Origin of the sequence: Massilia niastensis DSM 21313, assembly GCF_000382345.1 — a bacterium.
GTDB classification, from domain to species: domain Bacteria; phylum Pseudomonadota; class Gammaproteobacteria; order Burkholderiales; family Burkholderiaceae_D; genus Telluria; species Telluria niastensis.
The window spans coordinates 1-57,671 of the sequence record NZ_KB908089.1 but is presented as its reverse complement, the minus strand read 5'-3'; the positions used below and the strand labels follow the sequence as shown (position 1 = coordinate 57,671).

At 69.1% G+C, this 57,671-nt stretch carries 45 protein-coding genes (1 of these 45 running past the window's edge); 19 read left to right on the top strand and 26 right to left on the bottom strand.

Going from position 1 to position 57,671, the window contains the following annotated elements; translation table 11 throughout:
* Nucleotides 1-224, top strand: the 3' end of a protein-coding gene (locus tag H162_RS0110400) for a porin family protein (protein WP_020653400.1). Its footprint begins 268 nt before the window's first position; 224 of the gene's 492 nt are visible here — the last part of the coding sequence; the start codon falls outside the window, past its left edge; it ends in the stop codon at nt 222-224.
* An 80-nt stretch (nt 225-304) separates the two neighbouring features.
* Here H162_RS0110400 and H162_RS0110395 read toward each other — a convergent pair whose 3' ends face one another.
* Entirely contained in the window at nt 305-949 is a 645-nt protein-coding gene (locus tag H162_RS0110395; protein WP_020653399.1) for a TetR/AcrR family transcriptional regulator, read from the bottom strand.
* A 160-nt stretch (nt 950-1,109) separates the two neighbouring features.
* Here H162_RS0110395 and H162_RS0110385 point away from each other — a divergent pair, with 160 nt between their 5' ends.
* Nucleotides 1,110-1,919, top strand: coding sequence for an SDR family NAD(P)-dependent oxidoreductase (locus tag H162_RS0110385; RefSeq protein WP_020653398.1), 810 nt, complete (start codon nt 1,110-1,112; stop codon nt 1,917-1,919).
* Between the two features lie 43 nt (nt 1,920-1,962).
* Here the strand turns inward: H162_RS0110385 and H162_RS0110380 are convergent, their stop codons facing one another.
* Entirely contained in the window at nt 1,963-2,331 is a 369-nt protein-coding gene (locus H162_RS0110380; protein ID WP_020653397.1) for a hypothetical protein, read from the bottom strand.
* Between the two features lie 186 nt (nt 2,332-2,517).
* Here H162_RS0110380 and H162_RS0110375 point away from each other — a divergent pair, with 186 nt between their 5' ends.
* From H162_RS0110375 to H162_RS0110365, 3 genes are all read left to right on the top strand, one after another.
* Nucleotides 2,518-3,549, top strand: coding sequence for a chemotaxis protein CheB (locus H162_RS0110375; protein WP_020653396.1), 1,032 nt, complete (start codon nt 2,518-2,520; stop codon nt 3,547-3,549).
* Between the two features lie 69 nt (nt 3,550-3,618).
* On the top strand, nt 3,619-4,632 hold the full coding sequence (locus H162_RS0110370; protein ID WP_020653395.1) for an aldo/keto reductase: 1,014 nt from the start codon (nt 3,619-3,621) through the stop codon (nt 4,630-4,632).
* A 147-nt stretch (nt 4,633-4,779) separates the two neighbouring features.
* Nucleotides 4,780-5,658, top strand: a complete 879-nt coding sequence (locus H162_RS0110365) for a PhzF family phenazine biosynthesis protein (protein WP_020653394.1) — start codon at nt 4,780-4,782, stop codon at nt 5,656-5,658.
* A 191-nt stretch (nt 5,659-5,849) separates the two neighbouring features.
* Here the strand turns inward: H162_RS0110365 and H162_RS0110360 are convergent, their stop codons facing one another.
* Nucleotides 5,850-6,179, bottom strand: a complete 330-nt coding sequence (locus H162_RS0110360; protein WP_020653393.1) for an H-NS histone family protein — start codon at nt 6,177-6,179, stop codon at nt 5,850-5,852.
* Between the two features lie 153 nt (nt 6,180-6,332).
* Here H162_RS0110360 and H162_RS0110355 point away from each other — a divergent pair, with 153 nt between their 5' ends.
* Nucleotides 6,333-6,683, top strand: a complete 351-nt coding sequence (locus H162_RS0110355; RefSeq protein ID WP_020653392.1) for a DUF6404 family protein — start codon at nt 6,333-6,335, stop codon at nt 6,681-6,683.
* Between the two features lie 16 nt (nt 6,684-6,699).
* Here H162_RS0110355 and H162_RS0110350 read toward each other — a convergent pair whose 3' ends face one another.
* Nucleotides 6,700-9,921, bottom strand: coding sequence for a PAS domain-containing protein (locus tag H162_RS0110350; protein WP_020653391.1), 3,222 nt, complete (start codon nt 9,919-9,921; stop codon nt 6,700-6,702).
* Between the two features lie 195 nt (nt 9,922-10,116).
* Here H162_RS0110350 and H162_RS30565 point away from each other — a divergent pair, with 195 nt between their 5' ends.
* The 3 genes from H162_RS30565 (at nt 10,117) to H162_RS32630 (ending at nt 15,405) form a co-directional block, all read left to right on the top strand.
* Entirely contained in the window at nt 10,117-10,689 is a 573-nt protein-coding gene (locus H162_RS30565) for an NAD(P)H-dependent oxidoreductase (RefSeq protein WP_020653390.1), read from the top strand.
* Nucleotides 10,679-12,478 carry a glutathione-regulated potassium-efflux system protein KefC gene (gene kefC, locus H162_RS0110340; protein WP_020653389.1) on the top strand — a complete coding sequence of 600 codons (1,800 nt, stop codon included), beginning with the start codon at nt 10,679-10,681 and terminating at the stop codon, nt 12,476-12,478. The genes H162_RS30565 and kefC overlap by 11 nt, the downstream gene beginning before the upstream one ends.
* Nucleotides 12,479-12,630: 152 nt before the next feature.
* Entirely contained in the window at nt 12,631-15,405 is a 2,775-nt protein-coding gene (locus H162_RS32630) for a sensor domain-containing protein (RefSeq protein WP_020653388.1), read from the top strand.
* A 4-nt stretch (nt 15,406-15,409) separates the two neighbouring features.
* On the opposite strand, the gene H162_RS0110330 is transcribed toward H162_RS32630, so the two are convergent.
* The 5 genes from H162_RS0110330 to H162_RS0110310 are packed head-to-tail and all read right to left on the bottom strand — an operon-like array spanning nt 15,410 to nt 20,611.
* The gene (locus tag H162_RS0110330) at nt 15,410-16,390 is read right to left on the bottom strand and encodes a glycoside hydrolase family 43 protein (protein WP_026354483.1); all 981 of its coding nucleotides are present in this window, start codon (nt 16,388-16,390) and stop codon (nt 15,410-15,412) included.
* A 53-nt stretch (nt 16,391-16,443) separates the two neighbouring features.
* Nucleotides 16,444-17,553: an ABC transporter ATP-binding protein gene (locus H162_RS0110325; RefSeq protein ID WP_020653386.1), complete on the bottom strand. Its 1,110-nt coding sequence runs from the start codon at nt 17,551-17,553 to the stop codon at nt 16,444-16,446.
* A 25-nt stretch (nt 17,554-17,578) separates the two neighbouring features.
* Complete coding sequence (locus H162_RS0110320; protein ID WP_020653385.1) at nt 17,579-18,412, bottom strand: carbohydrate ABC transporter permease; 834 nt, start codon at nt 18,410-18,412, stop codon at nt 17,579-17,581.
* Nucleotides 18,409-19,311 (bottom strand): carbohydrate ABC transporter permease, encoded by a 903-nt coding sequence (locus H162_RS0110315; protein ID WP_020653384.1) that lies wholly within the window; start codon nt 19,309-19,311, stop codon nt 18,409-18,411. The genes H162_RS0110320 and H162_RS0110315 overlap by 4 nt, the downstream gene beginning before the upstream one ends.
* Before the next feature lie 10 nt (nt 19,312-19,321).
* Nucleotides 19,322-20,611, bottom strand: coding sequence for an extracellular solute-binding protein (locus tag H162_RS0110310; protein ID WP_156885546.1), 1,290 nt, complete (start codon nt 20,609-20,611; stop codon nt 19,322-19,324).
* Between the two features lie 192 nt (nt 20,612-20,803).
* On the opposite strand from H162_RS0110310, the gene H162_RS30555 reads away from it, so the two are divergent.
* A complete protein-coding gene (locus tag H162_RS30555) occupies nt 20,804-21,817 on the top strand; it encodes a DMT family transporter (RefSeq protein ID WP_040787030.1) in 1,014 nt (337 codons plus the stop codon).
* Here the strand turns inward: H162_RS30555 and H162_RS30550 are convergent.
* Entirely contained in the window at nt 21,740-23,533 is a 1,794-nt protein-coding gene (locus H162_RS30550) for a family 43 glycosylhydrolase (RefSeq protein ID WP_020653381.1), read from the bottom strand. The two genes, H162_RS30555 and H162_RS30550, sit on opposite strands and share 78 nt — an antisense overlap.
* A gap of 358 nt (nt 23,534-23,891) precedes the next feature.
* On the opposite strand from H162_RS30550, the gene H162_RS0110295 reads away from it, so the two are divergent.
* From H162_RS0110295 to H162_RS0110285, 3 genes are read left to right on the top strand one after another with little or no spacing between them, the layout of a single operon-like run.
* Entirely contained in the window at nt 23,892-26,090 is a 2,199-nt protein-coding gene (locus H162_RS0110295; protein WP_229452007.1) for a TonB-dependent receptor, read from the top strand.
* Nucleotides 26,091-26,133: 43 nt separating this feature from the next.
* Nucleotides 26,134-29,595, top strand: coding sequence for a hybrid sensor histidine kinase/response regulator (locus tag H162_RS32625; RefSeq protein WP_020653379.1), 3,462 nt, complete (start codon nt 26,134-26,136; stop codon nt 29,593-29,595).
* Nucleotides 29,592-30,509 carry a diguanylate cyclase gene (locus H162_RS0110285; protein ID WP_020653378.1) on the top strand — a complete coding sequence of 306 codons (918 nt, stop codon included), beginning with the start codon at nt 29,592-29,594 and terminating at the stop codon, nt 30,507-30,509. The genes H162_RS32625 and H162_RS0110285 overlap by 4 nt, the downstream gene beginning before the upstream one ends.
* 3 nt (nt 30,510-30,512) lie before the next feature.
* Here H162_RS0110285 and H162_RS0110280 read toward each other — a convergent pair whose 3' ends face one another.
* The 10 genes from H162_RS0110280 to H162_RS0110235 all read right to left on the bottom strand — a co-directional run bounded on the left by H162_RS0110280 (nt 30,513) and on the right by H162_RS0110235 (nt 41,594).
* Complete coding sequence (locus H162_RS0110280) at nt 30,513-31,961, bottom strand: hypothetical protein (protein WP_156885545.1); 1,449 nt, start codon at nt 31,959-31,961, stop codon at nt 30,513-30,515.
* 471 nt (nt 31,962-32,432) lie between these two features.
* Nucleotides 32,433-33,035 (bottom strand): DedA family protein, encoded by a 603-nt coding sequence (locus H162_RS0110275; RefSeq protein WP_020653377.1) that lies wholly within the window; start codon nt 33,033-33,035, stop codon nt 32,433-32,435.
* A 74-nt stretch (nt 33,036-33,109) separates the two neighbouring features.
* A complete protein-coding gene (locus H162_RS30540) occupies nt 33,110-33,508 on the bottom strand; it encodes a helix-turn-helix domain-containing protein (RefSeq protein WP_051109912.1) in 399 nt (132 codons plus the stop codon).
* A gap of 112 nt (nt 33,509-33,620) precedes the next feature.
* Nucleotides 33,621-34,253 carry a response regulator gene (locus H162_RS0110265; protein ID WP_020653375.1) on the bottom strand — a complete coding sequence of 211 codons (633 nt, stop codon included), beginning with the start codon at nt 34,251-34,253 and terminating at the stop codon, nt 33,621-33,623.
* On the bottom strand, nt 34,228-37,317 hold the full coding sequence (locus H162_RS30535) for a sensor histidine kinase (RefSeq protein ID WP_020653374.1): 3,090 nt from the start codon (nt 37,315-37,317) through the stop codon (nt 34,228-34,230). Before H162_RS30535 ends, H162_RS0110265 begins: the two co-directional genes overlap by 26 nt.
* A 34-nt stretch (nt 37,318-37,351) precedes the next feature.
* Nucleotides 37,352-37,909 carry a TMEM175 family protein gene (locus tag H162_RS0110255; protein WP_020653373.1) on the bottom strand — a complete coding sequence of 186 codons (558 nt, stop codon included), beginning with the start codon at nt 37,907-37,909 and terminating at the stop codon, nt 37,352-37,354.
* Complete coding sequence (locus tag H162_RS0110250) at nt 37,906-38,586, bottom strand: YoaK family protein (protein ID WP_020653372.1); 681 nt, start codon at nt 38,584-38,586, stop codon at nt 37,906-37,908. The genes H162_RS0110255 and H162_RS0110250 overlap by 4 nt, the downstream gene beginning before the upstream one ends.
* A gap of 1 nt (nt 38,587) precedes the next feature.
* Nucleotides 38,588-40,462, bottom strand: a complete 1,875-nt coding sequence (locus tag H162_RS0110245; protein ID WP_020653371.1) for an amidohydrolase — start codon at nt 40,460-40,462, stop codon at nt 38,588-38,590.
* Nucleotides 40,463-40,566: 104 nt separating this feature from the next.
* Nucleotides 40,567-41,253, bottom strand: a complete 687-nt coding sequence (locus H162_RS0110240) for a hydrolase (RefSeq protein WP_020653370.1) — start codon at nt 41,251-41,253, stop codon at nt 40,567-40,569.
* Nucleotides 41,254-41,315: 62 nt separating this feature from the next.
* Nucleotides 41,316-41,594 carry a XapX domain-containing protein gene (locus H162_RS0110235; protein WP_020653369.1) on the bottom strand — a complete coding sequence of 93 codons (279 nt, stop codon included), beginning with the start codon at nt 41,592-41,594 and terminating at the stop codon, nt 41,316-41,318.
* Between the two features lie 168 nt (nt 41,595-41,762).
* On the opposite strand from H162_RS0110235, the gene H162_RS0110230 reads away from it, so the two are divergent.
* Nucleotides 41,763-42,677 carry a LysR substrate-binding domain-containing protein gene (locus tag H162_RS0110230; protein ID WP_020653368.1) on the top strand — a complete coding sequence of 305 codons (915 nt, stop codon included), beginning with the start codon at nt 41,763-41,765 and terminating at the stop codon, nt 42,675-42,677.
* Nucleotides 42,678-43,047: 370 nt separating this feature from the next.
* Here H162_RS0110230 and H162_RS0110225 read toward each other — a convergent pair whose 3' ends face one another.
* Entirely contained in the window at nt 43,048-43,431 is a 384-nt protein-coding gene (locus tag H162_RS0110225) for an OsmC family protein (RefSeq protein ID WP_020653367.1), read from the bottom strand.
* 56 nt (nt 43,432-43,487) lie between these two features.
* The gene (locus H162_RS0110220; RefSeq protein WP_026354479.1) at nt 43,488-44,189 is read right to left on the bottom strand and encodes a pirin family protein; all 702 of its coding nucleotides are present in this window, start codon (nt 44,187-44,189) and stop codon (nt 43,488-43,490) included.
* A gap of 459 nt (nt 44,190-44,648) precedes the next feature.
* Here H162_RS0110220 and H162_RS0110215 point away from each other — a divergent pair, with 459 nt between their 5' ends.
* From H162_RS0110215 to H162_RS30525, 4 genes are all read left to right on the top strand, one after another.
* Nucleotides 44,649-45,032 (top strand): response regulator transcription factor, encoded by a 384-nt coding sequence (locus H162_RS0110215; RefSeq protein WP_020653365.1) that lies wholly within the window; start codon nt 44,649-44,651, stop codon nt 45,030-45,032.
* A 14-nt stretch (nt 45,033-45,046) separates the two neighbouring features.
* Nucleotides 45,047-47,104 carry a putative bifunctional diguanylate cyclase/phosphodiesterase gene (locus H162_RS32620; protein WP_020653364.1) on the top strand — a complete coding sequence of 686 codons (2,058 nt, stop codon included), beginning with the start codon at nt 45,047-45,049 and terminating at the stop codon, nt 47,102-47,104.
* A 102-nt stretch (nt 47,105-47,206) separates the two neighbouring features.
* Nucleotides 47,207-47,338, top strand: coding sequence for a hypothetical protein (locus tag H162_RS35550; RefSeq protein ID WP_020653363.1), 132 nt, complete (start codon nt 47,207-47,209; stop codon nt 47,336-47,338).
* 25 nt (nt 47,339-47,363) lie between these two features.
* Nucleotides 47,364-49,244, top strand: coding sequence for a putative bifunctional diguanylate cyclase/phosphodiesterase (locus tag H162_RS30525; protein ID WP_020653362.1), 1,881 nt, complete (start codon nt 47,364-47,366; stop codon nt 49,242-49,244).
* 7 nt (nt 49,245-49,251) lie between these two features.
* On the opposite strand, the gene H162_RS30520 is transcribed toward H162_RS30525, so the two are convergent.
* The 4 genes from H162_RS30520 to H162_RS0110180 form a co-directional block, all read right to left on the bottom strand.
* On the bottom strand, nt 49,252-50,514 hold the full coding sequence (locus H162_RS30520) for an MFS transporter (protein ID WP_020653361.1): 1,263 nt from the start codon (nt 50,512-50,514) through the stop codon (nt 49,252-49,254).
* Nucleotides 50,515-50,579: 65 nt separating this feature from the next.
* A complete protein-coding gene (gene pgmB, locus H162_RS0110190) occupies nt 50,580-51,233 on the bottom strand; it encodes a beta-phosphoglucomutase (RefSeq protein WP_229452005.1) in 654 nt (217 codons plus the stop codon).
* On the bottom strand, nt 51,230-53,545 hold the full coding sequence (locus tag H162_RS0110185; protein ID WP_020653359.1) for a glycoside hydrolase family 65 protein: 2,316 nt from the start codon (nt 53,543-53,545) through the stop codon (nt 51,230-51,232). The genes pgmB and H162_RS0110185 overlap by 4 nt, the downstream gene beginning before the upstream one ends.
* A 60-nt stretch (nt 53,546-53,605) precedes the next feature.
* Complete coding sequence (locus tag H162_RS0110180) at nt 53,606-54,628, bottom strand: LacI family DNA-binding transcriptional regulator (RefSeq protein WP_040787027.1); 1,023 nt, start codon at nt 54,626-54,628, stop codon at nt 53,606-53,608.
* A 212-nt stretch (nt 54,629-54,840) separates the two neighbouring features.
* Between H162_RS0110180 and H162_RS0110175 the strand changes: the two genes are divergently transcribed.
* Nucleotides 54,841-57,342 (top strand): TonB-dependent receptor, encoded by a 2,502-nt coding sequence (locus H162_RS0110175; RefSeq protein ID WP_020653357.1) that lies wholly within the window; start codon nt 54,841-54,843, stop codon nt 57,340-57,342.
* Nucleotides 57,343-57,671: the final 329 nt, after the last annotated feature.

Genomic DNA, 57,671 nt, shown 5'->3' with positions numbered 1-57,671 from the left:
TGCCGATCGCCACCAACCTCGACCTGTACGGCCGCCTCGGCTACAACCGCATCGACGTCGACGTCAAGTCGCGCGGCTTCAGCGGCAGCGACTCGGAATCGCGCGCCCTGTACGGCATCGGCCTGGGCTACGCCTTCTCGCCGCAGATCTCGGGTCGCGTCGAAGTGCAGAAACCGACCAGCGACACCACCAACGTGAGCGCCGGCGTCGTCTTCAACTTCTAAAACGGCTGCGGCACATGGGACAAGGCCCGGTGGGTCCGGGCCTTTTTTCCCGGTTCATGACGGCCGGGCGGCGCGGGAAGTCAGGCGGCCGGCGCGGCGCGCGGGCGGCGCGGGTTGGTCGCCAGCACCTCGCCCAGCCTGAGCGCGGAGTTGACCGCGGTGTCGATGGGCGGCTGGTAGCCGTTCTCGATCCAGCGCAACGCGATGTGGATCACGCCGCCCACCACGCCGACCTGGAGCAGCTCGTCGTCGATGGAACTCGCCGGCGCGATCATGCGCGCCACTTCGCGTCCGATGGCGCGCAGCGCGGAGTCGAAGGCCTGGTCGACGGCGCGGCTGACGCCGCGGATCTCGACCAGGCACACGCGCGCCGAATTCGGTTCGCGCTGCAGGGCGGAGAAATACGCCTCCAGCATGGCGCGCGAGCGGGCGATCCTGCCGCGCCCGGCCGCTTCGCCGGCGCGCAGGATCTCGCCGAGTACCGAATAGGTGATGGCATTGAAGGAATCGATCAGCAGCGCTTCGCTGTTGGCGAACGATTCGTAGAAATAGCGCTCGGTCAGGCCGGCCGCCTCGCACACGGCCTTGACCGTGGCCTGGTGGTAGCCCCGTTCGCCGTAGACTGCGATGGCGGCCGCCATCAGCTTGCTGCGGCGCTCGGCGCGGCGCTGCTCTTGCGACTGGCCCCGATAGGACCTGGTGGTAGTGGAAAGCTCGGCTGTCATGCTTCTATTCTGACACAATCTTGCCACCTCGTTTCTGACAATGTAGAGTGTCACGATTAGAACAGGATCGGGACGCCATGTTTGACCATTTCACCGACGCCGATCCGCTGGATGGGCTGATCGCCGCCACCCTTTCCTGCGGACCGAAGGGGGCGCTGCGATGAAGCTTGCCAACCGCGTCGCGGTGGTGACCGGCGCCGGCGGCGGCATCGGCCGCGCCACCGCCCTCTCGCTGGCGCGCCGCGACTGCCACCTGGCCCTGGCCGACATCGACGGCGAGGCCGCCTCCGAAACCGCCCGCCAGGCGCGCGCGCTCGGCGTGCGCACCAGCGTGCACCAGCTCGACGTCGCCAACCGGGCGGCGGTGCGGGGCTTCCCGGCCGAGGTCGGGATCATCCATGGCCGCGTCGACCTGGTGGTCAACAATGCCGGGGTCGCGCTCGGCGGCAGCTTCGAGCAGGTCAGCGAGCAGGACTTCGACTGGCTCATGGACGTCAACTTCCATGCGGTGGTGCGCATGACGCGCGCCTTCCTGCCGCTGCTGCGCGACAGCGACGATGCGCGCATCGTCAACGTCTCGGGCACCTATGGCATCGTGTCGCCGCCGGGCCAGAGCGCCTACTCGGCCAGCAAGTTCGCCGTGCGCGGCTTCTCGAACGCCCTGCGTCACGAACTCGACGGCAGCAGCGTCGGCGTCACCGTCGTCCACCCGGGCAGCGTGGCCACCGCCATCTTCAGGAATGCGCGGGCGCCGCGGGACGCCCCGGCGCACGAGCTCGAACACGGCCAGGCCGTGGCCGAACGGCTGCTGCGGCTGGCGCCGGACCGGGCCGGCGAGATCATCGTGCGCGGCATCGAGCGGCGCAAGGCGCGCGTGCTGGTCGGAACCGACGCACGCGTCGTGGCCTGGCTGGAACGGCTCAGCCCCGTCCACTACTGGAATCTCCTGAAGCAATCCACCGGACGATGACGCCCGCCGCCCCGCCCCCGCGCCAGGAGATTGAAAAGGCGGCCTAGCGCTCGCGGCGGGACTCGTCCTCGTCGCGATCGGTCTCGGTCGTGCGCTGGCCGCGGATTCCCTGCTGGTTCGGTTCTCCGGACTGCAGGTTGCCGCTGCTGCCCGCACCCTGCCTGCCGGTGCCGCCACCCCGGCTGGCGCTGCCTTCACGGAAACCCTCGTTATCCTGGTCGGCATCGCAGCCGCCGGACAGCAGGTCGTCGGTGCGCCCCGCCTGCTGCATGCCGCCCGGCCGCCCCGCCTGCTGCGCATCCCCGGTGCCGCCGGGTCCGACACTGCCCGCGCTGCTGGTGCCGCTGCGGGTGAGCTGGTCGAAGTGGCGCCCTTTGGCGCCCTTGTCCTTGTCCGAACCTTGCATCGACATGGCTGATCTCCTCGTGGTCTTTGGACGAATCTTCATCATAGCGGCTGGCCGGGCGCGCGCAATAGGCCCGCAGGCGCGCCCCCTGTAGGACTCGTCGCGCACGGATGCACGCACGCGCCGGCATTGGCGCGGCATCTTTCGTTGATGTGGAGTAGGCTTGTTCGGCAAGGACTCCACGCTATTCTCATGCCAAAAATCATCCTCATCGGCGGATCGTCCGGGAGCACCGATCCCTTGCAAGTGATCCTCAAGGCATTGCCGGCAGATTTCCCGGCGGCGGTGCTGATCGTCACCCATATCGGGGCGGGCGCCAGCATCCTGCCGAGCATGCTCCAGCGCTGCTCGGCGCTCCCGGTGCGCCATGCGCTCCAGGGCGAACTCCTGGTCGCCGGCCAGGTCCTGGTGGCGCCGCCCGACCTGCACCTGACGGTCGCCAGGGCCGGGGAGCGCGCGTACACGCGGCTTTCGAGCGGCCCCAAGGAAAACCACTCCCGGCCCGCCATCGACCCGCTGTTCCGTTCGGCCGCCACGGCCTACGGCGCCGATGCGATCGCGATCGTCCTGTCCGGTTACCTCGACGATGGCACCGTCGGGCTGCAGGCCATCAAGGCCCGTGGGGGCATTGCGATCGTCCAGGATCCGGGCGAGGCCGAGGTGCCGGACATGCCGGCCAGTGCGGCGGCGCATGCGGCCGTCGATTACGTCCGCCGCGTGGACGACATCGTACCCATCCTGCTCGATCTGGTGCGGCCCCCGGCGGCGCCTGGCGCCGCCGAAGCCGCCTCCGCGCTTGCCGCGCAGGAATGGATCGAGGTCGAGAACCGGATCTTCGACGGCGACAACGGGATGGCCGGCCTGGACCAGCTCGGCTCACGGGTTCCCCTGACCTGCCCCGAATGCAACGGCGCCTTGTGGGAGATCCGGGATGGCGCGCCACTGCGCTACCGCTGCCACACGGGCCACGCTTTTACTTCCCGGGTGCTCGAGGCCTTGCAGGGCGGCGCGGTCGAGGATGCGATGTGGGGCGCGGTGCGGGCGCTGCACGAGCAGGAGCGGCTGCTGCGCGAACTGCACCACAAATCGCGCCACTACCAGAAGACGCCCTGGGACAAGGACGATCCCCGCAACGAATACCTGGCCAAGGCCGAGCAGGTCAGGGAGCACGCGCAGTTGTTGCGCGACCTGATCGCCACCCGCACGCAGATCCTGCCGCCCTAGCGCGGCGCCGCTCGACCGGGCAATGGAGCAAGCAGGGACGTATCGCACCTGATGAGGGAGAAAGGATCCATGGTGAACCAGCGCTATCGACCGATCACGCGCCTGGGCCTCGGCGGCACCGGGCTGGGCGACATGTACCATGCGACCGGCGACGACACGGTCCATGCGACCGTCGACGCCGCCTGGGAGGCCGGCATCCGCTATTTCGACACCGCGCCGCACTATGGCGCCGGCCTGTCCGAACACCGCTTCGGCCAGGCCCTGCGCAGGCGCGCGCGCGGCGAGTACACGCTGTCGACCAAGGTCGGGCGCCTGCTGGTGCCGGACGCCGCCGGCGAGATCCAGCACCCCTTCGTCTCCGCGCTGCCGTTCAGGCGCGTGCTCGACTATAGCGCCGACGGCGCGCGCCGTTCGATCGAGGACAGCCTGCAACGGCTGGCGCTCGGGCACATCGACATCGTCTACGTGCACGACCTCTCGCCCGACAGCCTGGGGGATCGCTACGACCATTACTTCGGCATCGCCGCCGGGCGCGGCGGCGCGTTCGAAGGCCTGGTGCGGCTGCGCGAGGAAGGCACGATCAAGGGCTGGGGTCTGGGCGTGAACACGGTCGAGCCCTGCATGCGCGCGCTGCGCCAGTCCGATCCCGACATCTTCCTGCTGGCCGGGCGCTACACGCTGATGGAAACCACCCCGCTCGCGGCCCTGTTCCCGCTGTGCGCCGAACGCGGCGCCCGGGTGGTGCTGGGCGGACCGTTCAACTCGGGCTTCCTGGCCGGCGGCGAGCACTACGACTACGCGCCGGCCACCCATGAACAATGCCAGCGGCGCGAGCGCCTGCGCAAGATCGCGGCGCACCACCATGTCGACCTGCCTGCGGCGGCCCTGCAGTTCGGGGCCGCGCATCCGGTGGTGGCGGCGACGATTCCCGGCGCCAGCAGCGCGCACCACCTGCGCCGCAACGCCAGCCTGATGGACGCCCCTATCCCGGCGCAGTTCTGGCAGGAGCTGCGGGCCGAAGGGCTGCTGCCGCCGGACGCGCCGCTGCCACCGGACAGCGGGTCTGCGAGCCCCGGGGTCTGAGCAAGGCCGCGCGCCGCCACGGACCGGTACACTTCGCCGCCATGCCGGCAGTACTGTACGGTTGAAAATGGCCGGATTGTCTCTGTCGGGCGCACGATCCCGGCACGTAGACTACGGTTTCCTTCACCTTACAGCAGCGGGATCAGCATGGCGCATCTACCCTTCAAGACAGTCGACGTATTCACCACCGTGGCATTCAAGGGCAATCCGGTCGCGGTCGTCCTCGACGCCGGCGGGCTCTCGGCCCGGCAGATGCAGCAGATCGCACACTGGACCAACCTGTCGGAAACCACCTTCGTCGTGCCGCGCACGGTGGACGGCGCCGACTACCATGTCAGGATCTTCACCCCGGGCGCCGAGATGCCCTTCGCCGGTCACCCCACGATCGGCACCGCCCATGCATTGCTGGAAGCGGGCATGATCGCGCCGAAGGACGGTGTGCTGGTGCAGCAATGCAAGGCCGGACTGGTCAGGCTGGAGGTCGGGCACGCGGCGGACGGCGCCCGCTGGATTTCCTTCGACCTGCCTGCCCCGACGATCACGCCCCTGGACGCGGGCCAGGCCGGGGAGCTGGAAGCGATACTCGGCAGCGCGCTGGAGCAGGACCCGGCGCCCTGCCTGGTCGATGTCGGCGCACGCTGGGTGATCGCCCAGCTGGCCAGCGCCCAGGCTGTGCTCGACTGCGCGCCCGATCTGCCGCGGATGAGACTGCAGGACCTCGCGGGCCGGCATACGGGTGTCGTCATCTTCGGCAAGCACGGCCCGGAGAATCGGGCAAGGATCGAAGTGCGCGCCTTCGCGCCGGCGCATGGCGTCAATGAAGATCCGGTATGCGGAAGCGGGAACGGCGCCGTCGCCGCCTACATCCGGCACACCGGGCAGGCCGGGGAATTCGGCGGCGAGTTCCTGGCAAGCCAGGGCCAGGTGCTCGGGCGCGCCGGCGTGCTGCGGCTGTCGATCCCGGAAGGGGCGATCCGGGTCGGCGGAAACGCGGTGACCTGTATCGACGGAAGTTTATCCTGCTAATCCCATCCACGATCCTGAAGCGCCTCATGCTTATTGCTTGAAACCGCGGCACATCGGGAATTCATCGGCGCATACGACATGCCCGGCGTATTCGAAACTGGAAAAGACATGCGGCGACGCGGAACCAGGATCCGGATTCCCTCAAAACGGGACTCACGCTCCGGATCGGCCGCCGGACATAATCCAGGCTCCTAGATTCTAAGATCATCCAGCGATTTGCCGCCTTCCAGCGCCTCGGCGACCCATTTCGGCTTCCGGCCGCGGCCGGTCCAGGTCTGCGCGTCATCGGCCGGATTCTTGTATTGCGGACGGACTTTCACGACTTCGCCCTCTTTCGCCTTGGCCTTGGATTTAAGGACCAGGTCTTCGACGGATACGCCGACTTCCTGGGCAATGGCGAGAATCTGCTCGCGTGCTTTCTTCACATCCTGCTGCTGACGGATCTTGATTTCTTTCTCGATCTCGAATTGCAGGCCTTTGAGCTCGCCGAGATTGTAGTTCGACAGGTCTATCTGTGCCATGTTAAAGTCATCCGCTAAAAGGGTTAAACTGCCATCGACAAAATACATACTGATTTTACTACGTGTACCGCCGCCGATTCAGCACCCTTTCTTTTCAAGGAATTACTCGGCAGCGGATTTTGCCATTACCTTTCCCATTCACCGGCTTACGACATGAATTTCAAAGTACGGCGCGAGCGCGCCATTGCCATACTTCACCGGGCGGGTATTCCCCTGCGCGTGTCGGAGCCTGTCTATCTCCGCCTGTTCCGCTGGATCGGGCTTGAAATACGACCGCTGCATTTCGAACCGTTCTGGCGCACGATACTGATCACCGCCGCCTGGTTCGCTCCCTGCTGGGGACTATTCATGTGGTTCTTTCGTTGGCGCGCGGATGGCATGAACCCGGCAGTCGCCGTGATCGTGGCCATGTTCTGCGGCCTGTGCTTCGGCCTGTCGATGGCCTGTTATTACGCCTACGGCAGGAAGAAGCATCAACTCCCCGCATGGGAGTCGCTGGGCTGAATCCCGGGGCCGGCTGCTAGGCCGCCATGGGCCGCTCCGCCAGCACCCGCATCAAGCTCTGCAGGTCATACGGCTTGCGCAGCACCACCGCATCCGGCCAGTTGTTCACTTCGCCGTTACCGGTGGCGAAGATGATCCGGATCGCCGGCGCCGTCGAGCGCGCCCGGGCCGCGAGCGCATCGCCCGACATGCCCGGCAACTGCATGTCGGTGATCAGGATGTCGGTGCGGCCGTCGATCAGCGCCAGCGCCGCCTCCGCGTCCCCGGCCGGGCGCACCTCGTGCCCGAGATGCTCGAGCAGGACCTGGGTATTCATGCGGATGCCTTCCTCGTCTTCGACCAGCACGATGCGGTAGCGGCCCGCCTGGCCGGGCGTGGCCGCCGCTTCCGGTGCGGCGCCGCGCTCGCCCGCCGGCTTCTTCTGGCTGGCGATCACCTGCCGGATGCGGCGCGCCAGGCTTTCGCGCGTGTAGGGCTTGCCGAGCAGTTCGACGCCCGGATCGAGCCGGCCGCCGTGCACGATCGCGTTCTCGGTATAGCCGGAAGTGAACAGCACCGCCAGGTTCGGCAGCCGTTCGCGCGCCATGCGCGCCAGGTCGACGCTGCGCAGGGTTCCAGGCATGACCACGTCGGTGAACAGCACGTCGATCGGCACGCCGCTCTCGATCACCACCAGCGCCTGGGCCGCGTCGGCCGCCTTCAGCACGCGGTAGCCGAGCTGGCCCAGCATCTCGACCACGGTGGCGCGCACCGCCTCGTCGTCCTCGGCCACCAGCACGGTCTCGCTGCCGCCGATGGCCAGCGGCTGCGCGTCCAGCGGCCCGATCGGCTCCTCGGCGCCGGTGCTGCGCGGCAGGTAGATCTTGACCGTCGTGCCCTGTCCCGGCTCGCTGTAGATCTTCACGTGGCCGCCGGACTGCTTGACGAAGCCGTACACCATCGACAGGCCCAGGCCCGTCCCCTTGCCCTCTTCCTTGGTCGAGAAGAAGGGTTCGAAGGCGCGGCCCAGCACCTCGGGCGGCATGCCGGGGCCGGTGTCGCTCACCGCCAGCCGCACGTACTGGCCCGGCAGCACGTCGACGTGGGTGCGGCAATACATATCGTCGAGCACCGCATTGGTCGCCTCGATCGTCATGCGGCCCGCGCCATCCATCGCATCGCGCGCATTGATCGCCAGGTTCAGCAGCGCGTTCTCGACCTGGGCCACGTCCACCGCGGTCGTCCACAGCCCGCCCGAGATCACCATCTCGATCTTGATTTCTTCGCCGAGCGCGCGGCGCAGCATGTCTTCCATGCCCGACACCAGGCGGCCGATCCTGACCACCTTCGGCTCCAGCGGCTGGCGGCGCCCGAAGGCCAGCAGGTAGCTGGCCAGCTTGGCGCCCTTCTCCACCGCCGAGCGGGCGCTCTCGATCCAGCGCGCGCCGTCGCCGCGGTCCTTGCCGGCCATCTGCAGCAGCTGCAGGTTGCCGGAGATGATCTGCAGCAGGTTGTTGAAGTCGTGCGCCACGCCGCCGGTCAGCTTGCCGATGGTTTCCATCTTCTGCGACTGCTGCAAGGCCAGCTCGGTGCGGCGCATGGTTTCCGCCTGCTCGCGATCGAGCGTGATGTCGCGCCCGATCGCATGGATGTAGCCTTCGTCAGGCGCCGCCGTCCACGACAGCAGGCAGTAACTGCCGTCCTTGCGGCGGTAGCGGTTCTCGAACTTGTAGACATAGCCGCCCCGGCCCAGCGACTCCATCTGCGCCACGGTCGCCGCCCGGTCGTCCGGGTGCACCAGGTCGAGGAAGCTGCGGCCGACGATGTCGGCGTCCGACCATCCCAGCAATGCGCCGACGGCCGGGCTGATCGCCTCCACCGTGCCGTCGAAGTGCGCCACCAGCAGGATGTCCTTGGACAGGCGCCACATGCGGTCGCGCTCCGCGGTGCGCAACGCGACCTTGCCTTCCAGGTCGTTCGACAGCGCCGCGTAATGCTCGGCGGTGGTCTTCTGGTCCTCGATGTCGGTACAGGTGCCGATCCAGCCGGTGGCCGCGCCGTCGTCGCCGCGCAGCGGCACCGCGCGCGCCAGGTGCCAGCGGTAGCCGCCGTCGGCCTGGCGCATCCGCAGCTCGCACTCGTAGGCCTTGCCCGATGCGACCGCGATCGACCAGCGCGCATCCACCGCGGGCAGGTCGACCGGATGGACGATGCCGGACCAGCTTCCGCTGCGGAGCTGTTCGAAGCCGAGCCCCGTGTACTCGTGGACCTGCCGGTTGCACCAGCTCAGCACCCCCTCGGCGTCGGCGGCCCAGACCTGGTTCGGCATCGCCTGGGCGAAGGTGCGGAAGCGCGCCTCGCTCTCGCGCAGGGCGCGCCCGGCCCGCACCCGTTCGGTGACGTCGCTGCCCTGCACGAACACGCCGAGCACCTTGCCATCCTCGCCGCGCAGCGGCTGGAACACGAAGTCGACGAAGTGCAGGCGCCGCACGCCGTCGGCGCCCGCCAGCCAGATCCCGGCCTCGCCGGCGGCATACGGCTTGCCGGTGCGGTGGACCTCGTCGAGCAGCGCGATGAAGCCCTGCTCCGCCGCTTCCGGCACCGCCTCGCGCAGCGGCCGGCCCAGCACGTTGTGGCGCTCGACCAGGCCGAGGTAGGCTTCGTTCGCGAGCTGGAACACGTGGTCCGGACCCGCCAGCATGGCCATGAAGCCGGGCGCCTGCTCGAACATGTTGCGCAGGCGTCCGCGTTCCCCGCTCAGGTAGCGCTCGGCGCGCACCTTGGCGCTGGTCTCGACCACGATCGCGATCACGCCGACGATCGCGCCGTGCTCGTCGACGATGGGCGAATAGTCGAGGTTCATCCAGACCGGTTCCGGCTGGCCGTTGCGGTGCAGGGTCAGTTCCTGGTCGGTGTAGCTCAGGGTGCCGCCGGCCAGGCCCACCTTCATCACGTTGTCGTTGAAGTCGGCGACCTCGGGCCAGCCTTCGCGCACCCGCGAGCCGAGCAGCCGGGGATGGCGGCCGCCGGCGAAGCCGGAATAGGCGTCGTTGTAGATCATGACGCCGTCCTCGCCCCACAGGGTGACGATCGGCACCGGCGAGCGCAGGATCAGGTCGACCGTCGTGCGCAGCACCGGCGTCCATCCGGCCAGCGGGCCGAGGCTGGTGGCGCCCCAGTCGAACGCGTCGATGATCTTGCCGAGCGTGCCGCCGCCCTGGGCGAAGGACCGGGAGGGAGTCAGTGCCGGATGCGCCATGCTGGAGGCCCGTTTTTGTTAAAGCCGCAATTGTAATATTTCGGACTTATTTCCGAAACATCATAAATGTATCGTGCGCAACACTGGCCTGGCACGACAGCAAGTTCGGTAACGGCTGGCCGATGGGTTTCCAGATTTAACGCGAACAGAGCCATGTACAATCAAGCAATGATTATTTATTTGTAACGCAAGCGCATGCCGACCCCTCCCCAAGCCCTCGTCGTCTTCGCCGACGCCTCGCTGCACCGCTCGCGCATCAGCCGCCGCATCGGCGACGCTGCCCGCAGCCTGCCCGGCGTCCAGGTCCAGGACCTGTACCAGCTGTATCCCGATTTCTTTATCGACGCCCGCGCCGAACGCGAGCTGGTCAAGGCAGCCCAGTTGCTGGTATTCGTTTTTCCGATCGGCTGGTACGGCATGCCGGCGCTGCTGAAGGAATGGTTCGATACGGTATTCCGGCCCGAATGGGCGGTGGCCGACGGCAGCGGGCGCCTGCACGGCAAGTCCTGCTGGGCGGCGGTCGCCTGCAACAGCAATCCCGAGGACTACCAGCCCGGCGAGCGCCACGGCCACCCGATGACGGACTACCTGCTGCCGCTCGAGCAGACCGCGCGCGCCTGCGGCATGCGCTGGATCGCGCCCCATATCTCCTACAGCGCCGACCGCGCCGACGCCAGGGCCGCCGATGCCCACGCGCTGAAACTGCGCGACCTGCTGGCCGGCCACCTCGCACGGCTCCCTGTTCCAGGAGCGGCCCATGGAGCATAGCGTCCTGTCGAATGCCATGGTCTACCTGCTGGCCGCCGTGGTCGCGGTGCCGCTGGCGCGCAAGCTCGGCCTGGGCGCCGTGCTCGGCTACCTGCTGGCCGGCATCGCCATCGGTCCCTGGGGCCTGGGCCTGATCAGCGAAGTCGAGACCATCCTGCACTTCTCCGAATTCGGCGTGGTGCTGCTGCTGTTCGTGATCGGCCTCGAGCTCGAGCCCCAGCGCCTGTGGTCGCTGCGCCGCTCGATCTTCGGCTGGGGCGCGGCCCAGGTGTTCGGGGTGGCGGCGGCGCTGGCCGGCGCCGCCCTGCTGGCCGGGATTCCCTGGCAGGTGGCGGTGATCGCCGCGCTCGGCCTGTCGCTGTCGTCCACCGCGATCGCCCTGACCACCATGCAGGAACGCAACCTGCTGCCGACCCCGGCCGGCCAGGCCGGCTTCTCGATCCTGCTGTTCCAGGACATCGCCGCGATCCCGATGATCGCCCTGGTGCCGGTGCTGGGCGCGGGCGACGCCCACCCGGACGGCGGCTGGCAGGGCGCCCTCAAGGCCGCCGCCGTGATCGCCGCCCTGATCCTCGGCGGCCACTACCTGGTGCGCCCGATCCTGCGCATCATCGCGGGCACCCGCATGCGCGAGATCTTCACCGCCTTCGCCCTGCTGCTGGTGATCTCGATCTCGCTGCTGATGCAGTGGATCGGCATGTCGATGGCGCTGGGCGCCTTCCTGGCCGGCGTGCTGCTGGCCGATTCCGAGTACCGGCATGCGCTGGAGACCGACCTGGAGCCGTTCAAGGGCCTGCTGCTCGGGCTGTTCTTCATCGCGGTCGGCATGTCGGTCGATTTCGGCGTGTTCTTCAGCCAGCCCTGGCGCATCGTCGCCATGGCCTTCGCCTTCGTCGCCATCAAGCTGCTGGTGCTGTACGGCCTGGGGCGCACCTTCGGCCTGAAGGGGCGCCAGCAGGTGCTGTTCGCCTTCCTGCTGGCGCAGGGCGGCGAGTTCGCCTTCGTGGTGTTCGGCGCCGCCGCCGCCGCCCAGGCCTTCTCGGCCGAGACCGCGTCCATGCTGGTGGTCGTGGTGGCGCTGTCGATGATGGTCACGCCGCTGCTGCTGATCGTTTACGACCGCGTGCTGGAGCCGCGCTGGCAGGGCCGCAGGAAGCGCAAGGCCGACGAGATCGACGCCAACGAGGGCCACGTGATCATCGCCGGCTTCGGGCGCTTCGGCCAGATCGTCGGGCGCCTGCTGCACGCCAACCAGGTGCCGCTGACCATGCTCGACCACGACCCGGACCACATCGACATCCTGCGCGAGTTCGGCTTCAAGGTGTTCTACGGCGACGCCTCGCGCATCGAGCTGCTGCACGCCGCCGGGGCGGCCCGGGCGCGCGCCCTGGTGATCGCGGTCGACGGCGTCGCCGACAGCCTGAAGCTGGCCGAGGCCGTGCGCCGCGAGTATCCGGACCTGCCGGTGCTGGCGCGGGCCAGGAACATCACCCACTACTACCAGCTGATGGACCTGGGCGTGACCGTGATCGAACGCGAGACCTTCGAATCGGCGCTGATGATGGGACGGCGCGTCATGGAGCAGCTGGGCTTCGGCGCCTACCTGGCGCGCCAGGCCTCGATGCGCTTCCGCGAGCACAACGTCAGGAGCGTGCACGCCGTGTATCCCTATTACAAGGACCGCGAACAGTACGTGTCGCTGGCCAAGCGCGCCCACGAGGAACTGCACGCCATGTTCGAGCGCGATTTCGTCGCCATGAGGCATGATCGCGAAGAGCCGGACGAATAGTCGGCGCCAAAAGTGTCGCGTTTTCGCCGCGCCGCGATAGTATTGCCCGTGGGAAATGCACTATACTGGTGCAGCATACTCAGCTGCACGGTCCCGCCGGGGCCGCGGCCGGCCCGGCGCCCGCGCCGTGACACTTTGGCATGATCTTGGATATGACCCTCGACTCTTCGGCGCGCCTTGCCCAGCTCGCCGAAGAGAACTCCGCACTCATCGACAACACGCTCGACCTGACCGCCCTGCTCGGTCCGGACGGCCGCTACCTGCGCGTCAACGCCGCGGTTCGCGACATCCTCGGCTATGCCCCGGACGACATGATAGGCCGCCACCACAGTGAATTCGTCCATCCGGACGACCGCGCGCTCGCGCTGTCCAACGAGGCCAGCCTGCACGGCGAACGCCCCGAGCGGCACGACCTGCGCGTGCGCTGCGTGCGCAAGGACGGCGCCACCATCCTGATGTCGGTCTCGGCGCGCTGGTGCGCCCAGATGCAGCGGATGTTCTTTACCGCGCGCGACGTCACCGGGCAGCAGCGCGACCGCGAGGAGCTGCGCCGCTCCAAGGACCGGCTGGACGCCATGCTCGAGAGTATCGGCGACGCCTTCTTCGCCATCGACCGCGAATGGCGCCTCACCTATGCCAACAGCAAGGCGGGCGCCTTCGTCGGGGTCGAGATCGCCCCCAGCATCGGCCGCCACCTGCTCGACCTGGCGCCCGACCTGAAGACCTCCGAGGCGCTGGTCCGCTACCAGCACGCGATGGCCACCGGCCAGGCCGGGACCTTCGAACTGTGGTGGGAGCCGCGCTCGCTCTGGCTCGAGGTGCGCATGTATCCGAACGAGGACGGCATGTCGGTCTACTTCCACGACATCACCGCCAAGCGCGAGGCCGAGGCGGCGCTGCGCAAGAGCGAACAGCGCTTCCGCAACCTGTTCCAGCACGCGGCCGACAGCATCATGATCGTCGATTCCGGCTTGCGCATCGCCGCCGTCAACAGCCAGGCCTGCGCCTGCTTCGGCTATGCCGAGCACGAGTTCGTCGGCCTGCAGGTGCCGGAGATCAGCATGGAGTCGCCCGCGGCCGACCTGGCGATCGCCCTGCGCGCCGGTCACCCACAGCTGCTGCGGCAGGTGAAACGCCGCAAGGACGGCTCGACTTTTCCCGCCGAGGTGCACGTCTCGTGCTTCGAGGACGGCGGCGAGGTTTTCTTCCTGGCCGTGATCCGCGACCTGAGCGACCGCGAGGAAGCCGAGCGCCAGCTGCGCGCCAGCGAGCAGCGCTTCCGCGAAGTCATCGAGATGACCCCGTCCGGCTACCTGGTCGCGGATGAACAGGGCGTGCTGTGCGACGTCAACCCGGCGCTGTGCGCGCTGTCGGGCCATGCGCGCGCGCAGCTGCTCGGCCTGCGCCTGGACCAGCTGTTCCTGTCCTTCCCCATGCACAGCCTGGACGGCGGCGCCAGCGCCATGCATGGCATGGAAATGATCCTGCGCCACCGCGACGGCCACCACCTGCACGTGCTGTTCAACGGCAGCATCAAGCGCGATGCGGAGGGGCGCGTGCACTCGCTGACCGGGCTGATGTCCGACATCACCGGGCGCAAGCTGGCCGAGCGCCGCCTGCACGAGCTGGCGACCCACGACACCCTGACCGGCCTGCCGAACCGCGCGCTGCTGGGCGAGCGCATCGGGCAGATGCTGGAGCGCTGCCCATCCGGCGCCGCGGTCGCGGTGCTGTTCCTCGACCTCGACCGCTTCAAGGAAGTCAACGATTCCTTCGGGCACGAGATCGGCGACGCCCTGCTGTGCGAAGTGGCGGCGCGCCTGCGCCAGGCGCTGCGCCAGGACGACATCATCGCCCGCCTCGGCGGCGACGAGTTCGTCGTCAGCGCCTGGTGCGCCAGCGGCCGGGCCGGGGCCAGCCGCATCGCCGAGAACCTGCTGGCGGCCCTGACCATGCCGATCAAGGTCGGCGGCCAGGACATAATCGTCGGCGCCTCGATCGGGATCAGCATGTACCCGCAGGACGCCGCCACCCGCGAGCTGCTGTTCCAGAGCGCCGACACCGCGATGTACCGCGCCAAGGCGGCCGGCCGCAACGGCTACCGCTTCTTCGAGCCCGAGATGACGGCGGCGGCCCAGGTGCGCATGGCGCTCGAGACCTCGCTGCGCCCGGCGCTGGCGCGCGGCGAGTTCGAGCTGCATTACCAGCCGCGCGTCGACCTGCGCAGCATGGAACTGTACGGCGTCGAAGCACTGATCCGCTGGAACCATCCGGAACGTGGCCGCGTCCCGCCGCAGCAGTTCATCGGGATCGCCGAGGAGACCGGCATGATCGTCGAGATCGGGCGCTGGGTGCTGGCCGAGGCCTGCGCCGCGACCTGCGCCCTGGTCGCGGAGTTCGGCCGCCCGGTGCGGGTCTCGGTCAACGTCTCGGCGCGCCAGCTGGCCCAGCCGGGTTTCGTGGACGAAGTGCGCGAGGTGCTGGCGCGCACCGGACTCGATCCGGCCTGCCTGGAGCTGGAGCTGACCGAAAGCGCGCTGATCGAGGACCTCGAGCAGACCGCCTCGGTGCTGCGCGAACTCAAGCGCCTCGGGCTGCTGCTGGCGGTGGACGACTTCGGCACCGGCTACTCGGGCCTGGCCTACCTGCGCAGCTTCCCGATGGACGTGCTCAAGCTCGACCGCTCGTTCGTGCTGCAGCAGGACGACACCATCACCACCTTCGATTTCGTCAAGGCCTTCGTCGACATGGCGCACGCCCTCGGCCTGTCGGTGGTGGCCGAAGGCGTGGAGACGGCCGAGGTGCTGGCCTTCCTGCGCGCGGCCGACTGCGATCAGGCCCAGGGCTACTACCTGGCGCGGCCGATGCCCCTGGGCGCGCTGCGCGCACTGATCGCCGCCGGCGCCCCGGCCCTGCCGCCCGGCTGAGCGCTCAGGCGCCGGACGGCGCCGGCTGCGGCGTGCAGGTCGGACCCGCGGTGCGCGGCTGGCCGCCGATCCAGTCGAGCCGGTCGATGCACATGCGCCGCCCGGTCATGCCCGCATCCCAGGCGTGGTACACGATCCAGGTCTGGCTGCCGTCCGGCGAGGCGGTGAAGGAGTTGTGTCCCGGGCCGACCACCTGGCCCGGCAGGGAATGCATCAGCAGCGCCGCTTCGGTCCCGCCTGGCCGCCGGTAGGGCCCGAGCGGGTGATCCGCGATCACGTAGCTGATCCCGTAGTTCTCGCGCTCCCAGGCGCCGCCGCTGTAGAAACAGTAATACCTGCCCTCATGGCGCAGCAGCGAGGCCCCTTCGACCGTGTGCCAGTCGTAGACCGCGTCGTACATCGAGCGCTGCAGCAGGAACAGGTGCCAGTCGGCGTGCGGACGCGCCACCAGCCTGGGCTTGCCTTCCAGTTCGGTCATCGACAGCATGCGGTCGACCACGATGCCGGTCCCGATCCGGTGGTCGCCGTCCTGCTCCAGGAAGTCGACGCAGTAGAACAGGTACCACTGGCCGTCGGCATCCCGGAACGGATGGGCGTCGATCGAGAACGGCTGGTCCGGCACCAGCAGCACGCCGCAATCGGCGAACGGCCCCCCGGGACGATCGCCGACCGCCACCCGCAGGCGCTGGTGCTTGCCCTCGACGTCGCCCGACGAGTAGTACATGTAGAACTTCCCGTCCGCCAGCGCGACTTCCGGCGCCCAGAAATGGTCCTCGCCCTCGAGGTGCAGCGCGTAGCCGGCCCGCTCCCAGTTCACCAGGTCGTTCGACACCAGCACCGGGAAGCGCCAGCCGTCGCCGTCCCCGGGCGCGGTGCCGTAGGCGTAGTAGCGTCCATCGTGGCGCAGCACGAAGGGATCGGCCATGATTTCCGGATACACCGGGTTGGTATAGGTCGCCTGCATGGTGGAACAACGATAACGCACTTCGCGCCTTCGTGCTGCACTTCAGGCAACGGCGCCGCCGCGGGCGTCCGCGCTCACGGCCGCGCCGGCGCGCGGGCGAACGCGGCGCCGTGCTCGTCGAACAGGTGGGCGCGCGCGGCGTCGACGACCAGGCGGATGCGATCGCCGCGCAAGGGCGCCGGGCAATCGCCGCGGCACTTGAGCGCCACCATGTCGGGCACGCCCGGCACCGCCGCGTGCACGATGGCGGCGTCGCCCAGGTACTCGACCAGCGCCACCTCGGCGGGAAACGCATGCTCCTCGCCGTCGGCGGCGATGCGCAGGTGCTCGGGGCGCACACCCAGCTCGACCCGGGCGCCGGGCGGCGCGTTCGAGGCGTCGGCCTCGACGCGGGCGATGGCGCCGCAGGCCAGGCGCACCAGCACGGTCTCGTCCTCCTCGCCCGCCAGGTTCCCGGGCAGGAAATTCATGCGCGGCGAACCGAGGAAGCCGGCCACGAATCGGTTGGCCGGCCGCTCGTACAGCTCCAGGGGGGTGCCGGCCTGCTCGATGACGCCGCCGTTGAAGACCACGATCTTCTGGCCCAGGGTCATGGCCTCGACCTGGTCGTGGGTGACGTAGATCATGGTGGCGCCCAGCTCGCGGTGCAGGCGCGCCAGCTCGACCCGGGTCTGGCCGCGCAGGGCGGCGTCCAGGTTCGACAGCGGCTCGTCGAACAGGAACACTCCGGGCTTGCGCACGATCGCGCGCCCGATCGCCACCCGCTGGCGCTGGCCGCCGGAGAGCGCCTTCGGCCGCCGGTCCAGCAGGTGGCCGATCTGCAGGATCTCGGCCGCGCGCCCCACCCGCTCCCCGATCTCGTCGCGCGGGGTGCCGGCCAGCTTCAGGGCGAAGCCCATGTTCTCGGCCACCGTCATGTGCGGGTACAGCGCATAGCTCTGGAACACCATGGCGATGCCGCGCCGCGAAGGCTCGACGTCGTTGCAGACCACGCCGCCGATCTCCACGACTCCGGAACTGACCTCCTCCAGGCCGGCGATGATGCGCAGCAGGGTCGACTTGCCGCAGCCGGAGGGGCCGACCAGCACCACGAACTCGCCGTCCGCGATGTCCAGGTCGATGCCCTTGATGACGCTGTTGTCCTCGAACTCCTTGGTGATGCCGTACAGGCGCACATTCGCCATAAGCGCTCCTCCTTGCTTCTTCGGTTCAGCCCTTCAGGCCGGTGGCGGCCAGGAAGCCGTGGGTGACGCGGCGCTGGAACAGCACATACGCCAATGCGACCGGCAGCGCGCCGATCAGGGCCGCCGCCATCAGCTGCGCATAGCGCACGCCGAACGCGTCGTAGGTCTGGGTCAGTCCGAGCGGGATCGTCATCATGTCGCTCGAGGTCACGATGATGAAGGGCCACAGGAAGTTGTTCCAGGCCGCGATGAAGGTGACGATCGCCATCGCCCAGACGATGTTCCCCGCGAGCGGCAGGTAGACGTTCCACAGGATGCGCAGCGGCCCCGCCCCGTCCATCACCGCGGCTTCGCGGAACTCGGCCGGGATCGCATCGAAGAAGCCCTTGAATACGTAGATCACCACCGGCGCCACCACCTGGGGCAGCACGATGCCGGCGTAGCTGTCGATCAGGCGCAGCTGGTTCATCATCCGGAACAGCGGCACCAGCAGCGCCTCGAAGGGCACCAGGAAGGCCAGCATCGCCAGCCCGAACAGCAGCTGGCGCCCGCGGAAGCGCAGCTGCGAGAACGCATAGGCCGCCATCACGGAAAGCGCGATCGTCGCCACCGTGACCAGCAGCGCGACCAGGGCGCTGTTGAACAGCCAGCGCCCGACATTGCCGGCGGCCAGCACCCTGGCGAAGGCTTCCACGGTCCAGTCCTGCGGCAGCCAGCGGAACACCGCCGACACGGTCTCGTGCTCGGGGCGCAGCGCGGTGCTGAGCGCCCACAGCAGCGGCGCCACCCAGATGGCGGCCAGCAGCACGGCCAGCAGCGCACCAAGCAGGCTCCAGGCCAGGTTCGCGCGCGGCTTCATGCATCCCTCCGCGCCAGCCAGCGCAGCAGGCCCGCCTGCGACAGCGACAGCAGGATCACGATCAGGACGAAGGCCATCGCGATCGCGGCGGCGTAGCCGGCGTCGCTCTGGGTGAAGGCGGTCTCGTACATGTAGTGCAGGGTCACGCGGGTGGTGTTGAAGGGTCCGCCGGTGGTCAGGAGATAGGTCTGGCCGAAGATCTTCATCGAGGCGATCAGCTGCAGGATCATCGCCATCGCGGCCACGGGCCGCAAGGCCGGCCAGGTGATGTGGCGGAACAGGGTGAAGCCGCGCGCGCCGTCCAGCGCCGCCGCCTCGTACAGGTCGGCCGGGATGTTGCGCAGGCCGGCCAGGAACATCAGCATGTTGAAGCCCACGGTCCACCAGATGGTGAAGATGGCCACCATCGGCATGGCCCAGGCCAGGTCGGCGAACCAGGCGCGCTGCAGGCCCAGCACATGGTTCACCACGCCCGACGAGGGCTGCATCATCCAGTCCGCGATCAGGGTCATCACCGAGATCGGCAGCACATAGGGCAGGAAGAAGGCGCCCTGCAGCCAGGAGCGGGTGCGCGCGTAGCGGTCGACCAGCAGCGCCATCACCAGGCCCAGCGCGGTCAGCGGCACCACCGTCAGCAGCGCGAAATAGAAGGTGTGGCCGAGCGCCGCCCAGAACGAGGGGTCCCGGACCAGCGTCGCATAATTGGCCAGGCCGACAAAGGCATTGGTGCGGGTCAGGCTGCTCTCGGTCAGGCTCAGGTAGAAGGTCTGGAGCGCGGGCAGCAGGAAGAACAGGACGAACACCAGCGCGAACGGCGCCAGCAGCAGCGCGGCGGGCAGCGCCTCGCCGCGCCGGCCAGCGGCAGGAACAGCGGAGGGAGAAACGACGTCGAAGCGCATCCTGGATCCTCTAGTAGCGTGGCGGGCGCTTGCGCAACAGGCGCGCCGCCTCGGTCTCGAACATGCGCAGCGCCTGCGCGGGAGTGAGCTGCGAGGACAGCGCCGCCGGCATGAACCTGGACGCCATCGCCTCCAGCGGGCCGGCCGCGCCCATGTACCAGGCATCCGGGTCGTACACCACGTGGCGCGGCACGTCCGCATACAGGGCGTTGGGCATCAGCGCGCGCGCTTCAGGCGATTCGGCCACCGGACGGTAGGCCGGGATATGCCCGCCCTCGGCCCAGCCCAGCGAATTCCTGCTCACGAAAGCCACGAAGCGCAGCACCGCCTTCAGCTTCGCCGCGGGCATCGGATTGCCCTCGTTGGCGGGAATCGCGAACGCGTGCGAATCGGCCCACACGCTCTGGTTGCCGTACATGCGCGGCAGCGGCGCGATGCCGTACTCGAAGCCGAGCGTGCCGCGCCGGGCGGCGCGCACCATTTCCGGGACTTCCCAGACGCCGTTGATCATGAAGCCGGCATTCCCGCCCATGAACTGGCTGGTCGAGGCCGGGTAGTCCAGCCCCGCCTGGGCATAACCGTCGGCGAACCAGCCGCTGATGCGGCGCAGCGACTCCTCGCCGGCGGCGCCGTAGGCGAAGCGGCCGCCCTGGATCAGCGGCACCTGGCGCTGGGCCAGCATCGATACCCACAGGCGCCAGACCGCGTACGAACTCTGGCTGCTTTCCATGGTCATCCCGGGCCGGCCGGTGGCATGGCGCACGGCGCGGAACGCATCGGTCAGGGCGTCGATGCCCTCGATCGGCTTGAGCTGGCGCTCGGCGTCGAGCAGGCCGGCGCGGCCGGCCAGGTCCTTGTTGTAATACAGGACCAGCGGATGCAGGTCGAGCGGGATCGCGTAGGTCACGCCCTTGTAGTGCGACTTCCGCCACTGGCGCGGGTAGAAGTCCTCGCCGTTGAGTCCCGCCATGGCCAGCTCGACCGGCGAGATCGGACGCAGCACGCCGCCGCCGGCCAGGTTGACCATGCGCGACAGGTGGACGGTGGCGAGGTCCGGCCCGGCCCCGACCACCGACGACGTGATCAGCTTGGTATAGAAGGGCTCGCCCCACTTCAGGGTGGTGCTGACCACCCGCACCGCGCGCTGGCTGGCATTGAAGCGTTCGACCAGGTCGCGCATGCGTGCGCCATCGCCGCCGCTGAGCAGCGTCCACATCCGGACCTCGACCTGTGCCAGCGCGGGAGTGCTGAGCAGTGTCGCCAGCAGGGCTCCGGCCAGGCGCATGGGGGTGTACGCCAAGCTTGTCTCCTCAACAATTCTTACCTTAATGAATTAATACTAACAAATAATTATCATCCGGGGAGGTTTTGATGCTGTGCGTTGCCGCATGGCGGGCATTCCGGGCATGGTCCAATCGCGGCCCGGGACGGCGCCCTCCGCTTCCATTCGCCCGTCCCTGCTAGAATCGATCCTTTTGCGGGTGTACCACGGATGGGAATCGGAGTGCTGTGCGGCCTGCTGGCCGGTGCGATGTGGGGACTGGTGTTCATCGTCCCCGAGCTGCTGTCCGCCTTCAGCCCGCTCGAACTGGCGGTCGGCCGCTATGTCGCCTACGGCGCGATGGCGCTGGCGCTGCTGCTGCCGCGCCTGCGCAGCCTGTCGGCCCGCCTGGCGCGCGACGACTACGCCGCCCTGCTGCGCCATGCGCTGGCGGGCAACCTGGTCTACTACATGCTGCTCGCGGTCGGGGTCCAGTACGCCGGGGTCGCGCCCACCTCGCTGATCATCGGCCTGCTGCCGGTCGTGGTCACCCTGCTGGGACGCAATGACCACGGCGCGGTGGCGCTGCGTCGCCTGGCATTGCCGCTGGCCCTGGTCGGCGCCGGCATCGCCTGCATCAATGTCGACGCCTTCGCCCACCCCAGCGCCGCCACCGGCGGCCACATCGTGCTGGGCCTGCTGTGCGCGGTCGGCGCCCTGCTGTGCTGGAGCTGGTATGCGCTCGACAACGCCCGCTACCTCAAGCGCAATCCGCATTTCAGCAGCGCCGAATGGTCGGCCCTGTACGGCCTGGCGACCGGCGTGCTGGCCCTGGCGCTGGGCGCGGCGGCCCTGCTGCTGGGCGGCGCCGGCGATGCGCCCGCGGCCCCGAAGCGCGACTGGCAGCTGTTCTGGACCTGCAACGCCGCGCTCGCGCTGGGCGCCTCGGTGATCGGCAACCAGCTGTGGAACGTCGCCAGCCGCCGGGTGCCGGTCACCCTGGCCGGCCAGCTGATCCTGTTCGAGACCCTGTTCGCGCTGCTGTACGGCTTCGTCTACCGCGGCCATGGCCCGCGCGCGCTGGAGCTGGCGGCGATCGCGCTGCTGGTGGCGGGCGTCACCTGGTCGGTGCGCCTGCATGCCACGCCCGCGGTGTCGGCGCCCGCATCAGGGACCGAGGCGGGAGACCGTGAGCCGGCTGAACGTGACGGCATGGCCGGCGCCGCCCATCGCCACCAGGCCTAGGCGCGCCGCATCGCCCAGTGCGTGGATCCAGGTGCCGCCGCGCTCCCAGTGCACGCCGTCCTGGCTCGACCAGGCGGTGTAGCGCTCTTCCGCGCCCGACCTGCGCACGTCCAGGCGCAGCCAGGTCCACTCGCCCGGCGTGCCGACCACGGTATTGCCGTAGCGCGGGTAGCCGCGCTCGACCGGGCCCAGCTCCTTCGCGAACTCCACCTGGCGCAGTCCGTCGTGGGCCAGCTCGACCAGCTTGACGTAGTTGTCGTCGTCGCGCATCACCACCAGTCCCGCCTGCACCGGCTTGGCGCAGCAGTCGAGCGGCGCGTCCAGGCGCAGGCGCGTCTCGATCCGCAGGTCGCCCGCCGGCAGCCGGGTGGCCAGCAGCGCGGCGTTGTTGGTGTCCGCATGCAGGTCGGCGTCCTGGGTCGCCATGCGCAGGCCGGGCTGCCCTGCCGCCCAGCTGCCGGCGCCGTCCTGGCGCACCCAGTCCCAGCGCGGATCGAGACGGCTGCGCTCGAAGCGGTCGGTCCACAAGGGCGAGGCGGCCGGGGTGCGCGCGGGCTGGCGCGCCTCGGCGCCGGCCGCGTCCGGACGCACGGCGGGCGAGACCTGCGGCGTGTCCGACGGCCCTTCGCCGCGCGCCACCAGCGGCCAGCCATCCACCCATTCGACCCGGTCCAGCAGCACCGGGCGCCGGGTCAGCTTGTCCTCGACGCTGAAGAAGGGCTGGTTGCGGTCGACCGCGTGGTACAGCGTCCACCACTGGCCGGCGACGTCCTGGAATACCGTGTTGTGGCCGGGGCCCACCCAGCGGTTGCCGTTCTGGGCCAGCACCGGCGTGCCGCCCGCGCGCGCGGCCGCCATGTCGTTGCCCTGGCGGTCCAGGAACGGCCCTTGCGGCGTCCGGGCGCGGCCGGCGTACAGGGCGTAGCCGGTCAGCGGGCCGGCGCAACAGTCGGTGGCGGAGGCGAACAGGTACCACCAGTCGCCCTGGCGCACCACTTCCGCTCCCTCGTAGCGGTTGGCGGCGCCGATGCGCAGCGCAGCGCCGCTGGTGGACAGCCCGTCCGGCGCCAGGCGCTGCACGAAGATGCCGCCGCCATAGCTGCCGTAGTACAGGTAGCGCTCGCCCTGGCCGGTCTCCACCACGTCGGGATCGAAGGTCCAGTGGAAGTTGCAGCCGCTGCCGGCGCGACGCGGCGGCACCACCAGCTTGGGCGCGGGTTTCCAGGGCCCGGCCGGGGAGGCGCTGGTGGCCACGCCGATGGCGCTGTCGTGGGCGCAGCCCTTTTCCGGACTGTGCGCGTCGGCCGTGTCGGTGATCGTGAAATACAGGTAGTAATTGCCGTTCATGTAGACCGCTTCCGGCGCCCACAGTCCGGCCCTGGGCGAGGCCAGCCCACGCGGCCGCTCGGCGAAGGCGTCGCGCACGTGGTACCAGTTGACCAGGTCGGACGAGCGGTATACCGGCAGCAGGCGGAAGCGCCAGCCCTTGCCGTCGCGTTCCTTGCGGCTGACCGGGTCGGTGGTGCAGTACAGGTACCACACGGGGTTGCCCGTGGTCCGGTCGCGCAGCAGCGACGGGTCGGCGCAGCTTTCCGCCAGGCTGCCGTCTTCCAGGCGCAGTCCCAGCGGGTTGCTGAAGCTGGCCTGCTGGGCGGCCGCCCCCAGCGACAGGACGAGCGGGAGTGCGCCGACGCTGGTTCTCAGTATCCGGTTCAAGACGGTCTCCTCCTGCGCGCCGCGACCCGCCGGCGCACTTTTAGTCGGTAAAAAATAGGCCAAGCGCCCGTCCTGCGGCGCACGAATGGCTGTCCCCCGCGCTGCCGCCCAGGTCGATTCGTTGCTCTACAGCCATATATTCGTCTGATATCGAGGGAAACACTATTTCCTATAATCAAGCTCTGCTAGACTGGTCGGATTCACATCCCCTGGCAGGATTTTGATTGCCATTTAATAACAAAAACGGGGACGCTGTCGTTTTTCCATGCGACAGTATTGACAGGACACGGGAGTTGGTTGAATGAATGTAAAGCGTGGGCGCATGAACCCGACGCTGCTGGCAGCGGCTGTATCGAGCATGTTTTATGGGACTGCGCACGCGCAGCAGGGAACCAGGGCGGAGGACGCGCCATCGGTGGACGTGCCGGAAGTGATCGTCACCGCCCAGCGCACACCGGCGCCGGTCTCGCGCACCCCGGTCGCGATGAGCGTGCAGAGCGGCGAACAGCTGACCCGGGCCGGCGCCGACACTGCCAGCCTGCTGGGTGCGCGCCTGCCGAACGTCCACCTGGACCAGGCGGCCGACGGGCTGCGCATCACCATCCGCGGCGTCAGCAATGCCGACGCCACCGACAAGGGAGATCCTTCGGCCGCCTTCATGCTCGACGGCGTCTACGTCGCGCGCCCGGTGGGCCAGACCTTCGGCTTCCTGGACGTCGACCGCATCGAGGTGCTGCGCGGTCCGCAAGGCACGCTGTACGGCCGTAACACCACCGCCGGCGTGGTCAACGTGATCTCGAACGGGCCGACCGAACGCCTCGAGGGCATGGTCGCGCTCGAGGCAGGCACCCATGGCAGCCGCAAGCTCGAGGGCGTGTTCAACGTGCCGGTCAGCCCGGCGCTGGCGCTGCGCGCCGCGCTGGCCGAGCGCCGCCACGACCCGTACCTGAAGAACGGCCAGGGCACGCCGCACGCGCCCGGCTACGACCGCGACGAGCGCAATGCGCGCCTGTCGGCGAAACTGGCGCTGGGTCGCGACGCCAGCCTGCTGGTGCGCTACGACCACAGCGAAGCCTCGGAAAACAACGACCGCTTCGTTCCCGACACGAATTTCTATACCGGCATCGCGAGCGGCGCGCCGGCCTGGCGCGCCGGCACCACCGACCAGCGCCTGACCAACGCCTTCCGCCCGTCCAATATCGCCCCGCAGCAGGGCTACCAGGACAAGCGCGCGCGCGGCCTGTCGGCCGACCTGCGCTGGGACCTGGGTCCGGCCACCCTGTACTACCTGGGCGCGCGCCGCAAGCTCGACCAGGACATGCTGCAGAATTACTACTACCGCATCACGCCGGCGTTCGCGATCGGGGTGCTGAACCAGTACGAGGGCCGCAATACCCAGGACTCGCACGAGCTGCGCATCGCCACCGACGACCAGGCCGTGCTGAGCGCCCAGGCCGGCATCTATTACTTCAGCGAAGAGTCGCACACGGTGTACAGCTTCCGCGGCCTGGAGCTGCTGCGCCTGCCGCCCTACTACGTGTTCCCGTCCGGCCCGACGAAGTCGCAGAGCAAGGCCGCGTTCGGCCAGCTGACCTGGCGCCTGGCCCCCGGCCTGCGCCTGAGCGCCGGCCCGCGCGCCACCCACGACGACAAGTCGCGGGTCGGCTCGACCAACTTCCAGCAGGGTCCCGTGTTCAACCCGGCGACCGACCGCGCGCTGCTCAATGCCGCCTCCCTCGCCACCCACAAGACCACCTGGCGCCTGGGCGCGGAAGCCGACCTGGCGCCGGCGACCCTGGCCTATGCCACCGTCGCCACCGGCTACAAGGCGGGCGGCTTCAACGACGGCTGCATCGCCGGCGCCAGCGCGCTCGGCATCGCCTGCCCGGCCGCCGTCGCCGTCCCGGCCGACAAGCTGTACTACCAGCCTGAGACCCTGCGCTCGTACGAGGCCGGCCTGAAGACCCGTTTCTGGAACGGACGCGCGACCCTGAACGCGGCCGCCTTCCACTACGACTATACCAACCTGCAGCTGTCGGGCGTCGCGATCCTGCAGGGCGCGCCGCGCTTCATCACCACGAATGCCGGGGTGGCCAGCGTCAAGGGCCTGGAACTGGACGGCCAGCTCGCCGTGGGCGCCGCCGGCCGCCTGAGCTACGGCATGACCCTGCTCGACGCGCACTACGACCGCTACTCGCCGGATGGGGTGCGCTCGTGGGCCGGGCGCAAGCTGGACCGCGCTCCGAGCCATGTGTTCACGCTCGGCTACGACCACCGCTTCGCGCTCGCCGGCGGCCAGCTGACGGCCGGCGTGTTCGCGCGCGCCAGCGGCGCCTACGTGATCGCGGTGCCGAGCCAGCTGCTCGAATACGGCATCCCGTCGCGCACCGCCACCGACGCCACCCTCGGCTACCGGCCGGACGGCGCCCGCTGGAGCGTGCTGCTGCGCGCCCGCAACCTGGAGAACAAGGTCCAGCCGGTCGCGATCGACAGCTTCGGCATGACCGTGCCGAGCAGCCCGCGCACGGTGGACCTGCGCGTCGACTACCGCTTCTGATCCCGCCTGGCCGGCCGCGCCCGCACACGAACCAAGGACACGGATGACGACCTGCTTCCCGACTGCTTCCGCCCGCGCCGCCCTGCGCGCCGTGCTCGTGCTGCTGCTGGCCATGCTGCCGCTGGCGGCGCTGGCGGCGCCGGTGCAGCTGGGCGGCGGCGTGCGCCAGGCCGAGGCCTGGCCCGCGCTGACGGTCCTGAAGGATCCGCAGGAGCGCCTCGACGCCCGCGCGGCGCTGGCCGCCGGCGAGCGCTTCGTCCGTCCCGGCACCGCCTATGCCACCCTCGGCATGCAGCCGGGTGCGACCTGGGTGAAGATCCCGGTGGCGGTGCCGCAGGGCGCGCCCGAGGCCTGGGTGCTGCAGGTCGACTTCGGCCTGCTCGACCACCTCGATGTGTATGCCGTCAGCGGCGGCGTGCTGCGCATGGTCGGTTCCGCCGGCCGCGCCGACCGCCAGGGCGACTGGGCCCTCAAGGGCCGGGTGCCGGCCGTCGTGGTGCGCCTCGCCGCGGGCGCCGAGCACACCGTGCTGCTGCGGGTCCGCACCCAGGGCCCGACGATCCTGCCGATCCGCTTCTACCAGCCCGACGAATTCCATCCGGTCTCGCTCAACGAGCAAATGCTGCAGGGCCTGATCCTGGGCCTCGGCTGCTGCCTGTTCCTGTACAGCTTCGCCCAATGGCTCACCCTGCGCGAAGTCCTGTTCGGCAAATACGCGCTGCTGGTCGGCGCGGTCACCCTGTATTCGGCCTGCTGGTTCGGCATCGCCGACCAGTACCTGTGGCGCGGGAATGCCTGGTTCAGCGAGCATGGCGCCGGCCTCGCCTCGATCATGGCGTCCTGCGGCGCCTACCTGTTCGTCGAGCAGTCGCTGGCCCGCCCGGGCCTGGACCGCAAGTTCAGCCGCCTGATGCGGACCTTCGCGGTCCTGTGCGTGGTCAGCGCGGCCGGCTTCGGCGCCGGCCTGATCGACCACCGCTACCTGGTGGCGATCGTCGGCACCCTGGGCATCATGCCGATGCTGTTCGGCCTGCCCGGCGCCTACCGCCGCGCGCGCGCCGGCGACGCGGTCGGCAGCTACTTCCTGGTCGGCTGGGCGGTGAGCTTCTCGGCCGCCCTGCTGTCGGCCCAGGTCATCAACGGCAAGCTGCCGGCCAACTTCTGGACCATGCACACGCTGGAATTCGGCAGCACCTTCGACATGCTCGTCTTCATGCGCATCCTCGGCCTGCGCACCAAGGCGATGCAGACCGCGATGCTGCGCGCCGAAGCGGGCGCGCGCCTGAAGTCCGAGTTCCTGGCCAACATGAGCCACGAGATCCGCACGCCGATGAACGCGATCATCGGCATGAGCCGCCTGGCCCTGATGGGCGAGCCGAACGCGAAGCTGCGCAACTACCTGAGCAAGATCCTGGGCGCGAGCGAGCACCTGCTGCACATCATCAACGACATCCTGGACTTCTCGAAGATCGAGGCCGGCAAGCTGCAGATCGAGTCGGTGCCCTTCGAGCTCGACGAGATGCTCGAACACCTGTCCAGCCTGGTCGGCCTGAAGACCGACGCCAAGGGCATCGAACTGATCTTCCGGGTCGCGCCCGGGGTGCCGCAGCGCCTGGTGGGCGACCCGCTGCGCATCGGCCAGGTCCTGATCAACCTGACCAGCAATGCCGTCAAGTTCACCGAGCGCGGCGAGATCGTGGTCTCGGTCGAGATCGAGAACCCGCAGCCGCAGGGAGCCACCTTGCGCTTCACGGTGCGCGACACCGGCATCGGCATGACCGACGCCCAGCTCGGCCGCCTGTTCCAGTCCTTCAGCCAGGCCGACAGCTCGATCACCCGCAAGTACGGCGGCACCGGCCTCGGACTGTCGATCTCGCGCCAGCTGGTCGAGCTGATGGGAGGGACGATCACGGTCAGCTCGACGCCCGGCATGGGCAGCCGTTTCAGCTTCACGGTGCCGCTCGGGACCGGTGCCGGCGCCGACGGCGCACCGGCGCTGCGCCACGCCGCGCTGCAGGACCTGCGCGCCCTGGTGGTCGACGACAGCGCCACCGCGCGCGCGGTGCTGGTCGAGATGCTGCAGGGCTTCGGCGTGCGCGCCGAGGCCGTGCCCTCGGGCGAGCAGGCCCTGGCGGCGCTGGAGCACGCCGGCCGCGACGGCCAGCCCTACCAGATCGTGCTGATGGATTACCTGATGCCGGGCCTGGACGGCATGGAGACGATCCGCCGCATCCGCGGCAACGCCAGCCGCGCGGCCCCTCCCTCGATCCTGATGGTCAGCGCCTGCACCCGCGAATCGGTGCTGCAGCAGGAAGGCGAGCTGCCGCTCGACGGTTTCCTGCACAAGCCGGTCGGCCCGGCCCTGCTGTACCACAGCCTGCTGCAGGTGCTGCAGCCGCAGGCGGCGCCGGAGGCCCCGCAGGCGCCCGCGCGCCCGCCCGGCATGCCCGACATTCCGCGCCTGGACGGCGCGCGCATCCTGCTGGCCGAGGATAACGCCAACAACCGCGAAGTGGCGCTCGACTTCATGGCCGCGGCGCGCATGCAGGTGGATGTCGCCTTCAACGGCGCCGAGGCGCTGCGCATGGCGCGCGACGGCGACTACGACCTGGTGCTGATGGACATCCAGATGCCCGAGGTCGACGGCCTGAGCGCCGCGCGCCAGATCCGCGCGATCCCGCGCCTGACCGGCCTGCCGATCGTGGCGATGACGGCGCACGCGCTGCCGAGCGACCGTGCCAAGAGCCTGGCGGCCGGCATGAACGACCACGTGACCAAGCCGATCGACCCCGACCTGCTGTTCTGCACCCTGCTCAAGTGGATCGATCCGGCCCGCCTGGAAGGCCGGGCGCTGCCGCCGCCGCTACCCGCGCAGGCGCGCGCCGGCGCGCCGGACACGGCCGCGTCCCTGCCGCCGGCGCCCGGCATCGACTGGCGCCAGGCCCTGGAGAACGTCGACGGCCAGCGCAGCCGCCTCGAGAAGCGCGCCGGCAGCTTCGTGCGCGAGTACGCCGGCGCCCCGGCCATCCTGCGCGACGCCCTGGCCGCGGGCGACCACGTCCGCCTGCAGTCACTGGCGCACAACCTCAAATCGAGCGCCGCCTACGTGGGCGCGTTCGAGCTGGCGGCGGCGGCCAACCGGGTCGAGCACGAGCTGCGCGCCGGCCAGTTCGACTACCTCGGCGTGCTGGTCCCGGCGCTGGTGTCGGCCGCCGAGGTGGTGCTGGCCGGCCTGTCCCAGCTGGCGGCCTCGGCCCTGCCGCGCGCGGCCGATCCGGCCGCCCTGGCCACGGTGGTGGCGCGCCTGGATGCCTACCTGCGCGACGACGACGCGCGCGCCGAGGACGCCCTGTCCGAGCTGGAGGCGCTGCTCGCCGGAACCAGTCATGCCGGCGCGCTGCTGCCGCTGCGGCGCGCCGTGCAGGACATCGAGTACGAGGCGGCGCTCGCGCCGCTGGCCGCGCTGGCGGCGGACCTGGAACTCAGCATGGAAGGAAGCGCATGAACGTGGTGGAGAGCCAAAAAGTCCTGATCGCGGACGACGACGCGGTCAACCGCGACGTGCTGGGCGACCTGCTGAAGCCGGAATACACGGTCCTGCTGGCCAGGAATGGCGTCCAGACCCTGGAACGCGCGATGCGCCATGCGCCCGACCTGATCCTGCTCGACGTGATGATGCCGGACATGGACGGCTACGAAGTGCTGCGCCAGCTGCGCGCCGATCCCCAGACCGCGCAGATCGCGGTGATCTTCATTTCCGGCCTGGACCGGCCGGAGGACGAGGCCAACGGCCTCAAGATGGGCGCGTCCGACTATATCGTCAAGCCGTTCAACCCGACCGTGGTGATGGCGCGCGTGGCGCTGCACCTGCAGGTGGTGCGCCAGCGCCGCATGCTCGAGCGGCTCGCGAATATCGACGGCCTGACCGAGCTGGCCAACCGCCGCCGCTTCGACGAGATGTACGCGCTCGAGTGGCAGCGCGCGCGCCGCACCGGGCGTCCGCTGTCGCTGGCCCTGCTCGACATCGACGCCTTCAAGCAGTACAACGACCGCTACGGCCATCCGGCCGGCGACCGCGCGCTGCGCTCGGTGGCGCGGGTGGCCGGCGCCGCCATGCGCCGCCCGGCCGACCTCGCGGCCCGCTATGGCGGCGAAGAGCTGGTGCTCCTGATGCCCGAGACCGAGGCCCATGATGCGCGCATGGTCGCGGCGGCGATGTGCGAGGCCGTGGCCCAGCTGATGATCGCGCACGAAGCCTCGTCCGTGGCGCCGGTGCTGACGGTGAGCGTGGGCGGCGCGACCCTCACCGCCGACAGCATCGAGCAGCAGTACGAGCTGTTCGAGTCCGCCGACGCCCAGCTGTACCGCGCCAAGCAGGCGGGCCGCAACCGCATCGCCTGGCGCGGCGACGCGTCCTGATATTCATCCGCGGCAGGCCAGCCCGTACTTGGTGGCCACGCAGCCGCGCTTCACGCACAGCGACGCATGGTAGCCGGCCGCCCGGCACTGGCGCAGGGTTTCCGCCAGCGTGGCCTCGTCCTGCGCGGGCTCGCCGGACGCCGCCCCCGGCTGGGTCGCGGCGGGCGACTTGTCGGCCGGCCGCCCGACCGGCCGGGCTGTCGCGATGGCGCGCATCACGTCCGGTTCCGGCGTGGGCTCCGCGCTATCCTTCGTCCGCTGCGGCTCGCGGCGCGGCGGCGCGGCCGGCGTGCGCTTGGGGACGGCGCGCGCGAGCTCCGGCTTGCGGGCCGCGGTCTTCGGCGGCGTCTTCACCTGGTTCTTCGCCACGGCTTTCGGCTGCGGCTGCGGCTTCGGTTTCGGCGTTGCGCGCGGCGGCTTGCGCTCTTCGGTCGCAGCGACCGCGGGCGCCGTGGCGGCGGCCGGCGGCGCCTCTGCAACCTGTCGCGCCGGCGGCATCGCTTGCGGGGCGGTGGGAGCGGGAGCGGGAACGGCGGGCTCGCGCGGCAGCATGACCAGGGGTGGCGGCGCCTCCGCCGTCGGCTCGGGAGTTGCGGCCGCCGGACCCGCGGGCGCCGGTTGCGGGGACGGCGTGGACTCGTCGGCGACCACGGCCAGCGCCGATTCCACCTGCGTCTCGCGGTACACCCACGCGCCGCCGCCGATCACGCCGCCGGCCACCAGCAGCACCGCGCACCAGCCGAACAGCCTGCGGCCCCAGCGTTCGGTCCACGGCAGGGTTTCGTCCGGAAACTGGATCGAGAGGTCGGGTTGCTGACTGGAAAACGAGGAACGGTCCGGTGGCGCGGACGCTTCCGTACGGGGCCGCACAGGCGGAGGTTCGGGGGGCAGCTCGGGCCGCTCCGAATCGGGCACGCGCCACACGAATGGCGACTTGGGGGGGGCTTCGCTGCGCTCCGGATCCGGCATGCGCCGCAGGATGGGCGGTTCGGGAGGCGCGTCGGTACGCTCCGGATCGGGTGTCCGGCGCACGAAGGGCGATGCGGGATCGGGTGCGGTCCGGTCAGGGTCGTGCGCCGCCCGCGTGAAGGGCGATGCGGGCGCCGGTTCGGTACGGTCAGGATCGGGAGTACGGGCCGCCAAGGGCGGTTCGGACATCAGTTCGGTCCGGTCCGGATCGGGAGGCGGCCGCACGAAGGCGCGTCCGATAAGTGTCTCGGGTTCGGCCGGGAGCCCGCGGGCCGGCTCTGGCTTGACCGGGTCGCGCAACAGCGGCGGCCCGGGTGGAGGCTGCCCGACAGGGTCGCGCAGGATCGGCTTGTGCTCGACCGGGGGCTGGCCGGCCGGCTCGCGCAAGACCGGTCCGGTCCGGCGGCCCTGGTCCGGGGCGCGCGTTTCGAATGGCGCTTCGGGCGCGGGTCCGGTCTGGTCCGGCGCGGGCGGCCGCCGCACGAAGGCGCGTCCGATGAGCGTCTCGGGCTCGGCCGGGAGCGCGCGGGCCGGCTCTGGCCTGACCGGGTCGCGCAACACCGGCGGTCCGGGCGGAGGCTGCCCGCCAGGGTCGCGCAGGACCGGCTTGTGCCCGACCGGGGGCTGGCCGGCCGGCTCGCGCAAGACCGGTTCGGTCCGGCGGCCGCGCCAGACTTGCGCGCGGGGCGCGCCGACCACGGGCGCGACGACGGCCGGCGCCGCCACATCGGGGGGCTCGGCCGGGGACGCTTCAAGGCTAGGACCGGGGCGGTCGTGCGGGGCGGATGCAGCGCCGCCCTGCTTGACGGCGGGCGCTGGCTGCGGCCCGCTGTCCCCCATGTCTTCCAACAACTGGCTCTTCATGAACAGGTACCGGCAATCGAACGGTTCAATTGTAGCCAATCCATGGATTCTGTCGCGTACCGCAGCGCAGCATTGCTCGAAAGCAACCTATCAGGCCTTGCGCTGCTTCCAGGTCACCACCCGGTAGAAGTACCAGAGCAGCAGTCCCGCGAGGATGGCCTTGGAGACCGGATCGACGTAGTCGGCCACCCGCTCGTACTGGTTTTCGAGCAGGTAGCCGGCGCCGGTCAGGAGCCCGGTCCATACCAGCGAACCGATGCATGAATACAACAGGAACTGGCTCATCGGCATGCAGGCCAGGCCGGCCGGCACCGATATCAGGGTGCGGATCGCCGGGATCAGCCGGCCGAACAGCACCACCTTGCGCCCATGGCGGTCGAAGGCTTCCATCGCATGCTCGATCTCGCCATGGGTCACCGTCATCCAGCGCGCGTGGCGGTCGGCGAACTTTTCCAGGCGTTCCTTGCCGTAAATCCTGGCGCCATAGTACCAGGGCAAGGCGCCGGCAATCGACCCGGCCGTGCCCGCCAGCAGCACCCCGACCACGTTCAAGTCGCCCCGCGCCGCCACGAAGCCGGCAAAGGGCATGATCAGTTCCGACGGAATCGGCGGGAAGATGTTCTCCAGGGCCATCAGGGCAAACACCCCAAGGTATCCGCTGGACTCGAGAAACTCGGTGATGAATTTGAACATCGCGCGCCGCTCCTTGTTTCTTGTGCAATCCGCACGATAGCAAACTTTGGCGAACACAAGCGTTCGACAGCCCCTCAGGCGGCCTGCTGGCGCCGCCAGGCCTGCGGCGAGAGTCCGATCACCTCATGGAAGGTCCGGGTGAAATGCGAATGGTCGCAAAAGCCGTGGGCATGGGCGATCGCGGTCAGCGGCTCGTTCGACGCCAGCATGGCGTCGCAGGCCGCCGCAAGCCGGCGCCGGATCACGTAGACGCGCGGCGGCACGCCGACGCTGTGCTTGAAGGCGCGGGTGAAGTGGCTGACGCTCAATCCGAGCCTGGCGGCCAGGCTGCCGGTGCGCAGCGTGGCGCCGAGGTTGGCGTCGATGTAGTCGGTGACCTGCTTGACCTGCCAGTATGGCAGGCCGCCGGCAAGAGCCGGTGGCGGGCGCACCGTCGCCGGCACGGATGCCGGATGCAAGGGCGCGATATGCACGTGCTTCCTCCATGGTGAGCGGAACAGGAATCGTTCCGGTCACCATGTTGCAGTGCCCCGCGCAAGCTGAAAAGACGACTTCGAAGCAGGAACCGGTAACACGAAAGTGTCATTAGATTTCCAGGAAGCCACGTTCAATGCCGATGGTCACCGCATGGGTGCGGTTGTTCGCGCCCAGCTTTTCCATGATGCGGCGCATATGCCCCTTGACCGTGTCCTCGGACAGGCCGAGGTCGGCCCCGATCTGCTTGTTGCCGCGGCCGCGCGCAATCAGCTCCAGCACCTCGAGTTCGCGCACCGTCAGCGACTCCTGGCCCAGGTGGTTGGCCAGTTCGGCGGCGACCTGGGGCGGAAAGTAGCGCCGGCCGGCCGCCAGCTCGCGGATCGCGTCGGTGAGTTCCTTGCGCAGCGTGCTCTTGAGCAGGTAAGCCTGGGCGCCGGCCTTGATCGCCTGCATCGCGCGCGCGTCGCCGCGGTAGGTGGTCAGGATCGCCAGGCAGGCCTGCGGGAATTCCGCGCGGATCGCCTGGATCGCTTCCATCCCGTTCAGGCCGGGCATCTGCAGGTCGACCAGGGTGACGTCCGGCCGCAGCGCGCGGTACAGGGCCACCGCCTCATGGCCGTCGGCGGCCTCGCCCACCACCCGCATGTCGGGCTGGCTGGCGATCACGGCGGCGATGCCCTCGCGCATGAGCGGGTGGTCGTCGGCGACCAGGATGCTAATCGGGGAATTGTTGGTGTTCACGGTATGCCTCCTTGTTGTTCCTGCCGAACAGGCGCCAGCCGCCGCGCCCTCCGGTCCGGCGCGCGTACGCCCGCGCCGCCGGCACCGTCAGCAGCACTTCGCTGCCCTGGTCCGGGACGCCGCGCACGCGCAGCGTCGCGCCGATATCGCCGGCGCGTTCGTACATGCCGCGCACGCCCCAGTGGTCCAGCCGCCCCTGCGGTCCCGCATGGCCGGCGTCGATGCCGCGGCCGTCGTCGCGCACCGCCAGCCGCAGCTCGCGCGGCGCATACTCGATCACGACCCGCACCGTGCACGCCCGCGCATGCGCGAACGCGTTCGCGAGCGCCTCCTGGCCGATACAGAAGGCCTGGTCGCGCACCCCCTCGCACAGCGGACGCGGCGCGCCCTGCGTCTCCAGCACGAAACGCGCCTCGCGTCCGGCCGCCAGCCCGGCGCCGCTGGCCGCCAGGGCCTCGTCCAGGCGCGTGCCTTCGCCCGGCACGGTGCGCAGCGCGCGCACCCGGTCGCGTCCTTCGGCCAGCACCTCGTCGGCGCGGTCCAGCACGCGCTCGATTTCCACGCGCGCCGGATTGCCGCGCTCGAGGGAGTTGGCGATCACCTGGAAGCGCAGCTGCAGGCCGGTCACCCCCTGCAACAGCGTGTCGTGCAGCTCGCGGGCGATGCGCTCGCGCTCGCGCTGCCGCTCCGCAAAGCCCTGGCGCAACTGGCGGGCGGCGCGGCGCAGGTTGGCGCGGTACAGCAGCCACAGCCCGACGGCCCCGAGGGTCGCGGCGAGGGCCACGAATTGCGGACGGCGCCAGAATACCTGCTCGATGTCGAATGCATGGCGGGCCTCGCTGTCGCTCGGCGCGCCCTCCTCGTTATGGGCCAGCACCCGGAAGGTGTAGCGTCCCGCCGGCAGTCCGGTATAGACGGCTTCGCGCTGGCGCCCGGCATCATGCCATGCCTTGTCGTAACCGTCGAGCCGGTAGCGGAAATTCAGGCGCTCGGGCGCCGACAGGCTGGGCGCCGTGTACTCGAACACCACGCGCCGGGTGTCCGGGCCAAAACGTCCCGCCGCGTCGGGGCGCATGCGGGCGCCGTCCACGCTGACCGCTTCGATCGACACCACCGGTCCCGCCACCGCCGGCGTCGCCCGCGACGGGTCGATCCAGGCCACGCCGGCGCTGGCCGAGAACCACAGGCGCCCGTCGCCGGTCCGCACCGCGGTCGGCAGCGGCAGGACCTGGTAGGGATCGTTCGCCAGCCCGCCCATCAGGTCGTAGGAACGGTAACGCACCCGGTACCCGGCTTCGCGCTGGGCGCGGCGCAGTTCCGCCGCCTCGAGCTGGAAGATGCCGGAGCGGGACTGGATCCACAGGTCGGTGCCGGCGGGTCCCGGGACCGGAACGATCGCATAGATATTCTCGAACAGGCCGTTCGCGGGCAGCGCCAGCGGCCGGTAGAGCCCGGCCTCGATCGCGCCCATCCCGTGCTGGCCGCCGAGCCAGGTCCGCCCGTCCTCGTGGCCGATCGCCGTCACATGGCCCAGCGCCAGGCCGTCTGCGGGACCCCAGCGGCGCTCACCGGCGCCGCCAAGCGCGACCACCAGGTTGTCGCGGTAGCCGAACCACAGGCCGCCGTCCGCATCGCTGGACGCCACCACCGGCATGCGCTGGCTCGCCAGCGCCGAAGGCGGCGCCAGCGCCTGCCAGCGTCCGTCACGCAGGCGGAACAGCCCGTAGCGGTTGATCGAGACCCACAGCGCGCCGTCGCGGCCGCGCGCCAGCGCGCGCACCGCCGACTCGGTGGCGCCGGCGCTCGGCAGCGCCGCCACGTGCACCAGGCGCGCGCCTTCCGAGCGCCAGATCCCGCCCGGGCCGCCCATCCAGACCGTGCCCTGGGCGTCGGTGGCGGCCGCCGTGACCGGGCCCGGCATGGCCAGGGTGCGCACGGCGCCGGAAGCATCCAGGCGCAGCGCCGGGCCGTTGCCGGGTCCCGCCCACAGGCTGCCCTCCGGGCCGGGCGCGAGCGCGACATTCACGGTCTCGCGCGGCAGCCCGGCCGGGATCAGGGTGCGCGGGCGGAAGCGGTCCAGGCCAGCCGTGGTCCCGGTCCACAGGTTGCCCTCGTGGTCGGCGTACAGCTTCCAGACGAAGTCGCCCGACAGGCCGGCGCCCGCGCCGAAGCGCTCCGCCGCCGCCAGCGCGTCCAGTCCGGTCGGGCGCGCCAGGTAGCGCAAGCCCTTGCCCGAGGTGCCGATCCACAGCCCGCCGGCGCGGTCGAACACCATGCCGGTCGACGCCAGCCCGGCCTCCAGCGAAGCGGCCCGCGCGCGGCCGTCCGCGAGCACGACCCGGTGCACCCGGCCGCGATGGCGCTCGGTCAGCCAGATCGCGCCGTCGGGAGCCTGGGCGATCTGGCTGGTCCACTGCGTGTCCAGTCCCGCATCGATGAAACGGCGCCCGCCCTCGGGCAGGAAGAACAGGCGTTCGTGGCTGGCCGCCCACACCACGCCTCCGCGGTCGGTGAACACGACGCGCGCCTTGCGGTCGGGCAAACCCCAGCTGGCATCCAGGATCTGCCAGCGCGCCCCGTCGTAGCGCGCCAGTCCATCGTCGAACGCGGCCCAGATCGCGCCGCTGCGATCGCGCGCGAGCGCATACACCGCGCCTTCGGGCAGGCCGGCATCGATGCCGAAGGCGGCGATGACGCCGGCCCGGACGCGGCACACGCCGCCGTAGCGCAGGCCGACCCACAGGTCGTCGCCGTCGGCCAGCAGCGCCGAGACGATGTTCAGGGTGTTGCGGCCGGGCGGCTCGACGCGCTCGAAGCGCGCGCCGTCGAAACGGACCAGGGAATCGTTGGTGCCCAGCCAGAGGAAGCCGTCGCGGGTCTGGACGATCGCGCCGACCTGGCTCGGACCGCCGTCGGCGGCGATCCAGCGGCGGTGCTCGAGCCGGTCGAGGGCGCTCACCCCGGCCCATGCGCGGGAAGGCAGCGCAAACATCAGCATCAGCGCCAGCGCCAGGCCGACGATCTGGCGCGGCCGGCAACCGGCCCGGCACCATCGCTGCATCATGCCTCCTCCCTGTTCCAGCACCCGTGCGGCGGGCCTAGGCGCGCGACTCCCGGATGTCGGGCCTGATCCAGACGATCGCCAGGATCACGTGGATGATCGGGCCCAGCGGCGCGTACCACAGCGACAGCAGCACCGCGAGCGAATACAGCACGATCGACAGCTGGTTCTTGCGGTTGCGCCAGGATAGCGTGTTGCCGGCCGCATTGGCCACGCCCAGCCGCCATGACAGCAGGATGAAGGAGATCGAGCACAGCAGAAGGATCACGCCGTACAGCGCCACCGGCACCGGCGCCATCGGATTCTCGCCGGCCCATGCGGTGACATAGGGAATCAGCGACATCCAGAACAGCAGGTGCAGGTTGGCCCACAATCCGGCGCCGTCCACGCGGGTCACGCGGTCGAGCAGCGCGTGGTGGTTGACCCAGTAGATCCCGACGTAGACGAAGCTGAGCAGGTAGCGCAGCCATCCCGGCAGGACCGAGGCCAGGTCCGCGGCGGTGGTCGAATGGGGAGGCTTCAGCTCCAGCACCATGATCGTGATGATGATCGCGATGACGCCGTCGCTGAAGGCCTCGAGCCGGGTTTTGTTCATTGGGCTTCACTGTCGGGTAACCACAGGTGCAAGCATAGTATCGCAATCGGCACGGCCAGCGCCACGAATCCCAGCGCAAGGAAGAGGAAGGCGGCGGCGGCGCAGCCCAGTGCGAACGCCAGCACCGGCCAGAAGAACTTGCCGCATCGCTTGGCGGTGGCCGCGTCGCCCGCCCCGCGCAGCTGGTCGACGCTGTCGATCACGAGCTGGGTGACGTTCCCGGTCATCATCGAGGTGGGCGCCAGGTCGGTCAGCAGCAGCTTGCTGGCCGCACTGTGGGCCCCCATCGCCGCCGTGCCGAGCAGGCCGGCGCTCATCGCCAGCGCGCCCACGGTCTTGCCCACCGGCTCGGCAAGCATGCCGCACACCATGAAGCCCGCCAGCAGCACCAGTTGCAGGAGATAGGAAGGCTTGCGCGCGGGTCGCCCGCTCCGCTCGCACGACGCCACCAGCAGCCGCGCCACCGCCACCCCGACGATGAAAGCCGGGAAGGCCAGCAGCTTGAGCAGCGACGGCGTCTGGCTCGGATCGGCCAGCGACACCGCAATCAGCACGAAGTTGCCGGTGACATGGGCCGTGAACAGGCCGAACAGGGCGATGAAGCCGAGGGTGTCGACATAGCCGGCGAGAAAGCCCATGCCGACACCCTGCAGGCGCTGCAGCTGTTGCGCCCTCATGTCAGAAGGCGAAGCAGCTGCAGCCCAGCGCCCCCCAGAAGGCGCCGAAGTCGGACACCGGCATCGACGACCTGCGCGCGCTGTCGTGCGCATGGGCGTGCACGCCGCAGGGGCCGCTGCACTGGTGTGCGAGCGCCGGCTGGGGCGCGGGTGCGGCGCGGCGCCAGTGGCCCGGCGTCTGCCGCACCGGCGACCATTCCGGCAGCACCGGGATCGGCGGCGGCCCGAGCGCGCTGAACTCGGCGGCGCCATGGACGATCTTGCCGCCGACCACGGTCAGCACCGACTCGATGGCCTTGATGTCCTCCTCGGCGACGCTGAAGAAGTCGGCGGACAGCACCGCCAGGTCGGCCAGCATGCCTTCCTGGATCCGGCCCTTGCGTCCCTGCTCGTTCGAGAACCAGGCGCTGCCCGCGGTCCACAGTTCGAGCGCGACCTGGCGCGGCAGCAGTCCGGCGCTGCCGTACAGCGGCAGGCCGCCGACGGTGCGGCCCGATACCAGCCAATACAGCGCGGTCCAGGGGTTGTAGCTGGCCACCCGGGTGGCGTCGGTGCCGCCGCCGACCGGCACGCCGGTATCCAGCATGCGCTTGACCGGCGGGGTCGTGCGCGCCGCCTCGGCGCCGTAGCGGTCGACGAAGTATTCGCCCTGGAAAGCCATGCGGTGCTGGATCGCGATCCCGCCGCCCAGGGCCTGCACGCGGTCGATGTTGCGCTGGGTGATGGTCTCGCAGTGGTCGAACATCCAGTGCAGGCCGTCGAACGGGATCTCGCGGTTCACCTTCTCGAACACGTCCAGCATGCGCGAGATCGATTCGTCATAGGTCGCGTGCAGGCGGAACGGCCAGCGCTGGCTGACCAGGTGGCGCACCACCTTTTCCAGCTCGTCCTCCATGCCCGGATCGAGGTCGGGACGCGGCTCGAGGAAGTCCTCGAAGTCGGCCGCCGAGAACACCAGCATCTCGCCGGCGCCGTTGTGGCGGTAGTGGTCGCTGCCCTGCCCCGGGCTGACCATGCCGGTCCAGCGCTCGAAGTCTTCCAGTTCCTTGCCCTTGTTCTGGGTGAACAGGTTGTAGGCGATGCGGATGGTCAGCTGGCCGGCGCGGTCGAGTTCCTCGACGACCGCGTAATCGTCGGGATAGTTCTGGTAGCCGCCGCCGGCGTCGATCGCGCTGGTCAGGCCCAGGCGGTTGAGTTCGCGCATGAACTGGCGCGTCGAGTTCACCTGCAGGTCATACGGCAGCTTCGGGCCCCTGGCCAGGGTCGCGTACAGGATCATGGCGTTCGGACGCGCGATCAGCATCCCGGTCGGGTTGCCGGCGCGGTCGCGCACGATCTCGGCGCCCGGCGGCTCCGGCGTGTCCTTCGTGTAGCCGACCGCGCGCAGGGCGGCGCGGTTGAGCAGCGCGCGGTCGTACAGGTGCAGGATGAACACCGGGGTATCGGGCGCCGCGGCATTGATCTCGTCGAGCGTCGGCAGGCGGCGCTCGGCGAACTGGAATTCGTTCCAGCCGCCCACCACGCGCACCCACTGCGGGTGCGGCGTGCGCGCGACCTGTTCCCTGAGCATGCGCAGCGCGTCGGCCAGCGACGGCACGCCCTCCCAGCGCAGCTCCAGGTTGTAGTTCAATCCGCCCCGGATCAGGTGCAGGTGCGAGTCGTTCAGGCCCGGGATGACGGTGCGCCCATTCAGGTCGATGACCTGGCTGCCTTCGCTGCGGAAGCGCATCACCTCGTCGGTGTCGCCCACGGCCAGGAAGCGTCCGTCCCGGATCGCGACCGCGCTCGCCTGCGGCTGCGCCCTGTCGACCGTGTGGAAGCATCCGTTGATGAGGATGAGCGCCGGCGCCGCGCCCTTGCTGTCCTGTGCTTGCATGTCTTTACTCCAGAGATGACCGGACGCCGAACGGCCCGGCGGTTGTGCGCCTGCCGGGGCAGGCGGCTCGCGCGCCCCGGCAGGATGGGACCGGCAATGCCCGGTCAGCGTGCCGGGACCGGCGCCAGCACTTCGTGCGTGCCCTGGGCGCGCGCGCCGGCCTTGTGCACCATGGTGTAGGCATAGTCCACGCCCATGCCGTAGGCGCCGGAGTGCTCGGTGACGATCTTCATCACGGCCTCGTAGGTGTCGCGGTGCGCCCAGTCGCGCTGCCACTCCAGCAGCACCTGCTGCCAGGTCATCGGCACCGCGCCGGCCTGCACCATGCGCTGCATCGCATAGTCGTGCGCATCCTTCGACGTGCCGCCCGAGGCGTCGGCCACCATGTAGATCTCGTACTCGCCTTCCAGCATGGCGCAGAGGGCGAAGGTGGTGTTGCAGACCTCGGTCCACAGGCCGGCCACGATCACCTTCTTGCGCCCGTTCTGCTTGAGCGCGTCACGTACTTTCTGGTCGTCCCACGAGTTCATCGAGGTACGCTCGAGGATCTGCTGTCCCGGGAACACATCCAGGATCTCCGGGTAGGTGTTGCCCGAGAACGATTCGGTCTCGACGGTGGTGATCACGGTCGGGATGCCGAACACCTTGGCGGCCTTGGCCAGGCCCACGACATTGTTCTTCAGGGTCTGGCGGTCGATCGACTGCACCCCGAAGGCCATCTGCGGCTGGTGGTCGATGATGATCAGCTGCGAATTCTGCGGGGTCAGGACTTCGAGTTTTGGATTGGTCATGGCTAGCTCTCCTCTGGTGATGATGGCCGCGGCGGCTTGCCGCGGCCGTTGGAAATGGCGGTTCAGCCGGGGCGCGTGCCGGCGCCGGGGTCGTCTTCATTGGGTGCGGTCTTGGCGGCCGGCTCGACGCCGGTGATCTTCGGCTGGCATTCGCTGGCGAACCAGGCCGCCGTCAGGGGCGCTCCCTCGATGACGCGCTTGGCCACCGGCACGATCTGTTCCCCGATCAGCATGCCCAGCAAGCCGACCAGGGCGATCGCCGGCGGCGCCGGGGACCGTACGTTGATCAGGCCGTAGATGATCCCCACGAGCACGCCGGCGCCTAGTGAAATCAGGTACATCGTCCACTCCTTGTCGTGCGGGCGCCGACCTCCGGCGCCCAATACGGAAAGTATCCGCCGGCCTCCGGCCGGGCGCTAGAATCAGATTGCTGTCCTCACCATGGGAAGACTTGGAGCGGCGCCCGCAAACCCGTTACCATGTGGCCACCCCGACAACAGGATACCGAATTGCTCAAGCTTAGCCTCGACGCCCTCCAGATCATCGAAACCATCGCCCGCAAGGGCTCGTTCGCCAGCGCCGCCAAGGAGCTGTTCCGCGTGCCCTCGACGATTTCGTACACCGTCTCCAAGCTCGAGGACGACCTGGGCGTGCGCCTGTTCGACCGCTTCGGCCCGAAGGTGGCCCTGACCGCCGCCGGCCGCGAACTGTTGAAGGAAGGCCGCTACCTGCTGCGCGCGGCGAGCGACCTCGAGTCGCGCGTGCGGCGCGTGGCCTCGGGCTGGGAAACCGAGATCGCGCTGGGGATGGACTCGATGCTGAGCGCCTCCGGCATCGAGGCCGACATCAAGGCCTTTTATGAAGTGGCCGACCAGACCCGCCTGCGGGTGGTGCGCGAATCGCTGTCGGGCACCTGGGATGCACTGCTGGACCGGCGCGTCGACCTGCTGGTGGGCGCCGCCGGCGAAGGTCCTTCGGGCGGCGGCTACACGGCCGAACCGATCGGCGCCAGCAGCTTCGTGTTCACGGTCGCGCCCTGTCATCCGCTGGCCGCGGTCGACCGGGCGCTGGACAAGGCCGACCTGCTGCCCTACCGGGCGGTGTCGGTGTCGGATTCGGCGCGCCTGCTGGGCGCACGCACGGTGGGCCTGCTGTTCGGCCAGGATACGCTGGCGGTGCCGGACATGGCGACCAAGTACGAATTCCAGGTGCGCGGTCTGGGTTTCGGTTTCCTGCCCGAGGCCTGGGCCCGTCCGGCGATCGCGCAGGGACTGCTGGTGGAAAAGAAGGTGGTCGAGCCGAAGGCCGACGAGACCTTCTACCTGGCCTGGCGCAGCGGCGAGGAAGGCGCGGCGCTGACCTGGTGGATCGAGCGGGTGCGTACCTGTTCGCCGTTTGCCCGGATGATTGCGCGCACCTGCTAGGCCTTCGTATTGATCGAGGGGTGTCGACACCGGGTTACCCGGCAGCCGGGGTTCGTCCTGCTCGCCGCAGTGTGGGCTGTGGGCCCCACTTTTCGTTAATTGCATTTTCCGCGCACCGGCGGCGGGTGGGCGGCGCCCCTCGTTCCGTTAATTGCGTTCCCGATGGGGGCGGCCGCAGGCACCATGCCGCTGCGTCGATGGCGATTCCCTGAAGGGAGCGGCCCCTCTTTCCGTTAATTGCATTCCCCCGAAGATGGATGGCGCGGCGCCCTCTTTCCGTTAATTGCGTTATTGGATGACATGCCTGCCCTACTCCCGCCGGGAGCGGCCCCGGGTCCGGATCCAGGCCCGGCGGCCGGGTGCAGGCCGCCTAGACGGCCTCGGTGTTGATCCGGATCGTGCCGGTCAGCGTCTTGTGGACCGGGCACTTGTTGGCGATCCCGGTCAGGCGCTCCCGCTCTTCCGCGCTCAGCGCGCCGATGTATTCGATATGGCGGTTCATCTCGTACGCCCCATCCTTGTCGTGGTGGCTGACGCTCACCCGGATATCCTCCAGCGCCATGCCCTTGCGCTTCGCATACAGCGTCACGGTCAGCGCGGTGCAGGCGGCCAGCGAGGCGGCCAGCAGGTCGTGCGGTTCCGGCCCGGTGTCCTCGCCGCCGATCGCCTCGGCGACGTCGGTCAGCAGCTGGTGCTTGCCGATCCGGATCACGTGCTGCATCTTTCCGGTACCACGCGCGATGGTCACTTCCATTGGTCACTCCTTGTCGTCGTTGCCGGCGGCGCAGGCGCGCCGCCGGGATGCAATGCCTACTGCGGCAGGTCGAACAGCAGCACTTCGGCCGCCTCGGCGCGGGCCAGCGTGACCGCCTGTTCATCGGCCAGCTTGAGCGCGTCGCCGCCGGCCAGCTCCACGCCGTTGACCGTGACCCGGCCGCGCACCACGTGGACGTAGGCCTGGCGGCCGGCGCGCAGCGCGTGGGTCAGCGCATCGTCGCCGTCGACGATGGCGGCGTAGATCTCGGCGTCCTGGCGCATCGACACCGAGCCGTCGCGGCCGTCGCTGGAAGCGATCAGGCGCAGGCGCCCGGCCTTGGACGCGGCGTCGAAGTGCTTTTCCTCGTAGCCCGGGGCCGCGCCGACGCTGTCCGGCTCGATCCAGATCTGCAGGAAGTGCACGCCTTCGGTCTTCGAGTGGTTGTACTCGCTGTGCACCACGCCGCTGCCCGCGCTCATGCGCTGGACGTCGCCGTAGCGCAGCACCGAACCGTTGCCCATGCTGTCCTTGTGCTCCAGCGCGCCGTCCAGCACATAGGAGATGATCTCCATGTCGCGGTGGCCGTGGGAGTCGAAGCCGCGGCCCGGCGCCACATTGTCTTCGTTGATCACCCGCAGCGGGCCGAACCCCATGTGCTTCGGATCGTAGTAGTGGCCGAAGGAAAAGGTGTGGCGGGATTTCAACCAGCCAAAGCTTGCAGCGCCGCGTTCGTTGCTTTTACGTACGTCCAACATGATGTGCTCCTTTCGTTATTCAGATCATCGAACACTTCGATCATCAGGTTCGCGCTTTCGCTGTTCCCTGCTTCCCGTGCTGTTCGATACGATGGAGCCATTATGCGCGTTCCTATTGGGGAAGAAAAACGGATAATTTACTGCCATATCATCGAAAATTTCGATCACCATCCCGGCGGACCCACCCCGGCTTGTCGCCCCGACCGGCTGCGCTCCCGCCCCTGGCGCCGGATGCGGGGATGATAGGCGGAGTGACCGAAGAACAACACTAGACATTGGTAAGGCCCGCCTGTTCCGGAGTTTGCACCGCGCGCGTTCCCCGCCGAGTCTGCTTCACCTATACTCGGTCGAAACAGGAGGGCCGCCGCCGCCCCCTCCCCAGCATGATTCCACCGACCGCAGTTCGGGATTATCCTGCCAGCATGAACGGGATATCCCCATCCTGACCGGGAGCCGCAGGTGCCAGAGCAGCGACGCATTTCGATCATCGACAGCGAGCAGATGCTGCGCCATGCGCTCGGCGGCCTGGTCCGCCCGGCCGGCTACGACGCCGGCCTGTACGAATCGGCCGAACAGTTCCTCGAGGCCGGCGCGGCCGACGCCAGCGCCCTCCTGATCACCGACGTCCAGTTGCCCGGCATGAGCGGCCTCGACCTGCAGGAGCGCCTGCGCCGCGACGGCCATCGCCTGCCGCTCATCTTCCTCACCGCCCTGGACGACGAAGCGCTGCGCAAGCGGGCTTTCGCGGGCGGCGCCAAATGTTTCCTGATCAAGCCTTTCGAAGGTGACATCATGATAAGATGCATCGAATTCGCCCTGTCCCAGGAACCCCAGATCTATTGAGACGCCACCGGTTCATGACCCGCATCTTTTCCTGGCCAAGCATCGATGACGCTCCCGTCGCACGCGGCGGACCGGGCATCGGCCGCCGCCTGCTGACGCTGTCGCAGCGCCTGGCGGCGCAGCGCTACCGGCCCGCCGTGTACGCGCTGCTGGCCACGGTGATCGGCTGCGGCATCGTGCTGTCGGTCATGATGGAACGCACCACCGCCCAGATCCGACTCCGCAGCGCGCCGCTGTTCGAGCACCAGGTGCCGCTGCTGGGCGAGCTGGCCCACCTCGAAGACGCGACCCAGCGCTATCACCACGCGATCAACCGGCTCGAAGGCCGGCGCGGCGCGGTCGAGCGCTTCCTGGAAACCGACGAAGCCTTCGGCGAAGACCTGACCCTCGGCCTGGCGCGCCTGCGCGAAGGCATGGGCGACGATCCCGAGGTGGCCCAGCTGCGCACCGTCGCCAGCCGCATCACGCGCGCCGGACCGCGCTATGCCCAGGCGCTGGCCGCGCAGCAGGCGCCGCGCCGCGCCGAGCGCACCATGCTGGCGGCGATCAACCGCGACCTGATCAAGCTGCGCGACACCATCCAGGTCCTGGAAGGACGGTCGCGCGCCGCCATCACCGCTTCCAGCAACGCGACCGAGGCCAGCGTGGCCGGCATCACGCGCATGGTCCACATGTTCAATGTGCTGTCCCTGCTGACGGCGATCTTCATGATGTACCACATCTGGGTGCGCTTCCGCTCCGAGGACGAACTCGCGCACCAGGCCGGCCACGATCCGCTCACCGGCCTGCCCGACCGCCGCACCTTCGAGCTGCGCCTGCAGGAACTGCCCGAGCAGCCCTACACCGTGGTGCTGGGCACCATCGACCGCTTCGGCGCGGTGGTCGGCGGCTATGGACACGGCTTCGGCGACCGCATGATCCAGAGCCTGGTGGCGCGCATCGACGCCACCGCCCAGCGCCATGGCGGCCAGGTGTTCCGCCTGGACGGGGCCAACATCGCCGTGCTGTACCGCCTGGCGCGCCACGACCCGGCGCTGGCCGATGCCACCGATGCGCTGCTGTGCAGCGTGCGCACCCCGTTCACCTGCGACAACCACGAACTGTTCTCCAGCCTGAGCCTGGGCGCGGCCGGCTTCCCGGACGACGGCATCACGCCCGGCGCCCTGCTGCGCAATGCCGACGCCGCCCTGCGCCAGGCGCGCCGCGCCGGCGGCGACCAGCTGCTCGCCTATTCGCGCGAACTGAACGCCCGCACCGAACACCGGCTCGGGCTGGAAGCCGGCCTGCGGCGGGCCATCGAGCGCGGCGAGCTGGAAGTGTATTACCAGCCCCAGCAATGCCTGTCGACCAATGCGCTGGTCGGCTTCGAAGCGCTGCTGCGCTGGCGCCACCGGGGCGAGATGGTGCCGCCTTCCGAGTTCATCCCGCTGGCCGAGGAAACCGGGCAGATCATCGCGCTCGGCAACTGGGTGCTGCGCCAGGTCTGCCAGCAGGCGGCCCTGTGGCAGCGCCTCGGCGCGCAGCCGCTGACCATCGCCGTCAACATCTCGCCGCGCCACTTCTCGCACGGCAGCTTCCTCGACAACGTCTGCCAGGCCCTGCACGCGAGCGGCGCGCGTCCCGACACCATCGAGCTCGAGATCACCGAAGGCGTGGTGTTCGCGGGCGGCGAGCGCGCGATCGATGTGCTGCGCGCGCTGCGCGAGCTGGGCCTGCAGCTGTCGATCGACGATTTCGGCACCGGCTATTCGAGCCTGGCTTACCTGAAGCGCTTCCCGATCCACAAGCTGAAGATCGACCAGTCCTTCGTGCGCCACCTCGCGCCCCACACCGGCGACGCCCAGATCGTGCAGGCCGTGATCGGCCTCGGCCACAACCTGGGCCTGTCGGTGATCGCCGAGGGGGTCGAGACCGAGCAGCAGTACGCCATGCTGCGCGGCTGGCGCTGCGACGAGATCCAGGGGCACTACTACGCCTTTCCGCTGAACGCGGCGGAGGCCACCGCCTTTATCGTCCAGGCCAGCATGGCGGGTGGCCATGCCGCGCCGGCGCCGGCGGCCCTGGCCGGCTGACAGGCGGCGGCCATGCGCGGCACAGGCTGCGCACCGAACGGAACGGCAGGCCAGGCCCGGATATGTTTTAATCCGTGGAATGAGCGTTTCATGGAGAGCAGAATGCAGAGGATGGAATCGCCGCGCCCCGCCCCGTCGTCCGAGCTCGACGAAGCCACCCTCGCCCGGGTGCGCGATGTGTTCGAGTACGCAGGCACAGGCCTGGCCGCAGCGCGCGGCGAGCCGCCGGCCTGAGCGCGCCGCATCTTCCCGGGACCCCATGGAACAACCACGCATACCCACCGACGAAGCGCAGCGCCTGGCGGCGCTGCACGCCACCAACCTGCTCGGCAGTTCACCGGAAGAGTCGTTCGACCGCATCACGCGGATGGCGAGCCGCCTGCTCGGGATGCCGATGTCCGTCATCTCGCTGGTCGACCGCGGCAACCAGTGGTTCAAGTCGCGCTGCGGCCTGAAGGAAACCTCGACCGGGCGCGACGTCTCGTTCTGCGGCCACGCCATCCTGAGCGACGAGCCGCTGGTGGTGCCCGATGCCGCCAACGACCCGCGCTTCTCCGACAATCCGCTGGTGACGGGCGGCCCGCGCGTGCGCTTCTACGCCGGGGTGCAGCTGTATTCGGTGGACCGGATGAAGCTGGGCACCCTGTGCGTCATGGACCGCCTGCCGCACCGGATCAGCGAGGCCGACCTCGACACCCTGCGCGACCTGGCGCGCATGGTGGAGCAGCTGATCTACCACCGCCAGCTGGCGATGGCGGCCCGGGCGCTGCACGAACAGCTCACCAGCAGCGCCGCCCGGGGGCAGCTGTCGCCCGCCGCGGGGCAAGTCGAATTCCTGCTCAACCACGACGTCCTGACCGGCCTGGCCAACCGCCATGCGCTGGTCCGCGCGATCCAGGACGGCATCGTCGGCTGGCGCGACCGCGCCGCCAGCGCCGTCGTCGCCTGCCTCAACCTGGACCGCTTCAAGCGCCTCAACGAGCTGCTCGGCCACCGCGCCGGCGACGAAGCCCTGGTGGCGATCACGCGCAGCCTGCAGGACCGCCTGCGCGAGGACGACATGCTGGCGCGCGCCGGCAACGACGAATTCGTCCTGCTCCTGAACGACGCCGGCGACGACAGGCAGGCCCGCGACCTCCTCGAGCGCCTGCTGCGCGCCGTGAACCGCCAGATCATCGCCGACGGCACCGAGATTTCGCTCACCTGCAGCATCGGCTACGCACGCTTCCCGGACGACGGCGAGGACGCCGATGCGCTGCTCAACAATGCGGTGCTGGCCATGCGCCATGCCAAGACCATGGGCGGCGGCACCATCCAGCCCTTCTCGAAGGACCTGCGCCAGGAACTGGGACGCCGGCTCACCCTGGAGAGCCACTTGCGGCGCGCCGCGGAGGCCGGAGAGCTGTTCCTGCAATACCAGCCGAAGATCGACCTCAGGCACGGACGGATCGCCGGCTTCGAGGCCCTGCTGCGCTGGCAGCATCCGGAATATGGCGTGCTCTCGCCGGACGAATTCGTGCCGATCGCCGAGGAAACCGGCCTCACGGTGCCGATCGGCGAATGGGCGATGCGCACCGTGGCGGCCCAGGTGGCCGCCTGGCGCGACGAAGGCCTGCCCGCGATTCCGGTGGCGGTGAACCTGTCGGCGCGCCAGTTCCTGCAGACCGACGTGGTCGCCACCGTCCAGGAGCTGCTGCGCACCGCCCGGATCGAGCCCGGCCTGCTGGAGCTCGAACTCACCGAAAGCGTGTCGATGGCCGATCCGGTGCGCAGCGAGATCGTGATGCGGCGCCTGCGCGAACTCGGGGTCACGCTCAGCATCGACGACTTCGGCACCGGCTACTCCAGTTTCGCCTACCTCAAGCGCCTGCCGATCGACAAGCTCAAGATCGACCGCTCCTTCATCCTGGACATGACCCAGAGCGCCGAATCGCTGGCGATCGTCCAGGCCATGATCGCGATGGCGCACCGCCTGCACCTGGTCGTGGTCGCCGAAGGCGTCGAGACCGCCGAACAGGTGGCGGCGCTGCGCAAGGCCGAGTGCGACCAGATCCAGGGATACTTCTTCTCGCGGCCGCTGCGCGCCAACGACTGCGGCGCCTACATCCGCGAGCACGCGATGCGCGGCGCCAGGCCTTGACGCCGCCTCAGGCGGCGCTGGCCGCCTGGGCCGGGCCCGCGCCCGCGCTGCGCTCGACCTGGCGCCGGAAGTAGAACAGCCCCACCAGCACCAGCGCAATCGGCACCAGGGTCAGGTAGAACGCGAACTGGCCGCTGAAGCGCCCGAACACGTAGCCCGTGATCAGGGAGCCGGTGGTGCCGCCCAGGGCCGAGAAGATCACCAGCAGGCCCGTCATCGGCGCGTGCTGGCGACGCGGCAGGGAACTGAGCATGACCGAATTGATGCCCGGGTAGATCGGCGCCATGAACAGGCCGATCAGCGGGAACACGAAGGCCGCCAGCGGCGCGCTGGTCCAGCTCACCTGCGGATCGTGGGCCACCCCGTGGCTCAGGGGCAGCGCCAGCAGGATGGTGGCGCCCATCGCCAGCACGCAGCCGACCATCACCGGAAACCAGTCCAGGCGGCGCATGATGTAGCCCGCCGACAGCCGGCCCACGGCCAGGCAGAAGGCGAAGATGCTGGTCACCTGCACGCTCATCGCAGCCGGCAGCTTGAGGATCTCGTTGTTGAAGGTCGGCAGCCAGGTGCCCACGCTCTGCTCGATCAGCACGTACAGGAAGGCGGTCAGCACGAACACGCACACCAGCGGACGCATGAACAGGCGCAGCATGTCGAGGAAGTCCTGCGCCGGGCCGCGGCTGGCCGCGGGCGCCGCCTCGCTCTCGTCGAAGCGGGTGAACAGCACCAGCACGAAGGTCAGCGCGCACAGCGCCGACAGCAGCCAGTAGACGTCCAGCCAGGCGTTCGAGGTCGGATCGTTCGATCCCATGAAATAACCGAAGATCCAGTAGGCGCTCAGGACCCCGATCATGAAGAAGCCTTCCAGGGTGTTCATGATGCCGGCGTGCTGCTTGCGGTCCTGAGCGACCAGGCCGACCGTGGTGTACACCGACACCTTGACCAGGGCGAAGGCCACGCCGGTGCACAGGAACAGCAGCTTGGCGGTGCCGAAGCCCGGGAACAGCGGCATGGCCAGGGTGGCGCAGGCGACGATCGCCAGGGCCACCAGCATCGCGCGCTTGTAGCCGAAGCGCGGCAGCATCGACGCGACCAGGAAGGATACGATCGCGATCGGCAGGTCCTTGAAGCCTTCGAGCACGCTGGCCGAGGACTTGTCGACGCCGTAGTTGTTCACCACCTGCAGGATCACCGTGCCCACGCTGTTGAGCAGGATGGCGAACATGAAGTAGATGAGGAATAGTGCCAGCAAAATGCGCCGTTTGTTCACGCTGTCTCCTTTGTTATAAGTGGTGTGCGTGCTGTAGGGTGGGTGGATTCCCGCCCACCCTACTGTCAGTAGTCTTCCAGCCTGAATTCCTGCATCGAAGCGATCACCCGGTCGGCCCGGGTCAGCACTTCGGGCCGCCCCACCCCGAGCGCGAACATGCCGGCGTCGCGGATCGACGCGATGCCCGCCACCGCATCCTCGACGCCCAGGCAGTCCGCCGGCGCGACGCCGAGCTGGCTGGCCGCCGTCAGGAAGATCTCCGGATGCGGCTTGCTGTTCGCGATCCGGGCCGCGTCGACCACGGTGTCGAAGCGGTCGCGGATCCCGAGCCGGTCGAGCACCGTGAAGGCATTCTTGCTGACCGAGGCCAGGCCGGTCTTCAGGCCGGCCGCGCGCACCGCGTCGAGGGCGCCCAGGGCGCCGGGCAGCAGGTCGGACGGCGTCATGGTCGAAATCAGTTCCTGGTAATGGCGGTTCTTGGCGTCGGCCAGCGCCAGCTTTTCCTCCGGCGTAAACGAGCGCGGGGCGCGCGCCAGGATCAGCTCGAGGGAGCCCATGCGGTCCACGCCCTTGAGCTGCTCGTTGAAGTCCTCGTCGAAGGGCGCGTCCACGGTGTCGGCCAGGCGCTTCCAGGCCAGGTAATGATAATGTGCGGTGTCGGTGATGACACCGTCGAGGTCGAAAATGACCGCCGTGAACCTGCTCATCCGTTTGCTCATGCCGCCTCCATGCGTGCCAGTGGTTCGGCGCGCGTCAGCCGCAGCGCCTTGTCGTAGTGGGTGAAAGCGATCTGCTCGCCGTCGACCAGGCGGTATTCGGCGCCCGCGCCGCTGACGCTCACCGCCAGCAGCGCGCCCTGCACGTGGACCTGGAAGCGGTAGCCCGTCCACTGCTGCGGCAGCCGTGGTGCGAAGCGCAGGCCCTCTTCGGACAGGCGCATGCCGCCGAAGCCGTAGGCGACGCCCAGCCAGGTGCCGGCCATCGCCGCCGTGTGCACGCCGTACTCGGTGTTGGCGTGGGTGTTGTCCAGGTCCAGGCGCGCGGTCTCCATGAAGTAGCGGTAGGCCTTGTCGTCGTAGCCCACTTCGCCGGCCACGATGCTGAAGATGCACGAGGAGAGCGAGGAATCGTGGGTGGTGACCGCCTCGTAGAAGTCGAAGTCGCGCCGCTTGTCGTCCAGCTTGAACTCCTCGGACAGCAGCAGCAGGGCCAGCACCACGTCGGCCTGCTTGCACACCTGGTGGCGGTAGATCACCAGCGGGTGGTAGTGCAGCAGCAGCGGGTACTTGTCGGCCGGGGTGGCGGCGAAGTCCCAGGGCTTCTTGCTCAGGAAGCTGTCGTCCTGCTCGTGGATGCCGAGCCGGGTGTCGTAGGGCAGGCGCATCGCGGCGCCGGCGGCGCGCCATGCGGCGATCTCGCTCTCCTCGAGTCCGATGGCGGCGGCAAGGCGCGCGTAGTCGCCGGGGCGCTCGGCGCGCAGGCGTTCGGCGATGTCGGCGGCGAAGCCCATGTGCATGCGCGCCATGGCGTTGGTGTAGTAGTTGTTGTTGACCACGGCCGTGTATTCGTCCGGACCGGTGACCGCGTTGATGCAGAAGCGCCCTTCGCGGTCGTAGCTGCCGACACCTAGCCAGATGCGCGCCGTCTCCAGCACGATCTCGGCGCCGTACTGCGCGATGAAGTCGAAGTCGCCGGTGGCGTTCAGGTACAGGCGGATCGAGTAGGCGACGTCGGCGTTGATGTGGTACTGGGCGGTGCCGGCCGGATAATAGGCCGAGCATTCCTCGCCCGCGATGGTGCGCCACGGGTAGAGCGCGCCCGTCGTGTGCGACATCTGGCGCGCCCGCTCGCGCGCCTTGGGCAGGCCGTTGTAGCGGTACTGCAGCAGCGCGCGCGCGATCTCGGGACGCGAGAACAGGAAGAAGGGGAACACGTAGATCTCGGTGTCCCAGAAATAATGGCCCTCGTAGCCTTCGCCGGTGACGCCCTTGGCCGCGATGTTGGTCTTGCCGTCGCGGCCGACCGATTGCAGCAGGTGGTACTGGTTGAAGCGCACGCCCTGCTGCAGCGCGTCGTCGCCCTCGATCGTCACGTCGGCTTCGCGCCAGAAGGTGTCGAGGTAGGCCTGCTGTTCCGCGACCAGGGTGGCGAAACCGTCGGCCGAGGCGCGCGCCAGTTCGGCGCGGGTGTGGACCGGCACCGCTTCCTCGTCCAGGTCGCGCGAGCTGACGTAGGCAATGAACTTGTGCACGACCAGGCTGTCGCCGGCGGCCAGCGTCGCCTCGAAGGCGCGGCCGTCCTCGATCGCGCTGGCCGCGATGCCCGCCACGCCGGCGGCGACGCATTCGATGCCGGTCGCCAGCAGGAAGCCGCTGTTGCGGGTGCGCTGCAGCAGCAGGGCGCCGCTCGCGCTGCCTTCACGCCGCACCGGGTGCAGCGCCGGGCCGGTGACGGCCGAACCCACGCGCGGATCGTCCCCGGCCTGCAGGTTGGTGACCTCGCTGTCGATCCGCGCTTCCAGGCGCACCGGGCCGCAGTCGGTCAGGGCGGTGACCCGGTACTCGATCGCCGCCACGTGCTTGCGGCCGAAGCAGACCAGGCGCCGGCTCTCGATCCGGACGCGCTGGCCGCCGCCCGCTTCCCACTCCACGCGCCGTTCCAGTACGCCGTGGCGGAAGTCGAGGCTGCGCTCGTAGGCAAGCACGCCGCGCTCGAGGCCGAAGCGTTCGCCGGCGACCGTCAGCTTGACGCACTTGGCGTTCGGCACGTTCAGCATGAACTCGTTGGTGCGCGCCAGGCCGTAGGCATTTTCGGGATAGTGGATGGCTTCGTTCTCGTAGAAGCCGTTCAGGTAAGTTCCCTCGAGCCCGGCGCCGCCGCCCTCCTCCTGGGTGCCGCGCATGCCGATATAGCCGTTTCCGAGCGCGAACAGGGTTTCATGCAGGAAGGCGCGCGCAGCGCCCGGCGCGGTTTCGCGGATACGCCACGGTTCGGGCGCTGGCTGGTCGATGACATCGATAACATTTCGCACTTCTGTTTCCTCGTTGTGGCCGCCTTCAGGACGGCGTTGGCCTGGGGTGATGGTCGGGGGTCAGGTCTGCCGCACGATCAGCGTCGTCGGCAGCATTTCGGATCGGGCGGGACGGTTCTCGATCAGGTCCAGCATCTTCCTGGCCAGCAGCACCCCGCCGTCGCGCAGGTACTGGTGCACGCTGGTCAGCGGCGGCACGAAGCTGGCGGCGCCGGGCGTGTCGTCGTAGCCGATGACGGAGATATCGTCCGGCACCCGCAGGCTGGCTTCGGTCAGGGCGCGGATCGCGCCCATCGCCAGCAGGTCGCTGGCGGCGAACAGGCCGTCGCAGGGATGGCCGGGCCTGGAGTGGCCCTGCTTGTTCAACAGGGTCGAGACGCAGTCGAAACCGGCTTCGAAGGTGAAGGCCTTGGGACGCAGGATGTGCACCGTGGCGCGCCCCGACAGTCCATCGATGAAGCCGGCGCAGCGCTCCTGCACCTCGGCGTGGTCGACGTCGCCCAGGAAGATCAGCTTGCGCCTTCCCTGCTCCAGGAAGCGCTCGGCGGCGCTGGCGCCGCCCTTGCGGTTGTCGCTGCCGACCACGATGTAGTCGCCGTCGCGCTCGGGCGCGCCCCAGACCACCAGGGGCAGGTTGGTCTGCTGCAGCGTGCGCACCGCTTCGCCGTGGGTGCCCTGGCCCAGCAGGATCAGGCCGTCGGCGCCCTGCACCGGCGCCGTATCCAGCAACTGCTTGGAGGTCAGCACCACGCTGTAGCCGGCGGTCGTCAATTCCTGGGTGATCCCGCCCAGCAGTTCGAGCGGATAGGGATCGGACATCGGGCGCCCCTTCACGGGCGTCATCTCGACCACCACCGCCACCGAGTAGGAACGGCGCATGCGCAGGTTGCGCGCACTGATATTGAAGCGGTAGCCCTGCTCGGCCGCCAGCTGGCGGATCTTCTCGCGCGTCTTCTCGGTCACCAGCGGGCTGTCGCGCAGCGCGCGCGACACCGTGATCGTGGAGACGCCGGCGAGTTTCGCCAGGTCTTCCATCGTCGGTGCGGTATCGCCTTTTGCCTTGTTGTGCTGTGCGGGTGCCATGCTGAAATCACTTTTTGACGTGGAACGCATTATGACAGACTTTTTTGTTTTGTCGACATTAAATGACATCGATAACAATGACGTTGACATCGATATCATTCTTTGCTTCAATGACACGTCTTTGCTTGTTGGATAGACATCCGTACAAGAACGTGCGGGATGGAGACGCCCGCCGGTAGCCGAATTTCAATGACAACAGAGAGCCTACTACGATGAAAACAACAGCCCAGTTCCCGCAACTGTCCGCCATCGCCCTGGCCGTCCTGGCCCTGGGTGCGCACTGCCAGGCCGTGGCCCAGGAGACCGGCGCGGCCCCGGCCACGGCCGCGCAAGCCGCACCCGCCCTGCCGACCGCGGTCGAGAAGGAAATCCAGCAGGTCGTCGTCACCGGCACCGCGTCGGCCAGCGGCACCCGCAAGATCGACGCCGCCTTCAGCATCACCACCGCCACCGAGGAACAGCTGCGGATGGCGGCGCCGACCAGCACCGCCGACATCATGAAGATCGTCCCGGGCGTGTACGCCGAATCCACCGGCGGCCAGTCGGGCGCCAACATCGAGGTGCGCGGCTTCCCCTCGGGCAGCGATTCGCCCTTCGTCTCGGTGCAGCTGAACGGCAACCCGATCTATCCGGTGCCGGTCCTGTCCTTCTTCGAAGGCTCGTCCTCGTTCCGCCTGGACGACACCATCGAGCGCGTCGAAGTGCTGCGCGGCGGCCCGAGCACCATCTATTCGGTCGGCCAGCCCGGCGCGACCATGAACTTCATCATGAAGAAAGGCGGCGACACGGCGGAAGGCAATATCCGCTTCACCGGTGGCACCGGCAACCTGCGCCGGGTCGACGGCGTCTACAGCGGCAAGCTCGCCGAAGGCTGGTACGGCATGATCGGCGGCTTCTACCGGATCACCGACGGCGTGCGCAAGTCGGGCTTCCCGGCCGACGACGGCGGCCAGCTCTCGGCCTCGCTGACCCGCAAGCTCGACCAGGGCGAGCTGACCCTGTACGCGCGCGCTACCGACGACAAGAATGCCTTCTACACCGGCGTGCCGCTGATCTCGTCGAACGAAGGCCGCTCGATCTCCGAGTTTCCGGGCTTCGATCCGCTTACCGGCACCCTGATGAGCAAGGAAATGCGCAATTTCACCGTCGAAGCCGGTCCGGGACGCACCCTGAACTACGACCTGGGCGATGGCCGCGGCCTGAAATCGACTGTGTTCGGCGCGGAATTCCAGCAGAACCTGAACGGCTGGCAAGTCTCGAACAAGGCCAACTACTTCGACGCCGACCTCAACACGATCGCCATGTTCACCGGTAACAATCCGCTGCGCGCGGGCGAGTACCTGTCCTCGGCCATCGCCGCGGCCAACGGCAACGCGGCCGCGCTGGCGGCGGCCGGCGGCGTCCTCGCCACGGGCGGCGCCATGACCTATGCGAACGGCGGCGGCGCCGTCGATCCGAACCAGCAGATCGTCCAGGCCGGCCTGTGGGCGGTCGAGAAGAAGCTGCGCTCCTTCACCGACGAGTTCCGGGTCAGCAGGGACATCGGCGCGGACCACACCCTGACCGCCGGCGCCTTCGTGGCGAACTACTCGTCGGACGACGTCTGGTTCCTCGGCAATAGCCACCTGATGACGGCCACCCCGCAGGCGCGCCTCGTCGACGTACGCCTGAACAATGGCGCCGTGGTCTCGAACAAGGGCAAGGAGGGCAATATCTTCTACGCGCCGGTCGCTTCCTACAACGGCGACAACACGGCCTTCTTCATTGCCGACGAATGGCGCCTGAGCGAGCGCATCAAGCTCGACGCCGGTTTCCGCCGCGAGAAGCAGCGCCTGAGCGCCTCGATCTCGAACCTGGGCACGGTCGATCCGGACAACAACCCGCTGACCCTGTACAACAACGGCACCTCGATGCCGAACGGCAGCTTCAGCGGCCTGTCGCGCGAGGATTCGGTGAATTCCTTCACCGTCGGCGGCCTGCTCAAGCTGACCCGCGACAGCAGCGTGTTCGTGCGCGCCAACCAGGGCCACACCTTCATCTACTTCGACGACATGCGCAACGCCGGCACCCAGGCCGTGCTGGACGACCGCTCGCGCGTGCCGACGCCGAAGGTCAAGCAGCTCGAAGTCGGCTTCAAGACCGCGACCCCGCTGTACAGCGCCTACGTGAACGCCTACTTCACCGACTTCACCGGCATCTCGTTCCAGCAGATCACCACCAGCGGCGTGCTGTACTCGGTGAGCGGTTCGGATGGCAAGGGCGTCGAGTTCGAACTGGCGCTGCGTCCGCTGGCCGGCCTGCAGCTGCAACTGAGCGGCAACTGGCAGGATTCCAAGTACAAGGACAATCCGGCGATCGAGGACAACCGCGTCCAGCGCCAGCCGAAGCTCCAGTACCGCTTCTCGCCGAGCTACCGGATCCCGGTGGGCGACAACAATGCGGTGCGCCTGTACGGCACCTATGCCCGCATCGGCGCGCGCTGGGCCGACCAGGCCAACCAGCAATACCTGCCGGCCTACGAGACGCTCGACCTGGGCGTGCTGGCCGAGCTGGGCGACAAGCTGGAGTTCCGCGTCAGCGCCACCAACGTCACCAACGAGCTGGGCCTGACCGAGGGCAACTCGCGCCTGACCGGCGGCAATGCGACCGGTCCGATCAATGCCCGCCCGCTGTTCGGCCGCGCGGTCGAGGTGTCGCTGAACTACCGCTTCTAGGCAGCAAAAAACCCGACCGCACCGGCCGGGCTTCGCAGTACTCTCCTCTTGGCGGGCCTCACGGTCCGCCTTTTTTTAGGTTCTTCACGGATTAGCGGGAAGTAACGCCAGAAAAGGGAAAGCGGTGAAGACGAGCTAGACTTGTTGTGCGACCAACAAAGAATGCTCATCCTCACCGCTTTCATGACGAATCATAATCTTGCCCTCCCGTTCTGGGAAGGGTTCTTTGCATCGAAATTGGAGCGCCGGCCGGGCGCAGTGTGGATCGATCTGCGCAGGGATCCTGCCGCCCCCATGGTGTGCAATGGCTGCGGCCATCACTGTCATCG

Coding starts and splice junctions, on each gene's coding strand:
- H162_RS0110255 (WP_020653373.1), bottom strand. CDS start 37,909: ATGAACAAAACCCGGCTCGAGGCCTTCAGCGACGGCGTCATCGCGATC.
- H162_RS30535 (WP_020653374.1), bottom strand. CDS start 37,317: ATGATGCAGCGATGGTGCCGGGCCGGTTGCCGGCCGCGCCAGATCGTC.
- H162_RS0110325 (WP_020653386.1), bottom strand. CDS start 17,553: ATGGCGAATGTGCGCCTGTACGGCATCACCAAGGAGTTCGAGGACAAC.
- H162_RS32620 (WP_020653364.1), top strand. CDS start 45,047: ATGACCCGCATCTTTTCCTGGCCAAGCATCGATGACGCTCCCGTCGCA.
- H162_RS0110360 (WP_020653393.1), bottom strand. CDS start 6,179: ATGGCACAGATAGACCTGTCGAACTACAATCTCGGCGAGCTCAAAGGC.
- H162_RS0110245 (WP_020653371.1), bottom strand. CDS start 40,462: ATGCAAGCACAGGACAGCAAGGGCGCGGCGCCGGCGCTCATCCTCATC.
- H162_RS32630 (WP_020653388.1), top strand. CDS start 12,631: ATGACCCTCGACTCTTCGGCGCGCCTTGCCCAGCTCGCCGAAGAGAAC.
- kefC (WP_020653389.1), top strand. CDS start 10,679: ATGGAGCATAGCGTCCTGTCGAATGCCATGGTCTACCTGCTGGCCGCC.
- H162_RS0110180 (WP_040787027.1), bottom strand. CDS start 54,628: ATGGCACCCGCACAGCACAACAAGGCAAAAGGCGATACCGCACCGACG.
- H162_RS0110225 (WP_020653367.1), bottom strand. CDS start 43,431: ATGGAAGTGACCATCGCGCGTGGTACCGGAAAGATGCAGCACGTGATC.
- H162_RS32625 (WP_020653379.1), top strand. CDS start 26,134: ATGACGACCTGCTTCCCGACTGCTTCCGCCCGCGCCGCCCTGCGCGCC.
- H162_RS0110365 (WP_020653394.1), top strand. CDS start 4,780: ATGGCGCATCTACCCTTCAAGACAGTCGACGTATTCACCACCGTGGCA.
- H162_RS0110220 (WP_026354479.1), bottom strand. CDS start 44,189: ATGTTGGACGTACGTAAAAGCAACGAACGCGGCGCTGCAAGCTTTGGC.
- H162_RS0110250 (WP_020653372.1), bottom strand. CDS start 38,586: ATGAGGGCGCAACAGCTGCAGCGCCTGCAGGGTGTCGGCATGGGCTTT.
- H162_RS0110385 (WP_020653398.1), top strand. CDS start 1,110: ATGAAGCTTGCCAACCGCGTCGCGGTGGTGACCGGCGCCGGCGGCGGC.
- H162_RS0110355 (WP_020653392.1), top strand. CDS start 6,333: ATGAATTTCAAAGTACGGCGCGAGCGCGCCATTGCCATACTTCACCGG.
- H162_RS0110375 (WP_020653396.1), top strand. CDS start 2,518: ATGCCAAAAATCATCCTCATCGGCGGATCGTCCGGGAGCACCGATCCC.
- H162_RS0110315 (WP_020653384.1), bottom strand. CDS start 19,311: ATGCGCTTCGACGTCGTTTCTCCCTCCGCTGTTCCTGCCGCTGGCCGG.
- H162_RS0110240 (WP_020653370.1), bottom strand. CDS start 41,253: ATGACCAATCCAAAACTCGAAGTCCTGACCCCGCAGAATTCGCAGCTG.
- H162_RS0110235 (WP_020653369.1), bottom strand. CDS start 41,594: ATGTACCTGATTTCACTAGGCGCCGGCGTGCTCGTGGGGATCATCTAC.
- H162_RS35550 (WP_020653363.1), top strand. CDS start 47,207: ATGCAGAGGATGGAATCGCCGCGCCCCGCCCCGTCGTCCGAGCTCGAC.
- H162_RS0110285 (WP_020653378.1), top strand. CDS start 29,592: ATGAACGTGGTGGAGAGCCAAAAAGTCCTGATCGCGGACGACGACGCG.
- H162_RS0110275 (WP_020653377.1), bottom strand. CDS start 33,035: ATGTTCAAATTCATCACCGAGTTTCTCGAGTCCAGCGGATACCTTGGG.
- pgmB (WP_229452005.1), bottom strand. CDS start 51,233: ATGAGCAAACGGATGAGCAGGTTCACGGCGGTCATTTTCGACCTCGAC.
- H162_RS30565 (WP_020653390.1), top strand. CDS start 10,117: ATGCCGACCCCTCCCCAAGCCCTCGTCGTCTTCGCCGACGCCTCGCTG.
- H162_RS0110175 (WP_020653357.1), top strand. CDS start 54,841: ATGAAAACAACAGCCCAGTTCCCGCAACTGTCCGCCATCGCCCTGGCC.
- H162_RS0110380 (WP_020653397.1), bottom strand. CDS start 2,331: ATGTCGATGCAAGGTTCGGACAAGGACAAGGGCGCCAAAGGGCGCCAC.
- H162_RS0110320 (WP_020653385.1), bottom strand. CDS start 18,412: ATGAAGCCGCGCGCGAACCTGGCCTGGAGCCTGCTTGGTGCGCTGCTG.
- H162_RS30555 (WP_040787030.1), top strand. CDS start 20,804: ATGGGAATCGGAGTGCTGTGCGGCCTGCTGGCCGGTGCGATGTGGGGA.
- H162_RS30525 (WP_020653362.1), top strand. CDS start 47,364: ATGGAACAACCACGCATACCCACCGACGAAGCGCAGCGCCTGGCGGCG.
- H162_RS0110370 (WP_020653395.1), top strand. CDS start 3,619: ATGGTGAACCAGCGCTATCGACCGATCACGCGCCTGGGCCTCGGCGGC.
- H162_RS0110295 (WP_229452007.1), top strand. CDS start 23,892: ATGTTTTATGGGACTGCGCACGCGCAGCAGGGAACCAGGGCGGAGGAC.
- H162_RS0110350 (WP_020653391.1), bottom strand. CDS start 9,921: ATGGCGCATCCGGCACTGACTCCCTCCCGGTCCTTCGCCCAGGGCGGC.
- H162_RS0110395 (WP_020653399.1), bottom strand. CDS start 949: ATGACAGCCGAGCTTTCCACTACCACCAGGTCCTATCGGGGCCAGTCG.